Source organism: Pseudoalteromonas sp. SR41-4 (assembly GCF_014163985.1).
GTDB classification, from domain to species: domain Bacteria; phylum Pseudomonadota; class Gammaproteobacteria; order Enterobacterales; family Alteromonadaceae; genus Pseudoalteromonas; species Pseudoalteromonas rhizosphaerae.
In genome coordinates this window covers 115,344-173,014 of the sequence record NZ_JACJEI010000006.1, presented here as the reverse complement: position 1 = coordinate 173,014, position 57,671 = coordinate 115,344, and the positions used below count along the sequence as shown (strand labels likewise).

The following is a 57,671-nucleotide window of genomic DNA, read 5'->3' as shown; positions in this document are numbered from 1 at the left end:
GTTAGCTTGTTAAAATCAGCTAAACGAATTTTAATTTGTGGCTTAGGGGGCTCAGCCCTGGTGGCTAAAGACTTTTCCTATAAGTTGCAAAAGTTAGGCATGCCTGCAATAGCTGAACCTGATGGTCATGCGCAACTCGCCTATGTATCAACCTTTGCAAAAGGCGACTTAGTTATTGCGATCAGTGAATCGGGTGTTACCAGAGAAATCGCTGAAGTGGTAAAGCAGGCTAAGAAAAACGACAGTTACGTGATCTCTGTCACTAAATTTGGTAGTAACCCTGTTGCTGATCAAGCCAATGTTAGGCTTTACTCTGTGGCAGAAGAAGAGTCAGTCCGTTTATCATCGATACTTGCCCGTACTGCGCAAGACTTTGTTATTGATATTCTATTTATCGCTTTAACGCAATCGAGTCGTCAAGGTCGTAAATTACTAGAGCATTCAAATGACGTTGTTGGTGAATTTAGAAATCACTAACCAACGACATCCTAAAGAATTAAGGCCACTATTGTGGCCTTTCTTATTATAAAAACCACTTTAACAACAGCCGTGCAATAATAACCTATCTCTCGTTCGCTAATTTATAAATTATTTCTTTATTCCATGCAAAAAAAAATTTTTTAGTTCATAAACAATAATTATTATTGTAACTCCAACAGTATTGTTCCAACTCAATAAAAAATCCCCCTTCTTTAGAATGAAAAACACAAAAACATGTTATTTCAATACATTAAATATGAGTAACTGCGCTAAAAATCGCGAAAACACTCCCCCAGCCTTACGCTTATATTGACAAAAAATATAACGAAACCAGTTTTTATATATTTTATTTATAGATACAACGCAAATAAGGAAGAGTTTATTCTTGACCATTAATAGCAACGCATGTTTAATGGAATAGCAACAATTGATCAAAGTTTATAACTCTGTTTGGGGAATCAACAAAGTTCAGAGCTATAAGTTAATTATAATAAGGACGGGGAAAACAATGAAAAAACAGGTACCAACCTTCACTATAAGCTCGTTAGCGCAGGCCACACATCGCGCTCTGCGAGTGCCAAAAACTGCAATAACCACCGCTATAATAGCTGCCTCGCTAGCAAGTGCTCCTGCATTCGCGAATTTAAACGGTAGCATTAAAGGTAAGGTAAAAACCGAGCAAGCAAACCAACCACTAGCGGGTATTACTATTACTGCACGTAGTAACGTCATGCCAAAAGCGCGTACGGTGGTAACCCGTGAAGATGGCAGTTATGATCTCCCGCAACTAAAACCAGGCACTTATGAGCTGACCTTTGAAGACAGCAGCGGCGTTACACAAACAATAACTGTTGATGTACTGCTAGAGCAAACCTCAAGTGCTAATGTTGTTCTTGGCGGTAAAAAAGATAATGTTGAAGTAATTACTGTGACAGGCAGTAAACTATTTCGCCAAGGTAAATCAGCACTCACAAACTCATTAGGTGAAGACGGAATTAATAATGTCCCTGTAGGTCAAGATTACCGAGACCTTTTAAAGCTTGTCCCTGGTATAGAACTTTCGGCAAATTCAACGTTGGGCCCATCAGCTGGTGGATCAGGTGTTGATAACTCATATGGCTTTGATGGTGTTAATGTGTCATTGCCGATGTATGGAAACTTAGCTTCAGAGCCATCAACACACGATGTTGCCTTTGTTACTATGGACAGAGGTGGTGCAAAAGCGGTTGGCTTTAATCGTTCTGGTGGCTTTTCAATTGACACAGTATCAAAATCTGGTACGGATGAGTTTCACGGTAATATAGAATACAAAATACAACCAAAAACCTTTGTTGCAACGCCAGTAGGTGCAGAGAGCTTTGAACTTGATAAAAACTGGTTAACCGCAAGTTTAAGCGGTCCACTGATTGAAGATACATTATATTTTTATACCTCTTATTACCGTCCTGAAGAGACCAAAGCAAACAAAAACACAGCCTATGGCGAAGTAAAAGATTATGAGAGTATCCGCGACGAATACTTTGGTAAATTAACCTGGGCACCAACTGATGATATTTTGATAAATATCTCACAACGTACCTCAGATAAAGAAGTTAAAGGCGATTCGATTGGTGCTTACGAGATGGACACTGTATCTGTCGGCAGTAAAGCTGATCAAGATATCTTTACTTTAGATGGTTCATGGATCTTAGGATCAGCAACCACACTTTCGTTCCAATATAGTAAGTTTGAATTAGAAACAGGCTCACAACCTGATACACCATTGAGTGTAATCCCTTCTTTATCAAGCCAACTTGGTATTGATGACTTAGCTCAAATGGGTTATTTCTCTGTCCCAAGCTTAAGAAGTTATGACCCAGATGAAGGATTTAGCGAAGCACAAATCGCCGCATATAATGCTGGCGCAAATGCATTAATTAATACCTATGGCTATCTTGAAGACGCAGTGATGAAAGGCGGTGGTGGTGTTGGTGCATACGCAACTTATGACAATCAAAACTTTTATCGTGATTCCTTTGAAGTTAGTTTAGAACATGAACTTAGCTGGGGCGATGCATACCACATACTCCATTTTGGTGCAAAATGGGAAGAAGGCGAAGAGCAACTAACCAGACTCTCTAACGGTTGGGGTTCAATTGCATACATTGGTGGCTTAGTTGATGCTGATGCAAACACTGATGGTTTTGACCCTGCAAATGCTATCTACCGTGCTCGAGTCCAACAAATGAGTTTAGCAACGGCTGATGGCGCGCCTGTATCAGGCATTAACTCTGAAACACGCAGCCTAAACTTTGAAATTAACGATACTATAGAATTGGGTGATTGGACTTATAACTTAGGATTATTGGTCAGCCAAGACACTTGGTATGGTCAAGGCTTAAAAGCTAAATCTGGTACTATTTCTGGCTATGAAGTTGCTCCTGGTCACAAGTACCAAATGTACCAAACCAACTGGAAAGATATGCTGCAACCTCGTTTAGGTGCAACATGGACTTATTCTGACGAAGATTCCGTATTTGCAAACTTTGCGATTTATAATCCTGAAGCGAGTTCATTATCTCGCGCAGCATCATGGGATCGAAACACTCGTGCCGAAATTGAGTTATTACTAGATGAAGCTGGTAATATTTTATCATCTTCACCTAGAAATGGTTCATCTGGTAAAGTATTCCAAGATGATATGAAACCACGTCGTATTAACGAATTTACTATCGGAACCACTAAGTATGTTGGTTCTGACTTAGTATTACGTGCCCATGTTCGTCACCGTAAAGGCATGCACTTTTGGGAGGATATGCCAAACAATGCGCGTCTAACTGATTACTCAGGTGTTGATGCCGAAGGTGTACCGCAACACATTGCAGATAAAGGCTTATATGTAGCTAACTTAGCTGATATTCGCGACGAAATTGGTGGTTCATCGTATGTAATTGCAGAGGTTGATGGCGGCGAAACCAAATACTGGGAAGCGAGTATTGAAGCCGAATACTTGGGTGAGAATAGCTACGTAAACGCTTCATATGTGTGGAGTCACTACTATGGCAACTTTGACCAAGATAACACCACAACAAGCAATGATGCGAATAACTTTATTGGTTCATCTTATTATGGTGATGGTCGCGGTCGTTACCCTTGGGATAATCGCTATGGCACACTCTCAGGTGATAAACCTCACCTGTTAAAAGTATACGGTTACTATACTCTTCCTTGGGAAGCTAACTTAGGGGCGTACTTCGTATTCCAATCAGGTAAAGCATGGGAAGCATGGGATGGAACAACATACGGATACCCTACAAGCCATATTAGCCGCTATGCAGAGTCTGCTGGTAGTCGTCGCACTGCTAGCCATTGGCAACTAGACTTAAACTATACGCAAGACTTTAAGTTCTCTGGTGATATGGAACTACAATTTCGTGCTGATCTCTTCAACGTATTTAATCGTCAAACAGGTTATAACAAAAACCCGTATGTACTTGAAGAGAAATTTGGTGAATCGCGTAGCTACTACAATCCACGTAGCTTGCAGTTATCAGTTAACTTTAAGTTTTAATCTTATGGATTAAAGTAAGCGCTTAATGGGCGCTTATTTCCCCATCCATGGTAAGGCCACAATTGTGGCCTTTTTTATTGCAAAAATACGTGTATTACTGCATAAATCGCTGTTCGTCGCTAATTTCACATTGTGCTATTTCTATTGGTTGATTACTTCTATCAACCAGCCAACATTCGTCATAAATAGAGCAATAGCACAGCTCGATTGCAATCTGTTCATCCATTTTAAGAATTTCTGTTAAATAAGCCTTATCTTTTATGGAAACCGCACTAAAATTCGCTTGACTTGGTAGAATACGTGTACCGATATGTGATTGAACTAAGTTCGTTGCAGCTATAAAATCAGACCATTTCTTAATGGGCTTCTCATTATAGATTACTTTGACATATTTAATAATTGCCGGACCTGTGCCGTTATTCATTATACCGTAACTAAATAGCTCATCCTTAGGTGAAAAACTCCTATACAACTCAACTCTCGGCCAAACCGAAGCCCTTGCATAAGAGCGATCAATCATCGTTGAGTAAATACCTATTATTGTTGTAACAACGCTTATCAATAACGCTGAAAAAGCAACTATCATTTCCGGCTTTTTATACCAAATGTCTTTTTTCATTATTATTCCTTTAAATTTTATTTATAGAACATACAGTTGAACTTTTCTAAGCGCAATAAAAAAACGCAGCCTAAGCTGCGTTTTAAAGGTTTATAAATGAAAATAGTCTTATTGATATAACAAATATGCTGCGCGTTGCTGTTTAAAGCGAGCTAGATCTTGTTGCCAGCTTTGTTTGATTTGCTGCTCTGTTTGGCCGGCTTCGATAGCTAAGCGCAGCTTATCAGTGCCTGCAAGTTTATCCATAAAGCCAGCACGTTCAAAGAACGTTTGCTCGTTTTGCGTAAAAGTTTTGTAGGCTGTAATAAATAAACTTAAATCTAGTCCTTTGATTGTACTGTCGCGTAAATCAAGACCTTGCACCTCTATCCCTTTAAATTTAGGGTTCATTGATGCTCCCTCAATAGCGCGCGGAGTAAAACTAAACTCCCCTAACGCAATCGGTGAATAACCTATCACTTGAAATGGAAAGTCTGTACCACGGCCAATTGTAATTGGTGTTGCTTCAAAAAAGCATAATGATGGATACAACGCAATTGACTGATCATTTGGTAAATTAGGGCTTGGCTGAACAGGTAAACTATACGTCATATCGCGGCGATAATGCGCCACAGGAACAACCGTCAAGTTTAGTGACGAAGCTTTATTTATCCACCCTTCACCTTTGATCATTTTTGCCAGCTCACCCACTGTCATACCATGTAATACAGGAATTTCATGCATGCCAACGAAAGACTGAAATTTTAAATCTAAAACTGGCCCATCAACATAAGCAATATTCGGGTTTGGCCTATCAAGTACAATAAAACCAATGTTATTCTCAGCAGCAGCTTCCATCATGTAATGCATTGAGCTGATATAAGTGTAAAAACGCACACCAACATCTTGAATATCAAAAATAATCACGTCTAATTCGCTTAATACAGTGGTATCTGGCTTTTTATTACTGCCGTAAATAGACACCACATCAATACCGGTCTTTGTATCCACCGTACTTTTTACATGCGCGCCGGCATCGTGGTCGCCACGAAAACCATGTTCAGGGGCAAATATTTTAGTAACATTCACGCCTTTATCACGCAGTAAGTCGACTATATGGGTGTCATTAACTTGTGAAGTTTGATTAACGACTAAGCCAACTCGTTTGCCCTCAAGTTGTGGTAGGTACTGCTGATATTGTAAAGCGCCAACACTTAAATTTACTTGCGGTGTATCAGTTAAGATTGCATCGTCAGTGCTGTTGTGGGCGCATGCGCTCAAAATTAGGCATTGTAATATAACCAATAATCTAATTAACATTTATAGTTCCACCGCTTTTCGTAAAAAACCATCCGCTTGGGTTAACATTTGCTCAGCTTGGGCGGCATCTTTGCCTGTTAAGATGATTAAAATAGCCAATTTAGCACTTTGTTTTGCTTGGGCAAGCGCATCGACTCCTTGCTGATGAGTGCAATCGGTTGCTTGCATTACGATGCGGATCGCACGAGCATGCAGCTTTTCATTGCTGGCATTCACATCAACCATCAAGTTTTTATAGACTTTACCGGTGCGGATCATACTGGCTGTGCTGAGCATATTTAATACTAACTTTTGTGCAGTACCCGATTTCATACGTGTTGAACCAGTTACCGCTTCAGCGCCAACTACCGGGCAAATGCCAATATCAGGTAGTTTCATTACCGCGGAGTTAGGATTACAGGTTACTCCAACGGTGATACATCCTATTGATTTTGCATACTCAATGGCTGCTCGCACATAAGGTGTACGGCCACTAGCGGCAATCCCTACCACGACATCTTTAGCCTGTAGATTAACGGCTTTAAGATCTTCTACGCCTAATTTTAAGCTATCTTCGGCACCTTCAACTGCTTTTTTAAAAGCCGTTTCGCCACCCGCAATTATTCCCATTACTTGTTGATCGCTGACACTGTAAGTTGGCGCGCATTCCACAGCATCTAAAATACCTAAGCGACCACTGGTGCCGGCACCAATATAAATTAAACGACCGCCTTGCTTAAATGCCGTTACAATATGATCGACCGCTTTGGCTATCTCTGGGATCACTAACTTTACAGCAGCGGCAACTTTTTGATCTTCCAAATTTATTTTGGTTAAAATTTCGCGACTATCGAGTAAATCTATATCCAACGTATCTAAGTTTTGTCCTTCTGACACAATCCCGTTCAGCTCTTCTAAAAGTGCACGCTGCTGATTAAAATTAGACTCAGGGCTCATTGTGTAATCCTTGTGTATTCAATTTGTTTAATGCGGTCGCTGGCTAAAATCACCGCACCGGCTAACGAATCCCCTTGACGGGGAGATAAATTCAGTTGTGTATTTTCATTTAATAATGCAATGGTTACGTCCGCTAAACCGCCAATAATTATGACTGGTAACTGGCTCTGACCACGACATTTTTCAATCAATCTCTCGACTTGTCGAACATGCTCACTAAGCACCGTATCGGCTATTATACACTGTGTTTTTAAACTAAAGATTAAAGGACTAAAACGCGCATAATCTAACGCTTTGGCCTTCATTAACCAACTTGATATTTGTTCTCGCTCACGGCCAACTTGTTCACTCAGCTGTTGCGTTAGCAGGCTTTTAGGTTGCTCAAAGCGGTCTATTTCATCTAACAAGCATTGCACAGCACTTAACCCTAAGCGCGCACCACCGCCAAAATCATCAACCGAAAAACCCCAGCCGCCAATTAATTTTGTTTCTCCATCAGCGGATAATCTTGCTGCTACAGCGCCCGTTCCTAACGCTAACATTGCAACTGGCTGACCTAGATTTGCACCATATAATGAGGTGATTGCATCACTTACAATACCCAATTGCGCAAATTTAATATCACAGTCTAGCTGTAAGCTTGCAGTTACTCGCTCAGCCAACACTTTAGACGAGCCGCCCGCAAGTCCCATTACCGCCAAAATTTGGCTATGCTTAGCGCCACTTTGTGCACATACGCTAGTGATCACTTGCTGTAAACTAGTAAGCGCCGTATTAAAATCGTTATAAACTGAGGCGGCACCAGCCTGCGCAGTAAATTCTTCAGCGCTATGTAAATTCACTAATTTCGCCAGCGTTTTGGTACCCCCGCCATCAATAGCCAGTATATAGTCAATGTTCATGCCTATTGGGCTCCTACAGCTGACTGGCCGCGCTGGGCAAGTTGAGGTTTACCTAAACAACACACTAAAGTCGACAACGCAGTACCAATACATAACTGCCAAGTAAAGCCTAAATAGAAGCGATCTGCTGCCGGCAATAACCAATCAATGATGTATGGTTGCATGAATAAAGTGATCATAAAGCCGACAATTAACGCCGCCAATACTGAGCCTTCACTGCCACGTTTAGTAAATAGCGTTGTAAAATACACGCCCAGTAAACCACTGTACGAAAACACCATGACACTCAGCGCAAACTTAAGAAGCGGCATATCACTGTATTGCTGCCAGAAATAACAAACTATGGCCATTAATGCTAATGATAGGCTCACAACCGCCATGCCAATACGCCCAGCTTTAACAAAATGGTTATCGGCAACTTGCTTATTTTTAGCTGCTAAATAAGGTCGATATAAATCTTGTACAATGACCGACGACATCGAGCTTAAACCGGAGTTTAATGTTGAAATGGCCGCGGCAATGATACCGACGCTAACTAAACCTTTAACACCAGCAGGGGCCTCATTAAGTACGTAGTACATAAAAATAGTGATTTTTTCACCATTAAATTCTTGTACGACTTGCGCACCGTCACTGTTCATTAATGCTGGCTGCTGATAAACGATATAAAGTAATAAACCAATAAAGATAAATACCAACATCACGGGAATAACCATCACGATAGAAAGTAGTAATGCTTTACTGCCTTCTTTGTCACTCTTACACGTCAGTAGACGCTGTGTCATATCTTGATCAAGACCAAAGGCGGCAATGTTAAGTAACACAAAGCCGGTTAATACCGACGCCATATTGAACACTCCACTTGGGCCAAAATCTAAATCAAATTTGAAAATTGCCAGCTTTGAATCAGCACCGGGGGTTGGCTCATTTAAGGTTGCTAAAATAGTTGAAAAATCAGCGGGGATCAGTACCAACAAACACCAGATAACGGCAATCGCAGCACTGACATATACGACACTTTGCAGCACATCAGAATAAATTACACTGCGAATACCACCAAATACGGTATACAACAAACCCACAAGTGCTAATAGCAAAGTCGCTATAATCACACTTTCTGCGGCTATATTACCGTATAAAATCATCGCTACTGCAATCGCGGCCATATATAGACGTGCGCCACTGGCAAACACTCGGCCAAATAAATACATTAAGCCGCTGCGGCGTTTAGCTTTTGGCCCTATGCGCTTTTCAAGCAGTTCATAAACGGTGTACACTTTTTGTTGATAAAACTTAGGGATCAGAAAAATAGAAACAATAAATGCAGCTATGAATGCGCCAATGTTCGTCGCTAAATACGATAAATCACCTTGATAACCCTGATCAGGTCCACCAATAAAAGTGGCAGCAGACTGTGAAGTAGCTAATACCGAAATAGCCACCATCCAGGTCGGCATACTATTACCGCCTAAAAAGAAGTCTTTACTTGAGTTGGCGCGCTTACGATTAAACCACCAACCACTGAGTAATAAAATTGCTCCGTAGCTTGCGAATACGAGCCAATCTAGCAAGGTGTATTGTGCACTCATTTATTATCCCAATTTCAAACCAATCAATGGAATATATTATTCCATTAAATTAATAAAAAGAAAACAATTTTATTATTTACTTTGTAAAGCCACGTGATCGCGTGGCTGTACACGTATTATTTAATCGCTGGTAACTTCCAAAGCAATTGTTTTTGTTGATATTGTTCGCTAGGTAAGCTCACTAACAATGGTTTTTTCTGTTCATCTAACCAAGCTAACAAGGTATCCATATTCTGCTCAGTCATTGCAGTACAACCGGCAGTTGGTTTATTTTCTGCGCGCCATAAATGCATAAAAATACAACTGCCTGCACCATCAACATTTTGACTATTGTGCTTAACCACTAAGCCTTTTTTGTAAAGGTTATCTTGGCTGTAAATATCACGGCGCATCCACTCTGACGAGTCTTTGACAGCAGCCTCTCCTACCACTGACTTATTAACTAGCTGGTTATAAAATGGCGAACCTTTGACATCAACACAATAGTCGTCAGCAGTCATGCCTTGGTAGGTCATATTGGTTTTTAATGAATCTAAATAACCAAACGCGGTGCCGAGTTCAAAAATACCAGCGGGAGCTTTACCATCGCCTTCTTGTTTTTGTTCGCCCGCTTGAGCTGGGTGTAAACCAATACCCCACGCAAGACCGGTGCGCCCAAGTACCACACTGTGACCTTGGCCTTGTTGTTGCCATTGTCCTGCAACACGCTCAAATCGATACAATTGTGCGGCAATGGCTTGCCAATCATCTGCAACCACCACCACTAACTGTTGGCTTTGCTGTGGGATAACTGCAGCACTTGCAGCTGCTGATGTACTTGCACTATTTGCACAGCCGCTGAGGGCTGCTGTGGTGATTAATGTTATTATTATTTTTTTCATAACGGCCAAATTCCATCGTTTATCGGTTGTAATGTGTCGATACTTTTAATCCCCAAGCCAGGACCATCACTTAACGTGATCGCTGGGCCATTAAATTCCACACCGCCTTGCACCGGATCATATTGGCCAAGCGCTGGACCGTCTAAGTCTATTTTACTGATCTGCTGGGCTTTTGCAGACGCTAAATGCGCAGCACCTGCAACGGCAATACTGCCTTCTAACATGCAACCGATCATACAATCAGCTTGATACTGTGCAGTAATATTGGCAATTTCAATAGCACGACTTAAGCCACCCGTTTTCATGACTTTGATATTGATAATATCAACAGCATTTTGCTCTAATAATTGAATTACTTGCTTGGGCGAAAAGGCACTTTCGTCAGCCATGATCGGCGTATTTACCCGCTCAGTAATATACTTTAAACCTTTAAAATCATCACTTTTCACTGGCTGTTCAACAAGTTCTAATTCAACATTGTGGCTTTCTAATTGCCGTAAAGCAAACACCGTTTGTTTAGCATTCCAGCCCTGATTTACATCCAAACGAATTTGCGTTTGCTGGCCAAAACCTTGATAAATCGCCTTCACTCGTTCGATATCTTGCTGTAAATCATTGCCAATTTTTACTTTTAAAATATCAAAACCTTGCGCTACAGCCACAGCACAATCACTGAGCATTTTATCAATATTATCAACGCTAATAGTGATATCAGTTCGTAATGTTTGACTACCACCGCCGAGCAATTTATACAGCGGCGCTTGATATAATTTACCCCACAAGTCATACACAGCCAGCTCGAGTGCGGCTTTAGCGCTGTAATTTGCCACCACACTTGATTGGATCACTTGGCAAATTTGATTGAGGTTTTCGATTTCCATACCAATTAGTTTTGGCGCTATAAATTGTTTAATAACGCTAAGGATACTTTGGTGAGTATCGCCGGTTATTACTGGCGTAGACGCCGCAGCACCATAGCCAATTTCGCCTTTATCGGTTTCAATTAACACCACTAAGTCTTCAATATAGCTCACTTCACGCAGCGCTGTTTTGAACGGCGTAACTAGTGGCACTTTAAGTTTGGCAAAACGTATCGCCGTAATCTTCATTTTTAACTCCTAGCGAATACGCTTAATATTATAAGTACGGTCTAAATAGCTCTGAGTTTGCGATAAACGCAGTGGCAATAAAGGCGTTACCGATACCCCATTAAGTGAACTTGAATAAAAACTACCATCAGCCTTGTTATAACCCAACCCTTTAACATCATGGATCACATACGGTTGACCGTCTTGTTCACCTAAGTACATCATTACATGGCCTGGTATATAAATTAAATCGCCCACTTGCATGTTATTAACTACCGCTAATTTATCGCTTTCATTGCTGGTTTTATCAAAACGGTGATTAGTACCATACTCCCCCTTCCCCTGCTGACCTGAATTACGCGGCATTAATAGACCAAATGATTTATATATTTCGCCAACAAAACCAGTGCAGTCACGGCCATTATAGTCGTGTCCCCAACCGTAGCGTTCGCCTAAAAATTTAAACCCTTGTTTTATCAAATGCTGTTGGGTGTAAGGTAAATACCCTAAATGCACATCACTGCTGCGACTGATCAAGGCAGGCTTAATAACTAACTGACCTTGTTCCCCGCGGGTTGGCAGTTGCACAACATAATTAGCGTAGGTGTTTTGGCCATTTAATAAATGAGGGGTTTTATCTGCCGGCATTAAAGGCAGACGAACGCCCATGTCCAATTGCACTTGCGATGTAGTGGTATCATTAGGCACGTAAGCGGTATTTACTTTTGCGCCAGTTATCAATAAAAAGTCATCGTTATTTTTAAATTCACGAAGTGTGCTTTTATTCGATATCGCAATATCAGCTTTGGGCGCCCATGCTAGATAGTTATAAGCGCGCACAAGTAACCATTTCTTATCGGCACTTTCATGCAAAATAGCCACTGTATCACCGGGGAACAATCCGCTTTCTTGAAAACGATCTAAGTCATTATCTAAGCCACTATTTAATACTCGGTCCGACGTTGGAAAAGTACGCAGGACTGAGCGCTTTACCACCATGGCATAACTAACTTGATTATTATCTGTCACAGCGTCTAAATTCAAATTGGCTAGATATTTTGCAAAATGCTTATTACTTAATGCCACGCCATTAGGGTAAAAACGCGGGCTTTTTGGTATCGCACTAATACTGAGTATATATGCCTTTAACTGCTCACGAGTTAGCTGAGAGGCAAAATCGAGTGGATCGACAATATGTTCATTGTCAGCAATCAATTGTTTATTAAATGCCGCGATTTGCGCTGCACTCATCAGAGTTTTATCTGTCACTTGGCTTAACCAGTGCTGCGGGGTTAATTGAGATTGAGTGACGCCGATGACATCTGATTGCCACGTGTTATCCGCCGCAATGACGGGTGCCATGGTAATAATACTTGCTAATGAAATACTCAGGGCGATAAATGTATGTCGCATTCGTGGGTTCCCTATTATCAATTTGCTTGGTAAGTCGTGCTGTGTGCTACTTATTATTGCTTTTGCGGTATCAGTAGCTGTTTAAATGCATGCGTAAAATTAGCCTGCATTTTTAAGCCAACCACGGCTAAATTTTTTTCACTTGCACCTGGCACACTATTTTGTGCCGCTAAGGTAAATTCGCGTCCACCTTGAATAAACGGTAAGTAAACATGAGCCAACATGACAGTTTCTGTGGTTGAGCGTGTTTCGCTTGGACCCCAACCTATTTTTTGCCAAACTCGCCATTGCCCCTGCGTTAACTCGTCTAAAATTTGTTTTGCTGGGCGAGTATCGTCTGGTGCAAGCGCTTGCGCTAAAGAGTCAGTGATCATTTGACTGAGCCCTTGCATCATACCACCCACTTTAGCGGTTTCATCCGTATTGCCGGTGCCATTAAATAGTACATCAATGTCTTGTGCTTGTAGTAAAGGCTGCTGAGTTAAGGGCTCTCGAGTGTGGCTTGCTAAACGTTTTAACCACTCAGCTTGAGCCAAAGTTGTCATGGCTTTATTACCGGTTAAACCACAGCCATCACACCGGTAGTCTAAATAAGCAGGATCATCGGTATTAACAGTAAAATAAGCGATATTGCTAGCAATAACATCACTATCAGTACTTTGCCAACGAATCGTGCTAGGAGTAAAAATCTCTGTAGCATAAGCACCTTTAAACATAATGCGAGAATCATTAAGCTTTAGCCAATTATCTGCAAATAAATTACTTAAATAATCACGCCCAGCAACATTAATAAAGTAGCTCGCTATTGCATTAGAGTTTCCATCAGCGCTGCCAAAATGCTCGTAGCTATTAATACTAGTGATCAAATCAGCAACATTGCTATCACCTATTAGCGCATCTGCACCAAGCTCTGGGTTTATTTGCCGTACTTTTGCAATTGCACCGCTAAAAGCTTGAATTTTAGATGAACTCCATGGCTCATATAAATCATTCTGGGTACCATTTGCTAAATAACGATACGCTAGTTGGTTACCTTGCTGTTGGTAATCAATTACTAACAACTTACCCTGCGATGTCGGAATATCAAAATAGTGCCAATCTGCTGCCACGCGTTGCTGCCACCCTAACTGACTGTAATTAACCTGCGCCGCCGTTTTATAGTGCGATTGCGCAACACGATTAGCAACTAAATGCGCCTGCATAGGAATATTTGTTAAATCAGCCGGTAAGACAGGCGCAGCCAACATCACCTGTTGATAGAACGTCTTATGTTGCTCTTGTAACGATGCAACAGTCTCTTGCTGTGGCTGACTCTGACAGCCAAAAAGCCCAGTTACTAAGCTCACACTGAAAACATTCAGCCCCGCTTTTTTCAGTTTCATTACAATCAAAATTAAATTCCTTATGATTTTTATTTTTGGAATATTTTATTGAAAATAACATATTTTCCACAGCAAGCAAATATTTGCATCCGATTAACATCTTAAAACGTACTAGTATTAAATATAAACACTTCGATCTATTTATAAGGAAATGATAATGCGCACTTTTTTAATTCTATCTGGTAGCTTACTTTGCTCTACCAATGTACTTGCAAACATTGAAGAAATTACCATATACGGACACCGCACGGGACTTATTGGTGAGGCTATTAGTGCATCAAGTGGCGTAATTGGCCAAGGTGAAATAGAAAACCGTCCAATGTTACGTAGCGCAGAAATGCTAGAACTGATCCCAGGTATGGCCGTCACACAGCACAGCGGCTCAGGTAAAGCTAATCAATATTTTATCCGCGGTTTTAATCTCGACCATGGTACTGACTTTGCCACCAGCATTGATGGTATGCCAATTAATATGCGTAGCCATGGGCATGGTCAAGGCTACACCGACCTTAACTTTATTATTCCTGAAACAATTTCGACTATAGATTATCAAAAAGGCGCGTATGGCGCCGCTCAAGGTGACTTTTCGACCGCTGGCAGTGCTGATTTTAATCTAGCTGATAACCCAAAACATCAACAACTTGACTTTACAATTGGCAAAGACAATTACCAACGCGTGATGGCATTAGGCTCAATTGGGATTGCTAACGGGAAAATTATTATTGCCGGTGAGTGGCAAGGTTATGATGGCCCTTGGCAAGATATCAATGAAGATGTAGATAAAAAAAATGCCCTAGTACGCTATGTAGGTAAAGCATGGGATGGCAATTTATCTGTCACGGCAATGGCTTATGACAACAGCTGGAATTCCGCTGATCAAATTCCACAACGGGCTGTAGACCAAGGTATTATCAGTGCGCTAGGTTCACTCGATACGACCGTAGGCGGCAGCTCTAGTCGCTATAGTTTATCGGCAAACTGGCAAGGCCAGCACATTAAAGCCAATGCCTATGTGATCAACTACGACATGGACTTGTTTTCTAACTTCTCTTACTTTTTAAATGATCCTATTAATGGCGATCAGTTCCAACAAGTCGATAGCCGGACAATTAGTGGTGGTGCACTGAGTTATCAATTTGCTGATACTCTTGCAGATATGCTAATCCAGCATACAACTGGTGTGGAATATCGCCGCGATGATATTGATCAAGTTGGTTTATACAATACCAAGCAGCGCCAACGCTTAAGTACTGTGCGTGAAGATGCTGTAGACGAAGCCAGCTACTCAGCCTATTGGCAATCACAAGTAAATTTAAGCCAAGCACTCGAAGCAACATTTGGCGTGCGTTATGATTACTTTGACGCAGATGTTGATAGCAATAACAGTATTAATTCAGGCAGTGCAGATGATGATTTGGTTAGCTTTAAAGCCAGCTTAAATTACCTGTTTAATGACAACCTAGCCGGTTATGCCAACTGGGGGCAGTCGTATCATTCAAATGATGCGCGTGGAGCGACCATTAAACAAGATCCTGTGACACTTGAGTCTGCTGATAAGGTTGATTTACTGGTGCAAAGCAATGGCGCAGAGCTGGGTTTACGCTACTTTGATCAACAACGGTTTAATTTATCAGCGGCATTATGGTGGCTAAGCTTAGATTCTGAATTATTATTTGTGGGTGATGCGGGTAACACTGAAGCCAGTGATGCATCAAAACGTTACGGTTTAGAGCTCAGTGCGTATTATTGGCTTAATGATGCCTTGAGTTTAGACGCCGAGGCCTCATTTACACATTCACGCTTAGATATCGATTCAAATGACGATCGAATTGAAGGCGCAGTGCCTGTGGTTGCCAGTACTGGCATTAATTGGCATATTACCCAGCAGTGGCAGTCTTCACTGCGCGTACGCCACATTGGCAAACGTATACTCAGTAGTGATGGCGATAAACGCTCAGAGCCGCTTACAGTCGTAAATGGTTTAGTAAGTTATCAACAAACGCATTGGAAAGTGGGCCTTGAGCTATTAAATATATTTGATAGTACGGATCACGATATTGACTACTTTTACACGTCACGCTTAGCTGGCGAACCTATTGAAGGCGTTGAAGATCATCACTTCCACCCGATTGAGCCGCGTACCCTGCGCCTAAACTTCAGCCTGTTATTTTAGTTTGGTTATTGTTACTAATAATTGAGCTAAACACTTTGCTGATCCGGTTTATACTTTAAGGTATGAAGCGGATCAGCAAGGCTGCATTTTAAATTAACTCACTTAGCACTACTAAATAGCCATAGTGCACTTGTATATAAGCATTAAATAATCACCAGTTAGCCTTTAAAACTCTGCCATGGTCCTGTGATCGCTAATGTTTTTGTTGGTGAATACACATTAACAAATAAGGTGTTGCCATCAGCAGAAAAACAAGCTCCCGCCAACTCGGTTTGCGCTGTTAAGCGGGCAAAATTATATACATCACCACTAGGTGTTACGCCACGTAAATGGTTATCAACCACGTCGGTATACTGATCTTCACAAACGATCAAGTGCCCGTTAGGTGCAACAGTGAGATTATCACCAAAGTTAAATAACGACTTATCTGTGCTTTCTACAAATAGTTGAACGTGTCCTGGAGCTAGATGCTCTTTATCTGTTCCTTCAAATGCTGATGGTTGATACTTCATCACTTGACCAAGCTGCTTTTGACCACCATTAGTGCAACAAAAATAAAGTTCTTTTTCACCCCAATGTATCCCTTCACCACGAGCGAAAAGTGCAGCGCCTTGTTTGTGACCGCGTATTCTTAAATCGTCTTTTGGACTTTCAGGTTGCGCCAAATCAACCCATTCAACGGCCATATTGTGTTGTAAAGGCATGACCCCTGTAACCCAATTACGAGTATCAAACTGTGGCTGTGCTTTAATCATCATAGCTTGAAGTTTACCGCCTTTACTCAACTTACCGTATTCATTAGGAATAAAACGATAAAATAAACTATCGCCTTTATCTTCTGTCAGATAAACAATACCGGTTGTTGGATCAACAGCAGCTGCTTCGTGGTTAAACCGCCCCATTGCCTTGAGAGGCTCAGGGTTTACTAGTCCTTTAGCGTTGGCTGGTATCTCAAAAATATAGCCGTGATCTTTATTAAAGCCATCCGCTTTAGTCAGAACAGTCTCTTCGCAAGTAAGCCAACTACCCCATGGGGTAATACCACCTGCACAATTGCGGATCGTGCCAGTGAGTGACAAATATTCTTGCTCTTTTTTACCGGTTTTTAAATTATAAATAATATGACTTGTGCCTCCTGGCAAAGCAACACCTTGCGCAGTAGTGTCATAAGCAAATGACGTTTTATGCGTTTGTAAGCTAACATCTGCTTTTGCTAAATCAGTTGGTTTTAATTCATGGTTTCTGACTAATGCAACCCGCTCATCATCAAGGGCAATACAGCCCATACCATCGGCTTTATCTGGCACTGTAAAGCCATCATCCATTTTATCACCCAGTTTTGATAGAACTTGATAGCTAAACCCTGCTGGTAAATCGAGTAACTTATTAGGATCAGTCACTAACGGACCATAGGCACTTAAATGCTCACTCACGTCAAGAAATGGTACTTTGCCAAAAGTACTACGAGAAAGCCCCATAAAAGCGAGTGTACCGGCACTAATAATAAATTGTCTTCTAGAGATCATCGTAAAACTCATTATGAGATAAAATAACAGGCATATAATAAATGAAATTATCCTATAAAAACGGCCTCCATAAAAAGTTCATACAATTGTCATATCTCAAAGCAAACCTCATTGACACTTGATCTATTAAATTTCAGGCATAAAAAAACCGACGCTCGTCGGTTATCTTCTATTAACTTTAATAGTAATAGAAAGTGGTGAGCGCAGGACGTATCTTCAAAGAGTGAACCTCTGACCGATCGGTTGGTGGTTTTATACTTTTAAGTATGAGGCAAATTTCAGGCATAAAAAAACCGACTCTCGTCGGTTACCTTTAAATAGAAAGTGGTGGGCGCAGGAGGATTCGAACCTCCGACCGCTCGGTTCGTAGCCGAGTACTCTATCCAGCTGAGCTATGCGCCCACATTCTATTTTGATTTTAAAGTCTTACTTTGACTGACGCATTAAGCTAATTAATAACAAAGCTTATTACGAATTTTAAAAATAAAAAAACCGACCATGTGTCGGGCTCTTTATAAATTAACACTAATAGAAAGTGGTGGGCGCAGGAGGATTCGAACCTCCGACCGCTCGGTTCGTAGCCGAGTACTCTATCCAGCTGAGCTATGCGCCCACATTCTATTTTGATTTTAATGTCTTCTCTGACATATTAGTATGCAATAACTAATATAACTCTCAGTAGTAAATAAAAAGTGGTGGGCGCAGGAGGATTCGAACCTCCGACCGCTCGGTTCGTAGCCGAGTACTCTATCCAGCTGAGCTATGCGCCCACTTTTTTATACTCTAATTCGAGTTTCTTACTAATAAGTAAATGATGGTGGGCGCAGGACGTATCTTCAAATAGTGAACCTCCGACCGCTTGGTTTACTAAACCAATCACTTTTACTTGCTTATTTAAACTCTAAGCAGAGTGTGTAAAAGATGGTGGGCGCAGGACGTATCTTCAAAGAGTGAACCTCCGACCGCTTGGTTTACTAAACCAATCACTTTTACTTGCTTATTTAAACTCTAAGCAGAGTGTGTAAAGGATGGTGGGCGCAGGAGGATTCGAACCTCCGACCGCTCGGTTCGTAGCCGAGTACTCTATCCAGCTGAGCTATGCGCCCATTCTTTACTTTACAAGATAACCATTTATAAAATAAATGGCGGAGAAGGAGGGATTCGAACCCTCGATAGAGCTACAAACCCTATACTCCCTTAGCAGGGGAGCGCCTTCGGCCACTCGGCCACCTCTCCGTCTTGTGGGGCGTATAATAAAGATTTCAGAAAATATGTCAAACACTTTTCTTGTTTAAAGTAACTGTATGGTTAGAGAACACCCATAACAGCCAAAAAAGAGTCAACTTTGTTTAATCGTTAATCAAATTAAGAGGTTTTAATATCAGCGGATACACCGAGAACAGGCACTAATTCGTCAGTTAATTGTTCGAGATATTGATCTTGGTAGCCTAATTGCTGAAATTCAGCAATACATGCTCGATAATAGGTTTCTCGTTGTAATTCAATACTGAGTACTTCAGAGGGTGAATCAGGTTTATTATCTTTCATATAAAATCCGTTTATATAAGTCCTTTAGATTGACGTGAGTTTAAAAAACCATGCTTTATGCTGTTTTTTCAGTCAATAGTTTAGCTAAATTTAGAAATAATGCTTGTTCATTTTGATGATTTTATATAATTAATTTTTATTTTCACATAATTCAATACGTTAAAATTAAAATTTTATTATTGCCAGTATAATTTCCATTGACGGGACCCGCTACAGACACAAAAACGCCGCTATTAAAGCGGCGTTTATAATATCAACTTAATCTAACATAGCATTAGTCAGCTTGTGGGCGCATATGCGGGAACAAGATAACATCTTTAATTGTTGATGAGTCAGTAAATAGCATCACTAAACGGTCGATACCAATCCCCTCACCTGCCGTAGGCGGAAGGCCATACTCTAGCGCGCGAATGTAATCTTCGTCGTAGTGCATTGCTTCATCATCGCCGGCGTCTTTTTCTTCCACTTGGCGAGTAAAGCGCTCAGCTTGATCTTGTGCATCATTAAGCTCAGAGAAACCATTTGCAAGCTCACGGCCACCAACAAAGAATTCAAAACGGTCAGTAACAAATGGGTTTTCATCGTTACGACGAGCAAGTGGTGATACTTCCCACGGGTAACCGGTGATGAAAGTCGGTTGAATAAGCATGTGCTCTGCTGTTTCTTCAAAGATTTCACATAAGAACTTACCTGGGCCCCACACACAATTTTCAGGAATTTTAACGTGCACTTGCTTTGCGTACGCTTTTAATTCGTCAAAGTGATTTTCTGGATCATTGAATACTGCAGCATCAAACTCAGGATTATATTTTAAAATCGCATCCGCCATACTTAAACGGGTAAACGGTTGGCCAAAGTCATACTCTACTGAGTCAACCACTTCGCCGTTCTCGTTTTTAGTCGTATTAACAACGATTGGGCTGCCCAATACGTTAGTCGCAACAGTACGCAACATGTCTTCGGTGATGTTCATCAGGTCGATGTAATCAGCGTAGGCTTGGTAGAATTCAATCATAGTGAATTCTGGGTTGTGACGCGTTGATAACCCTTCGTTACGGAAGTTACGGTTAATTTCAAATACGCGGTCAAAACCACCTACCACTAAACGTTTTAAGTAAAGCTCTGGTGCAATACGTAAGTACATATCGATATCAAGTGCATTGTGATGAGTCACGAATGGACGCGCAGATGCACCACCAGGGATAACCTGTAGCATTGGCGTTTCAACTTCCATAAAGTCACGATCTGCTAAGAAGCGACGAATACCTTCAACTACTTGTGAACGAATACGGAACGTTTCACGGGTTGCTTCATTAGTGATCAAATCAACATAACGTTGGCGGTATTTAGTTTCTTGATCAGATAAGCCATGGAATTTTTCAGGAAGTGGACGTAGTGACTTAGTCAGTAATTGATACTCTGTCATTTCTACGTATAAATCGCCTTTACCTGATTTATTAAGCGCGCCTTTAACACCAATGATATCGCCAGTGTCTAATTGACCGTATTTTTCTTTCAGATCTTTTTGGACATCTTTTGATGCATACGCTTGCACACGACCTTTCATGTCTTGAATTACAAAGAATGGTCCGCGTTTAGCTAGGATACGACCCGCGATAGACACAACATGGTTAAGCTCTACTAATTCTTCTTTACTCTTATCACCAAACTCGGCCTGTAAGTCTGCCGTGTAATGCTCACGACGGAATTGATTTGGATGACCGTTAGCAGGGCAATTGGCGCGAATAGCGTCTAATTTGCCACGACGCTCAGCGATTAACTTATTTTCGTCTTGGATTTGATCAGTCATTTTTTAGCTCTTTTTTAGCTTGGTGGTTATAGGCCAGATTTTAAGCTGGCTTCAATAAATTTATCTAAATTGCCGTCAAGTACCGATTGGGTATTACGGTTTTCAACGCCGGTACGTAAATCTTTAATGCGCGCATCATCAAGTACGTATGAACGTATTTGACTGCCCCAGCCGATGTCAGATTTGGCATCTTCTTGGGTTTGCTTTTCAGCATTTTGCTGCTGTAGCTCAAGCTCAAATAACTTCGCTTTTAACTGCTTCATCGCTTGTGCTTTATTTTTATGTTGAGAGCGTTCGTTCTGACACTGCACTACCGTATTTGTCGGTACGTGGGTAATACGTACCGCAGATTCTGTGGTATTTACGTGCTGACCACCCGCGCCTGATGCACGGTATACGTCGATACGTAAATCAGCCGGATTAATATCAATCTCAATATTATCGTCAACTTCTGGATAAACAAATGCAGAAGCAAACGAGGTATGACGACGGCCACTTGAATCAAATGGGCTTTTACGTACTAAACGATGAACCCCAGTTTCTGTACGTAACCAGCCATACGCGTATTCACCAACAAAGCGCACGGTTGCGCCTTTAATACCGGCAACATCACCGTCAGTGGCCTCTACCAGTTCAACTTTAAAGCCTTTGGCTTCACCCCAGCGTAAATACATGCGTAATAACATGTTACACCAGTCTTGAGCTTCTGTACCGCCTGAGCCTGATTGTAAATCAAGGTAAGCATCATTTGCGTCATGTGCGCCAGAGAACATGCGACGAAATTCTAAACCTTCAAGCTGTTCGTTTAGGTCTGTCAGTTCGCTTTGTGCTTCATTGAAGGTCTCTTCATCTTCTGCTTCAACTGCAAGTTCAAGCAACCCTTCAACATCGTCAGTACCAGTTACTAGATTATCGATAGTTTCAACAACCGCTTCTAATGCTGACTTTTCACGACCTAGTGCTTGTGCTCGCTCGGGCTCATTCCATACGGCTGAATCTTCAAGTTCGGCGTTAACTTCTTCTAAACGTTCTTGTTTAAGAGCGTAGTCAAAGGTACCCCCGAAGCAGTTCAGTACGTTCGCGAATTTCCTTGATTTGATTAATCACAGGATTCACTTCAAACATGTACATTACTCCAAAATGGCTGGTTTACGCGGCTAATCGCCAGGTAAAATTATGCTAATAATTATTTAAATTTCACTTTAAATAATAAAACGCCCGATTTTAACAAAAAACCGTGCGTTTTATTAGTACTTTATGCATCGATAATAGATATTTTTTAAGCTACTTTTTGCAGCTCACGGACAATTAACTGTAATGAAAATTTACCTCTAAACTCATTGATATCGAGCTGATAGGCCAATTTCACCAAGCGCGCTTCAGTATCAGGCCACTCGCGCACATCAATACCGAAGGCAATAGCATCAACCAAACGCCCTGAACGGTGTTTTAATACCAGCTTTAAGTGCTTTTCACCAACAATGCGCTGCTGTACGAGTTCAAAAGTGTGTTCAAACACGGGTTCTGGAAATTGCTGCCCCCATGGCCCTGCTTGTTTGAGTACATTTGCAAACTCCATGCTAAAGCAGTCATCAGCAAGCTCGCCATCGGTTAAGATAATACAGCGTTTATGCTCTTCACTTAACTGCCCACTTACCGCCTGCTCAAACTCACGTTTAAACTCACTAAAGTGCTGCTCATTAATGCTCAGACCGGCCGCCATAGCATGACCACCAAATTTACTGATCAAATGTGGATGCAAGGTATTTAAGCGCTCAAGCAAGTCACGCATGTGCAAGCCTTCAATCGAGCGGCAAGAGCCCTTTATTTCACCGTTGTCGCCACCAGCAAAAATTACTGTTGGGCGGTGGTATTTCTCTTTTAAACGTCCCGCTAAAATACCGATCACACCTTGATGCCAGTCTTCTTGATATAAACAGATAGCATCCGGTGTTTGCTCATCGCTAAAAGCGAGCTTATCTAGCACGGCTTGTGCTTCAAGTTGCATGCCCTGCTCTATCTCTCGACGCTCATGGTTTAAACTATCCAGCTCAGCGGCTATGCGTCGCGCTTGATTGATATCAGTAGCTAGTAAGCAAGCTATGCCTAAACTCATATCATCTAAACGTCCTGCGGCATTTAAGCGTGGTGCAAGCGAAAAACCAAAATCACTGGCGCTTAAACGCGCTGCGTTACGATTAGCGACCTCAATCAGCGCTGTAATACCTGGGCGTGTTTTGCCGCTACGAATTCGCGCTAAACCTTGGTGAACTAAGGTGCGATTATTGGCATCCAGTGCCACCACATCAGCAACCGTACCTAGCGCTACAATATCAAGCAGATCGGCTAAGTTAGGCGGTGGTTGCTGCGCAAAATGACCAACATCACGCAATGCACTTCTAAGCGCAATCAATAAATAAAATGCAACCCCGACTCCTGCGATTGATTTTGATGGAAACTCACAATCATGGCGATTAGGGTTAACGATAGCGTCAGCATTGGGTAGTTGTTCGCCTTGCAAGTGATGATCGGTAACCAGCACTTTAATGCCCGCGGCTTTTACAATTGCGATGCCAGCAATACAGGAAATACCATTATCAACAGTGATCACTAGATCTGGTGCCATAGTGACTATTTGCTCGGCCAACGCGGGACTTAAACCATAGCCTAAGCTGAATCTGTCTGGCACTAAATAGTCTAAATGAGCAAAACCAAACATCGCTAAGCCTTGCATTAAGGTAGCGGTGCTGGTTGCGCCATCGGCATCAAAATCACCCACGATCAGCACTTTACTTTGCGCTCGCAGAGCATGTTGAAGTAAAGCGGTGGCTTTATCTATGTCTTTAAATAATTTGAAGTCATGTAAAGTGGCTGCGCTATTATTTAGCTCATCGGCATGATTAACTTGGCGGCTGGCATAAATTTGTTTAATAACAGGGTGCAAATAACTTGGCAGGTGTGAATCATCATGATGATCACGAGCAACAATTAATTTTTTCATGCAGGCGCGGTACTTTTAGATTAAGGAATAAAGACAAAAAAAGGCCTTAACGGCCTTTTTATAAAAAGCATAATACTATGACGATTTATTAGCGTCCAACGCAGCAGCTAATGCGGCCGCAGGCTGATAACCTGGGATCATCGTACCATCTTCTAAAATAATTGCTGGTGTACCGCTAATGCCAAAACTTTGGCCAAGCTGATAATGTTCTGCAACTGGGGCATGACAACCGGCCATTACTTTTGTATCAGCGCCCGATTTTGCTGCTGTCATTGCTTCTTGTTGATCTTTAGCACACCAAACATTCATTAGATCTGCATAGCCTGAGCCTTGTAAACCACCACGTGGAAACGCTAAATACTTAACGGTAATACCCGCATCAAGTAAATCATCAAGCTCGCGGTGTAACTTACGGCAATAACCACAGCTAATATCAGTAAACACAGTTATGCTATGTTTCTCATTTTTAGCTTTGTAAACAATCATTGAGTCTTCGTATTGCGCTAGGCCTTCTTTACGAACGCCATTAAGCGCTTGCTCGGTTAGATTGTTACGGTTATTTAAATCAATCAAGGTGCCTTGCATTAAGTATTGACCATCTGCGCTTGCATACAGCACGCCTTTATCAGTGATCAACTCTTTTAAACCAGCCACTGGGCTTGGGCTAATTTGCTTAACAGTAACACCTAGCTCTGCAAACTTAGTCACGATTGGATCGTTGGCATCAGGAATGGCTGCAACGCCATTGGCAAACGCACTTATACTGGTGCCTAATATCGCACCGGCTAATACTAACTTTTTCATAATGTTCTCTTATATCCTGATAATTCTTAACTACTCAGACCGCCGAAGTACGAAAAAATTCTCACTAAGCGCGCGGATGATGTTGTTGATGTACCAATTTTAACCGTTCATTAGCTACATGGGTATAAATTTGTGTGGTTGATAAATCACTATGCCCTAACATCATCTGTACAACCCTTAGGTCAGCACCATGATTTAGTAAGTGTGTTGCGAACGCATGGCGCAACGTATGGGGCGATAAAGGCGATTCAACTGCTGCCAAAATAGCATAGTGTTTAATACGATGCCAAAAAGTTTGTCGAGTCATACCGACTCCACGCTTTGACGGAAACACAAAATCAGTGGCATGTTTGATCATTTGCGCGCGCCCCACTTTTAAAAATTGCTCGAGCCAATACATAGCCTCTTCGCCAAGCGGCACCAAACGCTCTTTATTACCTTTACCTTTAACAAACACCACTGCTTGGCGCAAATTAATTTGTTCAATACGCAACCCAACTAACTCGCTAACCCGTAAACCCGTTGCATATAATAGCTCTAACATAGCTTTGTCTCGCAAGCCCATCGGCTCTTCAACATTAGGCGCCGCCAAAAGTGCTTCTACTTCATTTTCTGACAACGTTTTCGGCAATGATAGGCCCGCTTTAGGCTGAGCAATATTTACCATTGGCGAATCAGTAATGTGTTTTTCACGTACAAAGTATTGGTAAAAGCGCTTTAACGCGCTAATACTGCGCGCCGTACTGCGAGGCTTTAAACCTAAATCAACACGATGCGCTAAATAGCTTTCAATATCTTGGCCACTGACGGTGAGCAAATCTTGACCTTTTAAAAAGTGGCAAAATTTATCCAAGTCGCTGCGATACGCAGATAAAGTGTTATCGCTTACGTGTTGTTCTAAATAGAGGTTATCTAAAAAAGATTCAAGATAATCACTATTACCGAGTAGTTCGTCGTGATCTGTAATGGCTGAGTCTAATGACTCATGATCAGGTAACGTGGTCACAGTTATTCTCATAGTTATCAAGGTATCAATTAATAATACCTTACGGTAAACTTCAGCCTATCATATCAGGCAAATACACAGTGATAAATACGATGCAAATTGGTTTATTTTATGGTTCTACCACATGCTATACAGAAATAGCAGCAGAAAAAATTCGCGATATTATCGGTCAAGACATTGTCAGCCTGCATAACATCAAAGATGAACCATTAAAAAATGCAGAAAATTACGACTTTATCATCTTTGGTATCTCCACATGGGATTTTGGCGAGTTACAAGAAGATTGGGAGTCGATTTGGGACGACATTAAAGATGTTGATCTCAATGGCAAAACCATCGCTTTATTTGGCATGGGCGATCAACAAGGTTATGGTCAATGGTTTCAAGATGCACTTGGTATGTTACATGATGAAATAAGTAGCCAACAATATACTTTATTAGGATTGTGGCCGAACGACAGCACGTATGAGTTTGAAGCCTCTAAGGCACTCACCGAAGATGGCAAACACTTCGTTGGTTTAGCCCTTGATGAAGACAGCCAATACGAACACAGTGATGAGCGTATCGCTAACTGGGTTGAACAGATCATGACTGAGTACAGCGAGACATTATAAATCTCGCTGCGTAACACTGATACCCAAACCGCCTCAAAATGCAGAGCTTACGGTTTCATAAGGGCTTAATATCAAGGTGTTGCTTTGCAACAGTGGCAATTCTATTTAAGAAACAACAACTAATTACTAAGTTTATATCCAACGGTACGCTATAAACTTTATCCAAGCTGCTTGTTTAAAATGCTATTAATAACTTACTCTGCTTCTAAACAGCTCAGTTATCCCTCAAAAATAAATCAGCGGCCTTTTAGGTCGCTGATTCATTTCCAACTCAATAGCTTACAAGCCAAATACCACTTTTTCACTTTTCAGCATACGCGCGCTTAAAAAACTAAAGGCTGCACATAATACCAGTGTGATCACTGTTGATAGCAGTAACTGCGGGATAGGAATGGGATTACCTTTAATAAATTCCATTAATGCAAACTGCTGTGCTGCTATCGGCAACCACTGCACCTTATCTGTCGCAATATCATAAGTAGTTATCATGCTTAACGCCATTGGGATAAATAACACCATAGTGACGTAAGATTGCGCTTCTTTAAATGACTTAGCCATAAAAGACACAAACACTTGTAAGCTTGCCGACATCAACGCGATAGGTAGGCATATTGCGATACTAAATAACATAAACGCAGGGGTAATAGTGATGCTAAAGCCCATTTGCTGCCACGGCACCATTGCATACGAAAACTTAGAGACAACTAAAATTACCACTAAACCTAACATCGAAAACGTGGTGATAGCGCCTATTTTAGCAAGCACAATATGTAAACTATGTAATGGATGACTCAACAATAACGATAAAGAATTACGCTCTCGCTCACCCGCACTGGTATCAATTGCCAAATTCATCGCCGCGTAAAATAAAGCTAAAATAAGTGTTAATACGACAATACCCAAAATCATGCCACCTTTTGAATCAGGTGTAGCTTGATCATGTACTTCAATCGCGATTGCACGCATCAAACTCGGATCCACACCACGAGAGACTAATCTCAGGCTCGCTATTTCAGAGCTGTACAATGCTATTGCTTTTTCAACTTGGTTGATATGTTTACGCAACTTATCATCAGATTTATCTGCAATTAGCGTTACCGTAGCTGGGCGCCCTTCGCTCATTTTTTGTTGATAGTCATCACTGATTGATAAAGTAATATCTTTACGCTCATTAGCATCAGTACTGGCAAAAATATCACGACTATTAAGGTGAGCAATAAGTCCTGGTGCACTATCGCTATTTTCAATATTAATTTTTAGTGCTTCAGGCGATGCTAATTGCTGTAGCAAAACACTCATTAATAAGCACACACCAATTGGTGCACCTATCGCATAATACAGCCCCGCCATTATCGAGCGTTTATCACGGCTGGCATCCATCACTTCTTTTTTAAATAACACTGTTAATAAATTAATCATGCTGCAATCCCCTCATCACTACCAATTAAGGCGACAAATGCTTCTTCTAATGTCTCTTTACCTGCATGTTCACACAGCTCAGCCACTGAACCTTGTGCAATCACTTGACCATTGGCCATGATCACCACGTGATCACATAACGCTGCAACTTCTTGCATAACATGCGATGAAAATAACACGCAGTGCCCTTGCGCCTTTAATAACAGCAACAGCTCTCTTAATATGCGGGTACTCATTACATCAAGCCCACGGGTTGGTTCATCTAAAATAATGTTTGATGGGTTATGAACCACGGCTTGTGCTAAGGCGGTTTTCATCCGTTGGCCTTGCGAAAAGCCTTGGCAACGGCGATCGGCAATATCATTCATAGCTAATTTATTTATCACATCTATTGTCGCTTGTTTTGCATCACTGGCATTGAGACCACTGAGCTGGGCAAAAAAAGTAATGTATTCCCTTGGTGTTAATCGCTCATACAAGCCGCACGGATCAGGAAACAATCCTAGTTTTTGCTTTGCTACCATCGGCTCTTTGGCAACATCAATGCCGTCAATTTCAGCATTTCCGCTATCAGCCTTTAACAATCCAAATACGGTGCGTAAACAAGTGGTTTTACCTGCGCCATTTGGCCCTAGGAGGCCAGTTATCTTGCCGTCCTGTGCAGTAAAACTTAAACCATTTAGCGCATTAACATCGCCAATCTTCTTATTTAGGTTGGTTACTTTAATCATCACTTACTCCTTGTTAGCTGCATCAGCTGGGTGGCTATTGGCAACGGCTACGCCGTTAATATTCATAAAAAACGGTTTGTCATTTGCATCATTAATACAGGTTTTGTCAATGTCTTGCATACTTTGCTGGTCGATAAACTTGGCAATGATTTTCGGCGCACAGGTTTGTGAGCCAATGCCATGGGTGGCAGTCGGTGCAACTAAGTGGGTGGCATTTGTCATCTCAACCATCGCAAGCTCGGCCCAACTTGCAGGTGTAGCAGGATCGCGTCCACCAGAAAGAAGTAACGTTGGCGTACTGGTTTTTAGCGGCTGATAAAATGTTTCGTCAACGGCTTTTACATTCAGAATTGGGCACGCTATATCCAACCCCGCAATCATTGCTTTGCCCATATAAGTTTTACTGTACTGAGCGCGGGTTTGCGTTGTTAAGCGTGGCCAATCTTCACCACAAACGATGGCGTTATGCATACCCATTGCTAAAGATTGTGTTAAATCAACATTCGCCATCATGCCAGCCAATGGTGAATAGTCACCCCTTAGTGCTTTTTCAATAACCATTGGTACAATCGCACGTTGTGCATGGCCGTAAAGCGCAAATCGTATCGCACTGTAAAGCTTCATTTTAGTGATTGTAAAATCAATAAGGTCATTGGTGCGTGGGTGTCTAACCTGTGTTTGTACAGGCTGTTGTTCAAGCCTCGTAAGCAATGAATTAAAGTTATTTGCTAAGTTAGGGTATTGGGCTGCGCATAAAGCATCAGTTTCGCAGCGCTTGAATAATGCAGCCAGTGAACCATCAACCGCTCCGCCTATGGCAGCCAGACTTTGCTGCATTGGCACAACGCCATCTAAGGTACTCGTTAAAACAGCATTAGGAAATTGGCGCATGTATTCTTGCGCTATACGTGTGCCGTATGACACCCCATATAAATGAAAGCCTTTATAACCAAGAGCAACACGCACAGCTTCAAAATCCTTTGCCGCAACAGGCGTAGTAAAATTGCTCAAATCAATATTGAGCTTTGCTTTACATTTTTGCGTATCTTCTGCTCCCATGGCTTGAAGATCGGCAATCACATCATTAAAAGCAAACTGGGTTTTTAGGTCATCACTTTCACATTGCAATTGATGTGAATAACCCGTGCCACGCTGGTCAACCAAGACTATGTCACGAGTTTCGCGAGCAAAACGTAAGTTATGGTCAAATATTCTCGCTAAATCTATAGCCCCTTGTCCCGGGCCACCGGCAAAACCAAGTACCGCTTCATCAGGATGACTGGGCTTGATTGCAGGTATAACTGCAAAGTGGATATCAATCTCCCCTTCGCTTGGATCATCTGACAATGGTTGAGCAATACTGCCACACATCAATCGATCAGACAGCCCTTCCATATAGCATGGCGTCAGTTTTGGTTGGTTATTTTGATTATTTTCTGCGTATGACGCAGTTGATGCAACCATTAAAATTGGCATCATCACTTTAATTATCAGTCTATTAAAACAATTTGATATGCTTTTCATCACTTTTCCCTTGTTTGCATTTTACACTTAATGTGATAACTTATTACTTAGTGTATCGGTGTATTGATGTATTAATACAGTAGAGAGAGTAATGCTAGAATTTATTAATGTCAACCCCAATAGTGGCGATCCCATTTATAAGCAATTACATGAACAAATTGTGCGTTTAATTGTAGGTGAGCAAATAGCTGCAGGTGAAGAGCTTCCGTCCGTGAGAAAAATAGCGGATCACTTTGCTGTTAATCCTATGACAGTTTCCAGAGCGATTGGTCAATTAGTGGATCAAGGTTGGTTAGAACGACGCCGTGGCCAAGCAACCCGTGTCGCACAAAAAACAGCGCAACAAACCGATCAACAAGAGAGCTTACTTTTTAAAGCTATCGATCAACTTATTCAGCAAGCCAAACAACTCGATGTGCCACAACCGACTTTAACCGAACTAATAAAAAAACGGTGGGAATTATAACAATGACACAACCACTTCTTAGCTATAAAAATGTCTCTAAACATTACAACCAACGTCTGATATTAAACAACATCACCCTTAATGTTGAGCCTGGCATGGTGATTGGTTTATTAGGTAAAAATGGTGCAGGTAAAACAACCTTATTACGTAGCGCGCTGGGTTTAGTAAAGCCTGATGAGGGTGAAGTACAAGCATTAGGTGAATTAAGTCATCAATTAAGTGCCAGCAGTAAACAAAAAATTGGTTATGTCGCCCAGCAAACGTTTGGTTATGAAGGTTTTAAAATTGCTGACGCTTTGGCATTACATCGCAGTTTTTACCCAAATTGGGATATGCAATTAGAAGCAAAATGGCTCGCGCGCTTTGAATTGAATAGCAAGGATGCGATTAATGATCTCTCAATCGGCCAGCGTCAAACTTTAGCCCTTATTATGGCCATGGCCTACAGACCCCAGCTACTTATTTTAGACGAGCCGGTGGCGAGCTTAGACCCAATTGCTAGACGCGAATTTATGAGTGATCTTTTCGATTTAGCAATAGATTCGGGCTCCGGAATTTTATTTTCATCACATATCACCTCTGACATAGAGCGCGTCGCCAGCCACATTGCACTTATAAAACAAGGCGAGTTACTTTTACTCGACGAATTAGATGTCATTCGCGACACCGTTAGAAAAGTCAGCTTTAAAGAGTCGACGATTGATCTCAGTGCATACAAGGTACTTAACAGGCAGCAAAATTGTGCCATTATTTATGGCTATACAGGTGAAACTGTTGTTGGTGCTCTAGCAATCAATACACTGTCTCTTGAACAGCTGTTTGTGGAGTTACATGGATGATGCAAGCCAGTAAATGTCCATGGTATCAAGGTGCTGTCAGTTTTTGGTTAAAAGACGTCGGCTGTGCCAGTTATTTCATCGCTGCAATTATAACGACATTACTATGCCTTATAGCTACAGGTATTGAAGATCTGATCGGACTAATGATCATGTTTTCAATTATTTGTATGTACAGCGCGATAGCTTGGCAAAGTATTCGCTTGCAAGCCACTGAATGGCAGAGTTTAGTTGTTGGTTACCGTAAACATGTGATGTTTCAAGGTAAAGTATTCATTATATTGAGTAACTTAATTTCTATCTTGAGTATCATAATTGCGGGCAATATCAATCTATTAGCAACGCTCACGATGGCCAATCTTGTTGGCATTATTATCTGGTTTTTAAATCGCTCATTCAGCCATTTATTTACCTCTGTTTGCTATTTCAGCTTCTTTATAGCTACGTTAGTGTGTGTGCTTATTGAGCAACTGCCAGTTTGGCTAATACCCGTTAACGTCGTTGCTTTTATTGCTATCGTGTTATTTCATAAAAGCTTTACATCTGCGTACAAATGGCGCCCCGATTCATTACTAAATTATCGTAATGGTCTGCAATCTGGTTGGTCGCCAGTTCCCAGTGGTTTTTTATCAAATTACGGCAGCTCAATTAATAAAGGGTTATTCCCTCTTAGCTACTTTGTTGGCTCTGGACTCTCTCAATACCTTATTTTAATTACACTTTTATGTTTTTTCGGTGTAGTGGCGAATCTATTTTATAATATCACTGAGCAGGCCATTTTTGTTTTAACGCTGAATTTATTCGCGATTGTTACATTAAGTTTATGGAGCAAAGTACAAAAGCAAAACTCATGGGAGCTGTTATTTACCCTACCAATTTACAACACTAGCTACAGCGCAAAAGTCGCACTTAGTTACAGTGTTTTAAAATTAGCAGCACTCGTAGCTTTACTGTGTTTTAGCACAGCAGCTGCGCTTACTCTTGCTAACCAAGAGTTGTTACTAATTAATGCTTTAAGTTACTCGTTAGCCTGTGCTGCTGGTTTACTACTTAGCTTTGCGATCGGTAATATTTGCAAAAACATAAACTTACTAAGTGTAATTTTATGCTTAACGTTTGGATTAAATATGGGCCTAGCAAACTATATGTTTGACCACGGTGATAGCTTAACTCTGCTTGTATTAATGAGTCTCTATGCGACAGCTATGGCGGGAGCAAATCACTTAACCGCTAGGTACTTATAATAATTAAGGCCAATCATTGAATTGAACTTCGTCGTTAATAAAGTTTAGCGCATGTGATTGGCGCCCAGCCCATTTAAAAGTATTTGCCCATGGTAGCTCTAGCAGTTGAAGAATAAACTCATAAACAGCACTTTGAATTATCGAAAAACGATAATTTTTTATTGTTTAAAGTTCATTTTAATGGCATCTTAGTTTTTTAACTTAAAGGAACTAAAATGAAAGCTCTCTGTTTAAACCTCGTGCTATCGATGACCCTGTTGATCCTAACGGCATGTACAACAATAGAAGTTAAGGAGTCACACTTTATTAAACCAGATCAGGGGATTGATCTAACCACACTCCAGAATATTAATAATACAGCAAATTTAAACCCTATTGAGATTACAGCGTTTGATGGCATTAAACTTCGCGGAACTCTTATAACCGTCGCAAACGCTAAAGCCACTATAGTCTACTTTGGGGGAAATCAGTTCAGAGTTGATATTGCTGCAAAACAACCCTTAGAGGCACTATTGCCACTACAAACAAATATAGTGATGTTTGATCATCGTGGCTATGGAAAAAGTGATGGCTCACCTACCGTTAGTAACCTAAAGCAAGATGCACTTAGTATATTTGATTACGTAAAACAGAATCCTCGCATTAACAACAAACCAATTATTTTGCATGGACACTCTTTAGGAAGCGTAATAGCAGGCTATGTCACAACGAAAAGAAACATTGATGGCTTAGTACTCGAAGGCAGTATTACTAATATTCAAGAAATGACCGACACTAGAGTTCCTTGGTACGCAAAACCTTTTATCACTATTAACTACTCTGATGGCTTACTTGAGTTTGATAACCTTAAAATTGTAAAACAATATAAATCACCGCTGCTAATTATAACGGGTGAAAATGATACACAAACACCAATATCATTGGCAAAGTCTTTATTCAAACATGCTGCATCCAGTCAAAAGCAATTATATATCGCATCTGGAAAACACCATGGCGATACGCTAAATGGAACTGAATTAAAGCCTCATTATGAGGTATTATTAACTCAATTAACGTCAAGCAGCTTATAACAATGAAGAAAATAATTTGGATGAGCAATATCATTTTAACCTTACTATTACTCAGCTTATTCACTATATTGATCACCCTAAGTATGGTGTTATTCACTAGCTCAGAGCTAAATTTAGGCGTCGAAGGTAGCGCTCATATGTGGATAGGTCTTGAAGTCAATGGCTCATGGAGCAACGCAGCTAAACAATTAACAGAAAATCACTATAATGCTTTAGTTTGGCTCGGTTTAATCCAAGTCCTGCCATTTATCATAATAAATATTATTTTACTTCGTTTGTTTTCGCTTTATCGCAAGGGACTGTTTTTTAGCGCTAAAAACATTCGTTGCTTCACATGGCTCGGTGGTGTGTTACTTCTACAATTTGTGATTACTGCCATTTATCCTGCTTTGCTTGTGACCTTAATCAATACTATAACGAGCGACGAGCTTACCCGTATTATATTCATCAGCGATACCGACATTATAGGGTTACTCGCTGGGCTTATAATTTACGTAATAGCATGGGTAATGAAACAAGCACACCAATTACAACAAGAACAAGAGCTTGTGATTTAATGCCGATAATAATAGATTTAGATGTCATGCTAGCAACACGTAAAATGAAATCAAGCGAGCTGGCTGAAGCCATTGGTATTACACCACAGAATTTATCAGTATTAAAAGCTGGCAGAGCGAAGGCTGTGCGCTTTAGTACCCTTGATGCCATATGTAAGCATCTAGAGTGTCAACCAGGCGATATACTTAGGTATATTGAAGAGGATAACGAATAAAAAACGGCCATTTTTTTAATGGCCGTTTTGCTGTTTAAATAAAATAATTTAAAACACTTATAATGAGAATGTACGGCCTATCGACAATACAATACGCTCATCTGCAGTATCAATATCTAGGCTGGTGTTCTCGCCCGCTACCTCAATATCAAAACCCGCTAAACTTGTTTGATAAGCAAGACGATAGTGGTTATACGATTTACCATCGGTATCCCATGCGAACTTATCGCCATCGAGTGAATTTGAAATATCAAAGCTGGCACGCAATGCGTGATTAGGTGCAAGTTCAATGGTGTGTGCAACCATAGAAATCACATGACCTGCGCCGGTACCAAAATAATCCCAGCTATACCAAAAGTTAAGCTCTGTTTGCCCTAACTCACTTGCGTAACCAAATTTAGTGTAGGCTTCAAAGTAGTTACCATCGCTTGAGTTGCTTTGCCCATGGTAACTGTAATACGCAAGGCCGTAATCAATACTGAGCGCTTCATTTAACTGCGCATAGCGACCGAAGTAAGCATCCCATTCAATATTTGTGTCGTCACCAAAGTCAACGTTTGACGCCCACGTGCCAGCATACATGCCTGACTCGCCAAATGAATAATCAAGGCTACCTTGTAACGCTGGGTCGTTTTGCGTTTGGCTCACACCATTAAAGGTATAATCTGATGCGCCGGTTACGGTTGCTGACCAATCAGCCAATACTGAGGTTGAAAAAAGTGCAAACGGTAATGCGACTGCTAATAATGTTTTTTGTGTTGTCATGTTAATTCCTTCGCTACTGTATAAGCTAATATCTAGCTAGCTGATTCAATTTTTGTGTAGTCAATTTTGTTGTCTTTCGGCGAACTATCAATGTTACTCACAGTTTTAACTTTGCTATAGGCAATATAGGCTGCACACGCAAAGAACAAACCAATCACTAACACTCCGACCCACTGGATTTGTAGAAAGTTCTGCTTAAATAATAGGGTTAATAATGAAAGAGCGACAACATTTAGCGCAATATATTTAAATTTACCTAAACGTTTAACCGTCATACCCATATTGTCGGTGTATAAACGGATCAGTGAATCAAGCGAGTTGATCACAAACACTACGCCAACAAATACCATTGCTATATTTTTGATCCCTTGTGTATCAATGCCTGCTTCGTGATACTGATAAAGCACGCCAAACCAAATTGCGATTGGGATTGAAGGGAAAATTAACATTGCCCCCAATACTTGATAGGTTTTTAATCCACCGACAAAACGTGAAGTGAATTGACCAATCATAATACTCCACGCAAACCACCAAAATAAATAAAACTCATGGTAATCATTGAGTGGCAGTACAAACTGATTAATATTGCCAAAGTAACTACCAATTAACGTTAAATTATTTGTAAAATCTGACACTTGGCCATTTTCGCCCATAAATGCGCCAAACCACATAAAACCAATTAGTGCTATAAATAACCAGGTAGTTGAAATACTTAGAAAACGTACATATTTAATATCGGTGCTTGAATACACCGCAAAGCAAATAGCTGCGAATACAATTAAATAAAATGACGGAATAATCGACTCACCATCACCAAGACTAGGTAAATACCAAGGTAGGTTAGAGAGCAATAAGAAAGCGGTGAAGGCACAAGTACCAATAATAACTACATTATTGATTAATTTAACCCAAGGAATTTCGAAAAATTTCACTTTAGGTTCTATTACACAGAAATAAAAGCACGTAAGGAAATAGAATCCCCAGATCAGAAAGCCCCAATAACCAAACTCGATAGCTAGTGGATTGGCAAACGCGTACTCTGGGCTTGCTTTTATGTCTGCATAACCTGCAAACTCAGTGAGTGGAAACATGATCAAGCCAACATCTAAGCCTGATGTAAATAAGATGGCGATAAAGGTAAATGTTCTTACCGGTGTGACGCCAACACACTTTACATTGCCCCATTTTACTAAAATTGCAACAATTGCTAGTAGGGTGAAAATAATGCCTGCGCTAAGCCATAAGGTCATAATTCCCTCCCCAAAATAAATGAAAATACATCATTACGTCTCCGTGTTTTTAGTCTCGCATTAACGCACCACAAACAACTTATGATGCGCGCCACTGCAAGCCCCAAGGTACAAAATGTGCCCCAGGTGGCCTGGTTAGATCTCCGAACTACGCTGCACAGTTTGCCATTGAGATTCAACAGCAACCTTTGCTTGCGATTTACTAAGTGGTGGCTTACCTAAAATTAGATCAGCCGCTTTTTCTGCCACCATAATGGTTGGCGCATTTAAATTTCCGTTAGGAACCGTTGGGAAGATTGATGAATCCACCACATGCAGTCCCTCAATGCCATGTACTTGAGTATTTGAGTTTACTACTGCCAGTTCATCTTCACCCATTTTGCATGAACATGAAGGATGGTAAGCACTCTCAACTGCCTGACGTACAAAAGCATCTATTTGTTCATCGGTTTGAATCTCTTTACCTGGTTGGATTTCGCCATCGCGGTAATCATCAAACGCACTTTGCTCAATGATTTCACGCGTTAAACGCACACAGGCTCTAAACCCTTCAATATCATCTTGATGCTGTAAATAGTTAAATTGGATCTTAGGTGCAACCGTTGGATCAGCCGATTTAATTGTTACTGCACCGCGGCTTTTAGGCTTGTTATGCCCTACATGGACCTGAAAACCATGGCCATCAAAAGCACTTTTACCGTCATAACGAATTGCCGCAGGTAAAAAGTGATATTGAATATCAGGCCACTCAACCCCCGGTTTTGAGCGAATAAATGCACAAGATTCAAAATGATTAGTCGCCCCAAGACCGCTGCGGTTTAATAACCAACGCGCGCCAATAAGGCCCTTTGAAATAAGGCCAAGCTTGCCGTTTAAGGTAATTGGCTGCTTACACTTATACTGGAAATAAAACTCCAAGTGATCTTGCAGATTTTGCCCAACCCCGGGTAAATGGTGCTTAACCTCGATACCCGCTGCTTTAAGTATTTCGCTGTCGCCAATACCAGAAAGTTGCAATAAATGCGGTGAACCAATCGGACCGGCACTTAAAATAACGTCTTTACTGGCCTTTGCTTTAACAATATCGCCATTAACTTTGTACTGCACACCAACGGCTTTTTTGCCTTCAAGCAACACCTTTTCAGCCAACGCACCAGTAACAATAACTAAGTTTCTACGTGACTTCACTGGGTCTAAATATTCACGACTTGCAGAGCTGCGCACACCGTCTTTAACGGTCATGTGCATTGGACCAAAACCCTCTTGCTGCGCTGCGTTATAATCGTCAGTGGCTGCATATCCGGCTTGCTGGCCCGCTTTGATAAAGGCTTTATAAAGCGGGTTCGCCATTTCGTTACCGTTGTTCACACCCAAAGGGCCGCTATCACCACGATAGTCGTTTTTACCTAAATAGAATGATTCTGCTTTTTGAAAATACGGTAAACAGGATTGATAATCCCACCCTTGTGCACCATGTTGTTGCCATTCATCAAAGTCTTTAGCATGGCCACGTACATACACCATGCCATTGATAGATGATGAGCCACCTAACACTTTGCCACGCGGGCAGTGCATTTGACGATCATCTAGATACGGTTCAGCTTCACTATGAAACTGCCACGCGTATTTATCTGAATTCATCGGAATTGATAGCGCGGTAGGCATTTTAATGAAAATGCTTTTATCGCTGCCGCCAGTCTCTAATAATAAAACGCGGTTGCGGCTATCTTCGGATAAACGATTAGCCAGTACACAGCCCGCCGACCCTGCACCCACTATGATGTAATCATACGTTAGTGCAGTCATTAAAATGGGCTCTCTATATTAGTCATACCGACATAAATCGATTTAGTTTGGGTGTAATGATCAAGTGTTTCAATGCCATTTTCACGACCGATACCTGACTGCTTATAACCGCCCACAGGCATTTCTGCTGGCGAATTGCCGTAGCTGTTGATCCAACAAATACCTGCTTGCAGCTGATGAATAACACGGTGTGCGCGCTTAATATCTTTGGTAAACACGCCTGCAGCAAGGCCTAAGTGAGTATCGTTAGCACGGTGAATTACATCATCTTCGTCATCAAACGTTAATACGCTCATTACGGGACCAAAGATTTCTTCTTTGACGATCGTCATATCATCAGTGCAATCAATAAATACCGTTGGTGCAACAAAGTAACCGTTTGGTGCAGAGGCTGGGCTAAGCGTTTTACCACCTGTTAATAACGTTGCACCTTCGCTGATGCCTTTATCGATATAGCTCATCACTAATTGTTGATGCTTTTTGGAAATTAATGCGCCAAAGTTAACGTTAGGATCGAGTGGATCGCCCGCTATAATATTTTCTTCAGTGCGTGTTTTAAGCTCATCAATAAATTGCTGATAAACATTTTTGTGAACATAAATACGGGTGCAGTTAGTGCAAATTTCACCTTGCGTATAAAAATTACCTAACATTGCAGCACTTACTGCCTGTGAAATATCGGCATCATCAAATACTAGCAGTGGTGATTTACCACCAAGTTCCATGGTGACATCTTTTAATGAACCCGCAGCACTAGCAACTACTTTTTTACCTGTGCCTACTTCGCCGGTAAACGATACTTTCTCAATATCAGCTGATTGTGTTAACCACTGGCCAACTTCTGCTGCACCTTGCACCACGTTGAACACGCCTGCAGGTACACCCGCTTCGATGAATATTTCGGCAAGCTTAATTGCGCCAAGTGGCGTTTCTTCAGAAGGTTTAAAAATAAATGCATTTCCGGCAGCCAAAGCTGGGCCGGATTTCCAACAAGCGATTTGCAGCGGGTAGTTCCACGCACCGATTCCGGCACAAATCCCTAATGGCTCTTTACGGGTATAATAAAAATCTTCGCCAACCATTTGCTGCTGGCCAACTTGGGCAGGTGCTAGCCCTGCAAAATACTCGATTACATCAGCGCCAGTTTGCACATCAACACACTCGGCTTCTTGCCATGGTTTACCGGTATCTAGCACTTCTATTTTTGCAAGTAAATCATTACGCTCGCGCAATAATGCAACCGCTTTTAGTAAGATACGACTACGTTCAATCGGACTCATAGTTGACCATGCAGCAAATCCTTGTTTAGCACTTTGAATAGCCGCATTTTGAATAAACGCATCTGCCACTTCTACATAATAAATTACGTCATCTGTTGCTGGGTTTTTAACTGCAAATGTTTCGCCACTTTGATTTTTTAAAAAGTGACCATTGATAAAGTTTTGATAAACAGGTGTTGTCACATTAAGCTCCATACTGTTTGATAAGTGAACATACAAAGTTTTTTGCTAGCTGTTCACAATGTGCAAATTGATCTTGATCAGACTTACTTAGTACCGCTCTTAACCATAAGCCATCGATCATTGCCGCACATAATTGCGCTGCAAGTTTGGCTTCATCATCACCCATCAATTGTTTAAATGAGCTGACTAAATTACTAAGAAGTCGTCGGCTATTTACGTTCTGTAAGCGATGCAACTGAACATCGTGCATCGATTGCGCCCAAAAGCTTAACCAAGTTTTAGTGGTATCGCTGCGCTGTTGTAATCTGGCAAAGTTAGCTTCTATTATCAGCATTAACCTTTGCTCAGGGGTCGTTGTTGGCGTTACTTGTTTGATCAGCTCGTGTTTTAGATTGGTTAATAAATAACGCACAGTGGCTTCTATCAAGCCCTGCTTACCACCAAAATAATGACTAATAATGCCCGACGATAATCCTGCTTTTTTACTGATACTATTAATGGTTGTTGCTTGTAAGCCAAATTCAGCAACCGAACTAATAGTAGCGTCAATTAGCTGCTGACGACGGACAGGTTCCATTCCAACTTTAGGCATATTTTTATTAATTGAACGTTCAATAAAAATAAAGGTTAAAGTAATGGAACTGATAATTCAAGGTTGACAAACTGTGAATAGGCTAAAATGAAGAGAGCTAAGTGACCCTAAGTAACTGTCCTAGCGTTGATAAATCGGCTTAGAAAAAAGTTGCGAAAAAAATCGAAAAACAGCTGCTTTTTAAGTAAATGCGAAAAAAATCAGCTATATTAGGTTGAAAATCATATCTGGTTAGTCTCAGGTATCACTTTTAAAATCACAGAATTATCTATCAAAAAAACAAACTACAGGAAACTCGATGTCTAATTTTAATGAATATAAAGTATTGCATGTTGTTGAGGGTGGCTGTGGCACATTGCTGCTAGGTTCGAGCGGGTTACCACTTAAAAGGCTAGAAGCAACACTTAATGATGAAGCACAAAATGGCTGGCAACTGGTATTTCAGGTTATCGAAAGCAAACGTTTTTTGCTATTTTGGTCACGCGAAGCTGTGATCTTAACGTTAGGCAGAAACCGTGCTTAAAGCAATGACGCTTAGTGCAATTCGCCGCTATCAAAAAAATGGCGGCGCTAAGGCACATTTTAATATTAGTTGTAATTTCAGTCCTTCCTGCTCAGAGTTTACTCATCAAGCAATTACTAAATATGGGCTAGTGAAAGGTCTGTTTATTGGCGTAAAAAGAATACGGCGTTGCAATAACCCCGACTGTGTAACCGTAAAATCCGATCCACTTCCTTGAGGCTTATTAATGCCATGACATCAGAACAACTAAATGCTCAAGAAGAGCAGCTTCGTTCAGAAGTAAATGCATTGTCCCCTGAACAGCGTAAACTATTTTACCAGCAAGAAAAGCGTCTCGTTAAAGACCCTGATACTTATGCGGTACTGAATTGGTTTTTTGCCGCAGGTTTACACCACTTTTACTTAGGTAGATTTCAACGTGGTGCGGTGAATTTAACGCTGATGCTAATTGGCATACTCACTATTTATAGCTTTGGCGTATTTTTAATCATCGTCGTTTTGTTAATTGAATTACCACAGCTTTTTAAGAGTCAACGCATCGTCCATCAATATAACAATCAAGTTATGGCTGATATTCTAAAACAACTAACCGACTCTTGATTACTTAAAGCAAATGCTAGATACTGTTTTTTTATACAGTTACGGTGTGTGTTATGAAAAAAGAATTACCCGAAAAATATTATTTAGCCCACTTTAAAGAGCTAATAACATTTATCGACACTCAATGCAGACACTTATTAGAGCAAAAACACGTCGATTTCATTAATAAAGTAAACCGACTTACTGAGCAAGGCCAGTGCATGCTGGCACGCATTTATTCTCGTAAACCTTTACTCGTAGCAATCACCACGCTTAATTATAATGAAATAGACAGCCCTGCACTGGCACTCGAAGAGCTAAAAACAGCACAGCTCATTAGTCATCCAAATTACACCGACTATCAACACGTACTCGCACATCTAACTAAACCCGTATTGCTAGCACTACTCGCGCCTTTCGATATCCAACCTAGTATTAAAAAAAGCGTCACTAAAGCACAACTGGTAGCACAGACTTGCGATTTTTTTGCTACTAAGCCGGAACATTTAACCTGCCTTTATAACCAGTTTGTTATTAATAACCGCTTTGCTGTGTATGAATACTTTGAATTTCTATACATAGGCCGCTTAAGCACTGGTGATATTAACCATCAAAATAGCTTTGTACTGCGTGATTTGGGCCTAAGAACCACACGAGAAAACCATACAGTAAGTTTAGCTCGCTTTGATACACGTGAAGAGGCGCAATCTAACTACGCGCTAAATCGTTATCGCATGGCATTTAAAAGCGCGCAAAGTGATGACGAATATCAAGCTTTAGCTATTGAGCTTATTAATCAACCGGCCGAAGGTACATTAGCAGTCAACCTTAAAAACAAGCTCCTTTTACGACTTCACCAACAACTAAAAAAATATAATATTGAGCTGTGTTTTACACTTTTAAATGCCTGTGAAAATAGCGCTGAAGCAACTGAATTACAAATACGCGAGCAATACCGCCAAGGTAATAAAGAGTGGGTAAAAATCCAGCTTGAAACCATCATCGAAGATCCGCTCACTGATGATTTACTGTATTTTGCTGATGACTTTTTAATGCGTAAATTTAACAAGCAAACTCGCTCTCGCTTAAGTGCAATGCTCGCCGATACGCAATGTGTTATTGAAATTGACGAAGTTTATCGAAACGATGTAGAGCAAGGTGTTACAGAACACTACACTCAACAAGGGTTAACTGTTTTTTATACCGAAAATACGCTTTGGCAGAGCCTTTTTGGTTTAGTTTTTTGGCGCGAGCTTTATATAGATACTCCCACCCCACCTTGCAATGAGTTTGATATGTTTCCACAATCATTGAGAACCGACTGCTTTTATCATACCCAACACCAAAAAATTGAAGCACTACTAGCAAACTGGCAAACACCGGATGATTTACTAAAACACGTTTGTAAAAGTGCCGCCCGTTATTTTGAGCAAGCTAATGGGCTGTTTCGCTGGCATAGCGAGCTATTACGACCATTAGAAGTGCTGATTTTAAATAGCTCATTAGCAGCGCTAAAAAGTCACTTAAAGAATATGACCATGCGCTTTATGCAGCTTAAAGATGGTTACCCTGATTTGATGGTGCTAAATGGTAATAAACTCCATTTTGAAGAAGTAAAAGCCCCAGGTGATAAATTAAGACGTAATCAGCTAACAACGATTGATTGCCTCAAAAATAATGGATTCAATGTACACATTGCGGCCGTAAAATGGGTTAATGATCCCAATCGTATTTACAGCGTGGTCGACATTGAAACCACTGGTAGTTTAAAAGGCGGCAATCGGATCACCGAAATTGGCATAGTTAAAATGCAACACGGCAAAGTAATTGATACTTGGTCAACACTTATCAACCCGCAAATGCGCATTCCTAAGTTTATAGTGTCTTTAACCGGTATTAATGACGCAATGGTAGCAACTGCACCACGCTTTACTGAAATAGCTGAGACTTTACTTAATAAACTAAAAGGCACTATTTTTGTGGCTCACAATGTAAACTTTGATTACGGCTTTATTCGTAAAGAATGTGAAATGGCAGGTATCCACTTTAAAATGCCCAAATTATGTACTGTGGTTGAATCTCGCAAAGCGTTTCCTGGTTTAAAATCATACTCTTTAGGTAACCTCAGTGCGCATTTTGACTTAAACCTGACAAGCCATCACCGAGCACTCGCTGATGCCAGCGCAACCGCTGAGTTACTTTTGCTTATAAAAAAATTTAACTAAATTAATAACTTAAGCTTTTAGCGCAAATGACCCAAAGCCAGCTTTTGCTAAATAAAAGCAAGGTATTGATTGCAACCCTCCCAGTACCTCGCTATAGAAGTCAACGCGTCTGTCTAATACTTACCGTTAGCATTAATAACCCAACTGCAATACCCAAAAAGTAATAAGGCATTCCTGCATCCCAACTCGCTTGACTGTTCACCCCTAAAAAGTCTAAATATAGTCCACCTTGCAGAGGCCCTATGTACCAAATGACTAGAAACACAACTTCAAACATTCGTTTTGACTGCGTAAATGTACCGCAAAAATAGGCCAACGAAACCATAAACGAAATAGCCACAAACAATTGCACCAGCAACAACCACTCAGCTATGACTAAAAACCGCGCAATACTGCCTATACAGGCAAAGGCTAACAATCCCCAACCAGCACTGAAACTAGCCATACTTTGTAATAGCGGTGATTGCTTGCTATAAGCCATAATTTCAATAGTATTTGTTTGCCTCTCTAGCTGCCCTAACGGCGATATAACCAATACACACCACAACAATGACATAGGTAAAAAAAGACTCAGCAACAGGTTCTGATCAACAAAAACTTGGCACACATTCAAAATGACCAATCCGATGAGCCACAGATTTGTTTGCCCTTTAAGCATTAACTTAAACTCTAATCGTAATAAGCGTGTAACAGCGAATGACTTAGTTGCGCCAACAAATATTCTATCGAGTATTCCTGTGACTTTTTCAATTACGCTAACTATTCGCCATTGCTTTTTAATCTCGTTCATTGAGCCATTACTAAAACGATCAAAAAATAAAAATGCTAAGCTTAGAGCTATTGAGCTGACTATCAATAAAGGCAACATTCCTTGGAAGTGCACAGCACTTGGCTCAAACCCATGCCAAACAAATGTTTTTACAGATTCACTAGCTGTTATGCCAACATTGGTACCACCCTGCTCTGTTGGAAAACGCGCAGCAACCTCTATATCTAAACTTTCAAGCTCTGCACCAATGCCTGATACTCCTTCAATACTTTGCGTTATCGAGCCAACCCACAAGAAAAAATATACCACATTACCTAACCCCCCTTTGAGCCACGTTATCGACTCAAATAAAATAGCGATTGATGCAATTGCTAATAACAAAGGTAAAACAAACACTAATTGCGGCCAAACGAGTGCCCACACATCAACCTGATAGCTTTCGCCATAATAAAGCTGTATCAATACACTACTGAGCAACATCGCCAATACAATTGAAAGTAAAATCAGTACATTTACCCCCCACTTAGCGAATAGAAAAGCCTGTTTGCTAATCGACGTTGCTGCAATAAGCTCACACGTTTTTGATTGCCTGTCTAACTCAAGTGCATTTTTAACCAAGTAAAAGCAAATAATTGGTAAGAACATAACATTTAGCATAGCTAAACATACACCAATCCACGCGCTGTTATAAATGCCGCGGTAGCCATTAATCACTAGTGTTTGGTACTGCGCATCAGGGGACGGAAAATACAATAACGTTAATACAGACATAGCCAACAAGGTCACCATATAACTTTGTTGTCGTGTACGTTGTTTAAAGTCAGCGACCATACATTGCCAAATCTGTTTCATTAACCGATCCTCGCTGCGCTGCGAGGTGCTGGTTGCTCGCTAGTAAAATACAAGTAAGCATCTTCGAGTGATGCCGCCCGTACCGTGGCTTTAGAATCAGGGCAATGATCCGCAACAAGGTTTAATTCAAGCTTTCCTTCTTTTCGAATGCTGTGGCTAACAATATACTCATGCTGGATCTGTTTCAGATCCGATGGTTCAATCGTTAATGTCCAACATTTTTCAGCCACTTTTTGCTGTAATACATTCGCTGTTACTGATTGAATAAGTGTGCCACCGCGCATAATGGCAATGCGGTCCGCAATCGATTCAACATCTGACACAATATGCGTGGAGAATATAATGCAACGATCCGCCGCAAGCTCAGTCAATAACTGCCTAAAGTTGGCTCGTTCATGCGGATCAAGACCAACCGTCGGCTCGTCAATGATCAATAATTTAGGATCATTTAATAACGCCTGCGCAATTCCAATGCGTTGTTTCATGCCTCCAGAGTAACCTTTTAGCGGCTGATGTGCGGCGTGGGTTAAATTAAGCTTATTCAGCAAATCATCAATAACACTATTGGCATGTGCATTTTCAAGCCCTTTAAGCCCTGCCATATATTGCAAAAATTCAAACCCCGACAGTTGTTCATACACGCCAAAATATTGAGGTAAATAGCCCAGCTCTTTGCGTAACAATTGTGGTGATTTAACAATATCTTGGCCTTGCCATAAAATAACACCTTGTGTTGGCTTAGTAATGGTAGCCAGAATTCTCATCAAACTAGATTTTCCAGCTCCATTAGGGCCTAACAAGGCTAAAATCCCAGGTTCAACTTGCAAAGATAATGTATTAATTGCGCATTTTGCATCTTTGCTTTTATTATATTGATGACGTAATGATTGAATATCTAATAGCATGAGTGTCTATTCCTAATTAAGTTACACTCATTCAGCAAATATTAAGCCATGTAAATAACAATTAATAATCAACGACTTAAGTTTTAAACTTTTTAAATAAACAATATTGAATAACAACTCTTACCAAATAATGGCGAAAAACATCAACGTGATAAGTTAACGTGTAGTCATTTTTCTCACCCGCTGATGCATTTAACTTATTCAGTCTAACCGCAGTAAAAACTAAAACAAACTTTGATACTGCTCTATTAGATAATCTGTGTAAGCAATATCGCCACGATAACGCGATAAATGCGTGGTATCACGGTACATTTGCGGGGTTATTTGCGGTATATTTTGATGGTTTTTCATTTTAATACCAGTGGCTTGCTCTATTTGCGCTATTACTTCTGCTAAACGTTTTTCAGCCTCTGGTGTTGTTTTTATCCACTTACTGTTTTTTGGCAGCATGATCACTTCAACGTTCTCAGATACACGTTGAAAGTTTTTTACAATATTAATAAAATGCGTAACCAATAATGGTTGAAAATGAAGCTGCTCTATATCTGCACTGCGAATACGACTAAGGCGATCGTTTTTCATTTCGTTATCAGTTTGCGTAACGTGGTAATAGTCGTTAAATATAGCTAACGTTTCTGCTGTTCGCTCTTGTGGGATTGTACCGCCCCCTTGCCATTCATAGCTCCATTCTGCGCCCTTATAATTAGGATATTCTTCTACAAATTTTTCACCGAGTAAACGTCCTAAGCGGCGACGCTGCGCAATAGTTTCATCATCATCTTTAAACGTTTGATGCGATTTAGGTGGAAACATCTCTCGACCCAAAAAACTGGTGATCATTTCAGCTGAAATATTGCCGCGCAAATATTTTATATTGAATAATCGTACGCCACGAGTAAGATCATTTTTTGCAATTACCATTAACTCCTGATCATTAGCGAGTAAAGTTAAAAATGAGTCTAAAACTGGGGTCGCTCTGCTCCAGCGCGTTTGCGTGGTTTGAAAAGGATTAAACTCAATCATGGTTAGCTTTATTTTGCGATCTTCTTTGACAAATTCATCCGCAATACGTCGTGATAAAAAATCTTGAAAGTACGGGTTTAGCCCACCAAAGCCAAAGTTAAATGATTTAACTTGCTTACCCCGCTGCGCTAAATCAGCATCAAATTTTCGTGGCGAAAATCCGGCACGCGTCATTGATGAGCCAAAAAACATCACAACATCGTTTGGTTCTTTCACTATTTGTGGCAAAGCTACACGTGACTCAGTAACCCTTGCTATTGCGCCTTGAGTATTTGCTCCCATCCCATGCAAAATAAGATGAATACCGACAAGTGCGAAAGCCATGCATAAGCCAATAACAAGAATCGACTTTCCATATAATTTTTGTGATGTCATTGCTACTCTACCTTGATGATTAGAATTGGAAATAGATAAACTCATTGCTTGGCTCCCCGATAAATAAACATACCCCTTGCCCTAACATCATTAACAGCCAAAATAACCAGGGTTTATTTTCCAGCTTGTCAGCGCCCTTTATTACGTAAAAATCCATAATATGTACAAGTAATACCCACACACTGGTCATTACAAAAATAGTCATTGCGTTGCTTCCAGCTGCTATTGTTGAATTAAATACATGTAAATTAGTAATAATATCTATGGCAGAAGTTAAGTCGTTGGCTGCAAAAAACACCCAACCTATAAGGACTAAATAAAACGTGATGGCCCACTTAATAAAAGTTACAAACAGTGCATTGGATTGATTAAAACGTGCAAATATTTTCAGCCCTGCTAAATAGTGCGTAGCAGTGATAATAGCGCCATGAAATGCGCCCCAAGCAACAAAAGTCCACGCTGCGCCATGCCATAAACCACCCAGTAACATAGTTAAAAACACATTACGGGTGCGGTTATTATTTCTGTTCCCGCCTAATGAAATATATAAATAATCTCGTAACCAAGTCGAGAGTGAAATATGCCAACGACGCCAAAAATCAACCGGAGAAAGTGCGAAGTAAGGCACTCTAAAATTAAGTGGAATACTAAAACCGAGTATCAGCGCAATACCAATTGCCATATCGGTATAACCCGAAAAGTCACCGTATATCTGCCCTGCAAATGCCAATACGCCAGTCCAAAGCTCCAGTGTGCTTATGGGGCCTTTTGCCTCAAAAGCATGTTGTGCAGGGATAGCCAATATATCTGCACCAGTTTTTTTAATCAGCCCCACAGTGATCAGCAAAAAACCATGTTTTACAGCAGTGTACTTAGGCAAGGCGATGGCGTGCATTTGTGGCAAAATATGACTTGCACGAAGAATTGGGCCTGCAACCAGTTGTGGGAAAAACGATAAAGCAGCAACAAATTCAACTAAGCCTTTACGTGGTTTCATATCGCCACGGTAAACATCAATGGTGTAACTTAAACTTTGAAAAGTATAAAAAGAAATACCAACAGGCAGTACCCACCCTAATGTCTCAATGGAGGCATTGTAACCAAGCGTAGATAACAGCTCAGACACAGAATTGAGTACAAAGTCAGCATATTTAAACACCGCTAATAACCCTAAATTAAGCACCACAGATAACGTAACCCATTGCTTTTTACGTTGCTGCGTTGATGCTTTATATATAGCTTGAGCAATAAAGTAATCGGCTACCCCACTGCCCACCAGCAAGGGAATAAAACTATAATTCCACGCGCCATAAAAAACTAAGCTGCCGACTAAAATCAAATACACTTTGGGTTTTTGTTTTAAAAAAACAAAACCGTAAAACAAAATAAAAATGGCAAAAAACCAAAAGAATATGGGGGTATTAAATATCATGTTGCCCCCTTATATTTTGTTCAATAATTGTTCTTTGGTAACGAGTAAACATACTGTTTTCCTTTATTCAGAGCGAGTTTGGTTGACCCACTAAAAGTAGGGGGAAAACCAATCAATAATTAATTGAAGTAATTTAAATAAATTTGACGCAGGCTGACTTGCATTCGCTCATCAGCCAAGTTAGAACAACGCATTCAGGGGGGCGAGTGAAGTAATATGTGATTCATTGGCGTGCTCCATTAGCTATTAGTAACGCTTTAATTGACTCTGTGCGAGCACGATTAAGGGGGGTACGTCGCTGGTAACCATCAGATGCTCCTGTAGTAACCGCTAAGTTTACATCAGCGCCCCGTGATATTAATAATTGGCTCATATCGTAAAAACCAAAATATGCAGCATTTATAAGGGCCGTTTCATCACGCGGTACAATTGCATTTATATCAGCGCCGTTATCAAGTAAAAGCGTAGCCAATTCAATGTTATTATTCATCGCAGCAACTATCAGCGGGTTACCATCACCACTTGATGACTGATTTACATCCGCGCCTAAGTCAATTAATGCCTGAGTCATTATTTTGTTATTTTTTTTCACGGCAATCATTAACGCAGTGCCATCACCAATCACTGGTACATTAATATCAACCCCATCATTTCGCAGCACACGTATCGCATCAATATCATTACGCGTGACCGCATTAATTAATAAAGTGCTCTCGAATTGTGGTAACAGTGAATAATGTCGGGCATCTGCTACGGTATGTTTAATACTAATTTTGGGTGAAAATGCCTGCGTTGCTTGAATCGTTGTAGCAGCGAGCACTGCACACACCAAAGCAATTACAGCGATACTTGGCTTTTTAAATTGCTTATTTTCTAACACTGCACCAATGCGATAATTTAGCTCTTTTTTCTTACTAAAAAGCCCCATTGCCAGCACACTCCTTTGCTGCATTACCATTAATTTTGCACAATCAATCAGTGATTGCGCATATTGTTGAGTATTTTTAATTTCATTTACTGCACGTAAGTCACAGGCTATTTCGCGTTCTACATGAATTTGCTTGTTAAGCATGCGTATCACCGGGCTCCACCAAAATAGAATCGCGATGACTTCTTGAAATAAACCAAACCAGTTATCTTTGCGTTTAATATGCGCGTTTTCATGAAGCACTATCGCCAGTAATTGCTCATGCTTGAGTTGCTCGGTAAGGCTTTTTGGAAGAATAATTTTAGGTTGTTTAAACCCTACAACTAAAGGAGAGGATACTTTAGTTGAAGTATAAACCTGTGTATCAATATGGGCAGATAAATGTGGCGCTTTTTCAATTGTTGAGCTTATCAAATAGCGTGTTTGAATATATGATGACAATACTGTAAATACTCGCCAAACGCTGCCTGCAAGCCAGATTAATACGGCTATACTTAGCAAAAATGAAAAATTAAATACGATTTCACTAGGCAAGTGCCAGCTGTTATTCGGCTCATTAATAATACCCGTACTAGCTGTGTTCAACACATTAGGATCTTGTTGAGAAGCAATGGTTTGCGCTGTTGTATTGATCTCTGTATTTTCGTTTTCATTCCCGGTTGTGATCAAGGTAAAAGGGATGACTGTTGCGGTAATTAACGTCGTCATCCACAACCAGCTTTTCAACTCAGCCCCCGATGGAACACATTTATTAATCAACGTAAGTCCCAATAAAAGTATAAAACCAATAACAAGGTGATGAAATGCTAACGTTGTTAATAAGGTATATTCAATCATCATTGTCCTGACGTCCTTTTCTAGGTTTGTTAATCTTTACTTTGGTCAACTTTACGCTGTAATGCTTCTAAATCATCAAGATCAATGTCAGTCTCTTGCATTAAATGCTGTGCCAATACCTTAGGTGAGCCACCAAAAAACTTATTCAGCATCGAAGTTAATGCACTTTGCCGCGCTTCTTTTTGAGTAATTTTTGGTGTGTAAATAAACGCTTTTCCTTCTTTTCTAAAGTCGGCGTAGCCTTTTTCAGCAAGGATCTTACATAACGTTTGTACTGTGGTATAAGCGGTTTTTTTTTCCTTTGATAGTTCATCTGTTATATCGCGCACAGACGCCTCACCACTTTCCCAAAGCACTTCCATAATACTTTGCTCACCATCGGTAAGCTGATTTGATTTATTTCTAGCCATCGTATTTAACCTTTTTAAAGTTCTACTAATTAATTAGTTTTAAATACTATAGCGTGCCCAACTCAATCTATCAACTAATTAATTAGTTTTTAATAATTTAGTAATTAGTACTCGTAATCCAGGCTAAAAAGTTCTTTAAAATTTGTAAATAATGGCTACATGTTCTAAACCTTAAGAGTAGCCTTTAGAGGAAGCTCCTTATGCCGTCAACAAACACAATAGATAAACACTCCGAATTTGCGCGCTGTTTAGAGTGCAATAAGGTCAGCACTTTTGCAGCATTTCATTGGCTGGCACTGGCCTTTAAAGATATGGCCAGAGCCCCTATTTTAAGCTTGATTTATGGGATTGTTTTCACTCTGATCCCGCTGGCAATTGTCTATTTCGCGGTGTTCACTGACAGCTACTTAGTTGTTTTACCAGCCAGTGTCGCATTTGCTCTGATCGGCCCGGTATTTGCGGTCGGTCTCTATGATGTTGCTTGGGAGCTAGAAAAAGGCCACACACCAACACTTAGCCATTCTCTAAAATCAATGTTCAGAAACCCGGTCGGTGAATGGGGATTTGCAATTTTACTGATGGTAATAATGATTATATGGATGCGTCTGGCAGCGATAGTTCATGCACTTTACCCCAGTCATGCTAATCCTACATTTGAAGAACTCTCCGCTTTTTTAACTTTAGGTACCATTATCGGCGGAATTTTGCTGGTTACTGTATTTGCTATTTCAGCATTTACTCCACAAATTATGATGGAAAGACGGGTCGATATAATGACCGCGGTTATGTCATCAATGAATGCCGTTAAAACCAACTTTTCAGCGATGATTGTTTGGTCTGCATGTATTTTTATACTCGTAGCCCTTGGTTTTGTCACTGGTGCTACTGGTTTTATAGTTATTATGCCACTACTTAGCTATGCCAGCTGGCACGGCTATATTGCCGTAATTAAAACCAAAAAAGCCCGCAGCTATGAATAAACTAAAATGCATAAAGGCCAATAAAACTGGCCTTTTTCTTGGAATGAATACCTAAGTGAGCTTTATTACAGCTACTTTTTGCCTGTCAGCATTGCGCTCATAACGCCATCACGTTTGATTAAACCATGATAAAGCGCGGCACTGATGTGCATAAAAATCATTGCTAAAAACAACCAAGCTACAATGCCATGCATTTCTCGGAAAAATGCAAAGTATTTAATATCAGCGTCAAGCAAATTAGGTAACTGAAATAACCCAAAAAACTGCACCACACGCCCGTCCGCATTTTGCATTAACCAGCCAGATAGCGGCATCAGTATCATCGCGCAATAAAGCCCAAAGTGAGTGATATGAGCTGCAAACCGCTGCAACCTAGGTAACTCAGTGGGTAAAGTAGGCGTGCAGCTGTACACTTTATTTATTAATCTCAGCACAACTAAAATGAGCGCTAAAATACCGGTAGATTTATGTAAGGTGACAGCCTCAACCTGCCAAACGGCCAAGCTTTGTACCATTGATAACCCTAAAAATAGCATCGATATTAACATCAGCGCCATCACCCAATGTAATAACCGACTGCCTGCTGAGTAGCCCTTATTTGCTGACATTATTCACCTCCGTTTGTTGCGCTAACTTTAGCACCTAACAATGTTTCTTTTGCACGACGACGATATGACTGCGCATACGCGGCACCACGCGCACGTAAAATCGGATCGGCTGTCGCACTCATACCCTGCGGTAACACCAACGGATCAAAGTTTGCGTCGCCACAGGCTGCGTTTTCTTGGTTGTGCCAAGAAACGATTGATAATGTGCCAGCATTTATCGTCTGTCTATCTGAGGGCCACGGTATGGTTGGATTATTCTCATCATCATTAGACGCCGCTAAGGTAAAAATTAAATCAAATTTAACAGCGTTTTGATCTAAACGTGATGCCAACTCTTGTTGAAGTGCGTTGGCCGATGACGTATTGAGCATCGCAGCATTATTTGTCGCTTTGTGCGGACGCGCAACCCAACGCACAGCTTGTTTATCACCTAGCTCATTATGTAAATAAAACGCATTGATACTGTGATAACGTTCAGCGGCAAAACTATTGGCAGGCACATAGTCAGCTTTCCAATCATTAAATGCTTTACTTTCTGGATGTGCTTTAAAGAACGCTGTTATTTTTTCTGGGTCTCGTTGTTTTGTTATAGGATCCGGTGATAATGCCTGCAATTGCTGAAAAAATGCCTCAGGTGTAGCAACTGCCATTACAGGAGGCGTATTCATAGCAACACGCCATTCATCGACTGTGCCACTGTTTACTGCAAATGCTAGACTGCGCACCGGTGCTTTTAAATCTGGCGCGGTTGGATTATTACCTGCAATTGAGAAACGCCCATAAAATGGCGTACTGCCCTTTTTAAACACCTCTGCGACCGAGTAAGAAGATAGTGCCCCTGTTGATTCAAAATTACCCGTTATACATATACCCTTAGCATGCGCACGACGAAAACCGGCATGTGGTGTGTCACCTTGCTGCAAATCAACAAATTTTTGTGCTGTTACTGCATCACGATTAAATGCGCCTGCAAAATAAAGTGTCGCCGTTGCAAAAACAGCCATCGACCCTAGTAATAAGCTACCTCGATAAAGTATCGCTGGCATACCCAACCTACTGCGTTTAACTTTAGTCATCCTACTCACGACCTCTTGAAATGATTATTGATTATTAGTGCCCACATGCAAAGACCGACGAAAGAGGAAAACTATTTCAACAAATTAAAAAACTTCGCTCTAAAGTTAACAATTACCTCTGTTAGGATTTATTTTTAGACCTAAAGTTGTGCATATTTAGGAGAGATATTGCAATATTCTATATTGGATGAAGTCAATATTTATATCTATGCGCAGGACAAGTGTTGCCCAGGACCATACAAGCAAGTTAGCCTTCAACATGGCTATCAGCAAACATTGAATTTAAAAAGCACCTTGATAACCCGCTTTGCATTAACTGTTTTAAATAACCTAGCAGGTCATCCTATTAAAATGACAATGCCACACTCATTTCATAACTTTGTGGCTCTTTCCTTACGTCATAGTAGCTATCTGGCGCATAGGTAGGGTTATAATGCTGTTTATCAAACATATTTTTTACACCAATAGTCCATTGCCACGCACTTTGCTTACTAGGGCGATAACTCAAGTGAGCATCCAAAGTCCAGTAGCTACCTTTATTATCTCGTTGTGCAATTTCTGGCACTTTTACACTGGTATGATAGCTTAGGCTTTGGTTACGCCGACTAAGGTAATTAATTCCCGCATAAAATGAAAATTGCTCATCCTCCATAAACAGCAGCCAATTTAATGTATCTTTTGCCAATGACGCTTGCTCTGAATTAACTCGGGTATAATTAAATGAAGTACTAATGCGGTTAAAGTGAGACCAATCTGCATAATATTGATTATTCCACTCAACTTCATATCCAGGAACGTGTAATTGCTCACTGCTATTTTCGTAAGGCTTACCATTTACAGACTGAATAAACTCACTCAAATAACTGCTAAACCCGCGCAGAGTAATATTATTATTAGCTGAAAAATGATAAACCCACTCACCTTCAAATGTCTCTATTTGTTCAGGATTTAGATTTGGATTTCCTGATATATTATTGTCACTGCGCACTTCATATTGCTGTAAAAAAGTAGGCGCTCGAAAAGCCGTTCCCCATATCAATTTACCAGACCACTGTTCATTACCTTGATAAGTCACAGCAATCCGCGGAGAAGTTTCTGAGCTGAACTCAGGGTAGTCATCAACCCGCACACCAACCGTCAATCCTAAGCGTTGCTCAAAAAATAGTGATTCTTGTTGAAAGTAAATAGCCCGATTATGGCTTGATGGTGTTAAGTCACCATCTCGAATCACCCTTGATTCATACTCATTAACTTCTACCGCGTTTTGTTTTTTTATCGTCTCATGATATTCACCGACTTGACGTTGTTGAAAGGTCAGCCCCACAATAGCATGGTGATTTGGATTAAACGCGTAACTCCACTGACTGCGCACACCATTTGATGTGGAATCCAAGTCTGAGTCAGAATAAAAATCAATATTGCCCTGCAGATCGGTAATCGTACGTTCAAAGTAGCGCTTCACCTTGTAGGTATACAATTGATTTTCTATCGATAATTTATCAAAGCTAAGTTTATTTTGGATGTGCGCACTGAGTGTTTGATAGCGTTGAGATTTATATTGATTTGACGAGTAATGAGGATACTCTGTCGTGTAATCATCATAATTTATACCAAATTGCCACTGCTCATTGCGTAAAGACACTCCCAGACTTTTAGCATCAACATTATTATCATGCGTTGATGCAAAACCGTTGCGGTCATATTGTTGAGGATAGCCTTTGCTATCTAAGAGTCGCCCTGACAAAACAAATGTTCCGCCCGCAAACTCTTTCCCCGTATTGATAGTAGCTGATTTACGATCGTAACTGGCAACCCCTGCTGAGATGAGAGTTCGTTCAGGCGCTTTTGCTTTCGTAAAAATAGAAATCAAACCTGAATATGCATCACCACCATATAACGCAGATCCAGGTCCGCGGATAACTTCTATTCGCTCAATATTATTTATTTGTATCTGTTCATCAGGAGACCAGCCTCCAATTAAACCTTCCCGCTGAGGTACGCCATCAATAGTTAACATTACTTTGCTGTTTCGACCTGATGGAATGCCTCGGATCCACACCATGTCTCGGCCATTTCGCCGCGATAGTATTTGTACGCCAGGCAACATTTTCAATATATCTGATAGCGTTCGCGCGCCCATACTTGCAATTTGAGTGGCGTTAACTGAGCTAATAATATTCGGCGCTTGGCTTATCTTTTTTACGGTTTGTGAAGGGCTCACAACTTCAATGTTAAGTAAGCTCTCAAGCGGGATCTCAAATAGGTTAGTATCTTGCTCATTACTATATGAAAAACTTGGCAAAGCTGCCAAGCACATAACTAATGAATTAAGCGGCAAATAACGAGTCAAACGTTTAGGCTTCATATCATACTTAATAAAACTAATAACCATAAAAAGGCTAGCTTAATTACCACTATATTGCCACAAGACAACACCAAGTTTTTACTCTAGCTGATTAATTTTTTTGAAATTAATAGCAAAACAACTATAAAAATAAATGCGCAGGAAGGTACACTTCTTGGCGCAGCAACTCTCGTCCTTGTTTAAGTGCATTGTTATACGAAGGTTTATTATCAGCATGAATGTAACCAAAGAAAAATTCAAAACCTTGCATATGCTGTTGATAATATAAACGCTGCATTGGGGATGCAAAGCCCTGTCCTCTAAATTGCCCAGTAATAAAAATATCACTGATTAGTAAAACGTTAAACCCTAGCTCATCGCTCGACTCAGCCATTATCATACCCAGTGGCTTGCCTCTATAAAACGCCGCGCTGCACAATCCGGCTGCAATAGCTTCGCTGATATCGTCTTTTTCGCTAATTGGTACTATTGTTGCCATTTCAGGATGCTGCATTAAAAACTGAGTATAGTCACGCTCATACCAAGGCCAATCTTTATCAAGTTCAAACGGCTGCAATGCAATATCTGCACAGAGTAATTCATCAACAGTCAGTTTAGGATCTTGTGCTGCTAACAATGAATCAACAGCGCGGCTACCGGCCAAACTTAGCAGTTGTTTGGCTGGTATTGATCCTGGTGCTGGCCATACACAAATATATCTAGGCGTACACCAGCAAAATACCTTACTAATATAGCGGACCAGCTGTGCAAGTAATGGTTCTGATAACGGATGCTCACTAAACACTTCAAACATAGTCTCGTCATCATCATTACGACAAACACTGACTATAAATAAGCTACCATCATCAGCTTCTACAACTTGCGCGTATAGATCATCATCTGGCACGCTGTCACTAATTGCCCGCCTTTGACGAAGCTCGGCAAAATGCTCTGCATTACAATCTTCATTCAGCGCAAGTAAGTCTTCACACTCTTTAGCGATTGCTTTTTCAGTATCTAAACCTATAATTTTATTTAAATTATAAGTTTTTAAAACTCCCTGACCTAAGCGACGTAAACATTTTTCATCAATTTTATATAATGGATAATGACGCATAACTTCCCTTTAATGACTGTTTTTAGTTAATATGGGGACAATAAAGACGTAAATCAACTAAATGATAATTAAGTGATTAATGAGCTCTTTGTAATACGCAATAACGGTTGGTTAACGCATCTAGCAGCA

At 40.7% G+C, this 57,671-nt stretch carries 49 protein-coding genes and 5 tRNA genes (1 of these 54 only partly in view); 15 read left to right on the top strand and 39 right to left on the bottom strand.

The genetic code is table 11. The annotated features are described in order from the left end of the window. Together H5180_RS07070 and H5180_RS07065 are read left to right on the top strand one after the other, a co-directional pair. Positions 1-477 carry the 3' portion of a MurR/RpiR family transcriptional regulator gene (locus H5180_RS07070; protein ID WP_145240869.1) on the top strand. Its footprint begins 369 nt before the window's first position, so 477 of the gene's 846 nt are visible here — the last part of the coding sequence; its start codon lies off the left edge, out of view; it ends in the stop codon at positions 475-477. 511 nt (positions 478-988) lie between these two features. Continuing rightward, the gene (locus tag H5180_RS07065; protein WP_182757973.1) at positions 989-4,030 is read left to right on the top strand and encodes a TonB-dependent receptor; all 3,042 of its coding nucleotides are present in this window, start codon (positions 989-991) and stop codon (positions 4,028-4,030) included. Positions 4,031-4,124: 94 nt separating this feature from the next. Here the strand turns inward: H5180_RS07065 and H5180_RS07060 are convergent, their stop codons facing one another. From H5180_RS07060 to H5180_RS07020, 9 genes are all read right to left on the bottom strand, one after another. Continuing rightward, positions 4,125-4,649, bottom strand: coding sequence for a hypothetical protein (locus H5180_RS07060; RefSeq protein WP_182735262.1), 525 nt, complete (start codon positions 4,647-4,649; stop codon positions 4,125-4,127). Between the two features lie 108 nt (positions 4,650-4,757). Further along, the gene (locus H5180_RS07055; protein ID WP_182757972.1) at positions 4,758-5,948 is read right to left on the bottom strand and encodes an exo-beta-N-acetylmuramidase NamZ domain-containing protein; all 1,191 of its coding nucleotides are present in this window, start codon (positions 5,946-5,948) and stop codon (positions 4,758-4,760) included. After that, positions 5,949-6,884, bottom strand: coding sequence for an N-acetylmuramic acid 6-phosphate etherase (gene murQ / locus H5180_RS07050; protein WP_145240861.1), 936 nt, complete (start codon positions 6,882-6,884; stop codon positions 5,949-5,951). It abuts the gene before it with no gap. Continuing rightward, on the bottom strand, positions 6,881-7,786 hold the full coding sequence (locus tag H5180_RS07045) for a BadF/BadG/BcrA/BcrD ATPase family protein (protein WP_182757971.1): 906 nt from the start codon (positions 7,784-7,786) through the stop codon (positions 6,881-6,883). Before H5180_RS07045 ends, murQ begins: the two co-directional genes overlap by 4 nt. A 2-nt stretch (positions 7,787-7,788) precedes the next feature. Continuing rightward, positions 7,789-9,375, bottom strand: coding sequence for a sodium:solute symporter (locus tag H5180_RS07040; RefSeq protein WP_145240857.1), 1,587 nt, complete (start codon positions 9,373-9,375; stop codon positions 7,789-7,791). A 116-nt stretch (positions 9,376-9,491) separates the two neighbouring features. Further along, positions 9,492-10,256 (bottom strand): L,D-transpeptidase, encoded by a 765-nt coding sequence (locus H5180_RS07035; protein ID WP_145240855.1) that lies wholly within the window; start codon positions 10,254-10,256, stop codon positions 9,492-9,494. Continuing rightward, a complete protein-coding gene (locus H5180_RS07030; RefSeq protein WP_149981738.1) occupies positions 10,253-11,365 on the bottom strand; it encodes a dipeptide epimerase in 1,113 nt (370 codons plus the stop codon). The genes H5180_RS07035 and H5180_RS07030 overlap by 4 nt, the downstream gene beginning before the upstream one ends. 9 nt (positions 11,366-11,374) lie before the next feature. Further along, positions 11,375-12,757, bottom strand: coding sequence for an NlpC/P60 family protein (locus H5180_RS07025; RefSeq protein WP_182757970.1), 1,383 nt, complete (start codon positions 12,755-12,757; stop codon positions 11,375-11,377). A 53-nt stretch (positions 12,758-12,810) separates the two neighbouring features. Next, positions 12,811-14,148, bottom strand: a complete 1,338-nt coding sequence (locus H5180_RS07020) for a hypothetical protein (protein ID WP_182757969.1) — start codon at positions 14,146-14,148, stop codon at positions 12,811-12,813. 148 nt (positions 14,149-14,296) lie between these two features. Between H5180_RS07020 and H5180_RS07015 the strand changes: the two genes are divergently transcribed. Beyond that, on the top strand, positions 14,297-16,312 hold the full coding sequence (locus tag H5180_RS07015) for a TonB-dependent receptor (RefSeq protein WP_182757968.1): 2,016 nt from the start codon (positions 14,297-14,299) through the stop codon (positions 16,310-16,312). Between the two features lie 158 nt (positions 16,313-16,470). Here H5180_RS07015 and H5180_RS07010 read toward each other — a convergent pair whose 3' ends face one another. The 12 genes from H5180_RS07010 to xerD all read right to left on the bottom strand — a co-directional run bounded on the left by H5180_RS07010 (position 16,471) and on the right by xerD (position 26,019). Further along, a complete protein-coding gene (locus tag H5180_RS07010; RefSeq protein ID WP_182735270.1) occupies positions 16,471-17,838 on the bottom strand; it encodes an alkaline phosphatase PhoX in 1,368 nt (455 codons plus the stop codon). A 325-nt stretch (positions 17,839-18,163) separates the two neighbouring features. Then, positions 18,164-18,240: transfer RNA gene (locus H5180_RS07005), tRNA-Arg, on the bottom strand. Between the two features lie 134 nt (positions 18,241-18,374). After that, positions 18,375-18,451: transfer RNA gene (locus H5180_RS07000), tRNA-Arg, on the bottom strand. An 80-nt stretch (positions 18,452-18,531) separates the two neighbouring features. Further along, positions 18,532-18,608 (bottom strand) — tRNA-Arg (locus H5180_RS06995). A 259-nt stretch (positions 18,609-18,867) separates the two neighbouring features. Further along, positions 18,868-18,944: transfer RNA gene (locus tag H5180_RS06990), tRNA-Arg, on the bottom strand. Positions 18,945-18,981: 37 nt separating this feature from the next. After that, a tRNA-Ser gene (locus H5180_RS06985) sits at positions 18,982-19,074 on the bottom strand. A gap of 129 nt (positions 19,075-19,203) precedes the next feature. Further along, the gene (locus tag H5180_RS06980; RefSeq protein WP_145240843.1) at positions 19,204-19,386 is read right to left on the bottom strand and encodes a hypothetical protein; all 183 of its coding nucleotides are present in this window, start codon (positions 19,384-19,386) and stop codon (positions 19,204-19,206) included. A gap of 274 nt (positions 19,387-19,660) precedes the next feature. Then, positions 19,661-21,196 carry a lysine--tRNA ligase gene (gene lysS, locus H5180_RS06975; protein ID WP_182718004.1) on the bottom strand — a complete coding sequence of 512 codons (1,536 nt, stop codon included), beginning with the start codon at positions 21,194-21,196 and terminating at the stop codon, positions 19,661-19,663. A 26-nt stretch (positions 21,197-21,222) separates the two neighbouring features. Continuing rightward, positions 21,223-22,321, bottom strand: a protein-coding gene (prfB, locus tag H5180_RS06970) for a peptide chain release factor 2 (RefSeq protein WP_145240838.1) whose coding sequence is annotated in 2 segments (ribosomal slippage) — positions 21,223-22,245 and positions 22,247-22,321 — 1,098 coding nt in all. Because the reading frame shifts where the segments join, the coding sequence is not laid out codon by codon here. Between the two features lie 154 nt (positions 22,322-22,475). Continuing rightward, positions 22,476-24,197, bottom strand: a complete 1,722-nt coding sequence (gene recJ, locus H5180_RS06965) for a single-stranded-DNA-specific exonuclease RecJ (RefSeq protein ID WP_182731152.1) — start codon at positions 24,195-24,197, stop codon at positions 22,476-22,478. Between the two features lie 75 nt (positions 24,198-24,272). Further along, complete coding sequence (gene dsbC / locus H5180_RS06960; RefSeq protein ID WP_182731151.1) at positions 24,273-25,001, bottom strand: bifunctional protein-disulfide isomerase/oxidoreductase DsbC; 729 nt, start codon at positions 24,999-25,001, stop codon at positions 24,273-24,275. 64 nt (positions 25,002-25,065) lie between these two features. Further along, positions 25,066-26,019 carry a site-specific tyrosine recombinase XerD gene (gene xerD, locus H5180_RS06955; RefSeq protein ID WP_220491296.1) on the bottom strand — a complete coding sequence of 318 codons (954 nt, stop codon included), beginning with the start codon at positions 26,017-26,019 and terminating at the stop codon, positions 25,066-25,068. 80 nt (positions 26,020-26,099) lie between these two features. On the opposite strand from xerD, the gene fldB reads away from it, so the two are divergent. Next, complete coding sequence (gene fldB / locus H5180_RS06950; protein ID WP_149981789.1) at positions 26,100-26,621, top strand: flavodoxin FldB; 522 nt, start codon at positions 26,100-26,102, stop codon at positions 26,619-26,621. 279 nt (positions 26,622-26,900) lie between these two features. Here the strand turns inward: fldB and H5180_RS06945 are convergent, their stop codons facing one another. Genes H5180_RS06945 through H5180_RS06935 form a run of 3 tightly spaced genes read right to left on the bottom strand, consistent with a single transcriptional unit; the run spans position 26,901 to position 30,295 of the window. Further along, complete coding sequence (locus tag H5180_RS06945) at positions 26,901-28,040, bottom strand: ABC transporter permease (RefSeq protein ID WP_182757967.1); 1,140 nt, start codon at positions 28,038-28,040, stop codon at positions 26,901-26,903. Beyond that, a complete protein-coding gene (locus H5180_RS06940; RefSeq protein WP_145240830.1) occupies positions 28,037-28,771 on the bottom strand; it encodes an ATP-binding cassette domain-containing protein in 735 nt (244 codons plus the stop codon). Before H5180_RS06940 ends, H5180_RS06945 begins: the two co-directional genes overlap by 4 nt. A 3-nt stretch (positions 28,772-28,774) precedes the next feature. Further along, positions 28,775-30,295 carry an alpha/beta hydrolase gene (locus H5180_RS06935; RefSeq protein ID WP_182731149.1) on the bottom strand — a complete coding sequence of 507 codons (1,521 nt, stop codon included), beginning with the start codon at positions 30,293-30,295 and terminating at the stop codon, positions 28,775-28,777. A 91-nt stretch (positions 30,296-30,386) separates the two neighbouring features. Here H5180_RS06935 and H5180_RS06930 point away from each other — a divergent pair, with 91 nt between their 5' ends. From H5180_RS06930 to H5180_RS06905, 6 genes are all read left to right on the top strand, one after another. Then, positions 30,387-30,761, top strand: coding sequence for a GntR family transcriptional regulator (locus H5180_RS06930; RefSeq protein WP_145240826.1), 375 nt, complete (start codon positions 30,387-30,389; stop codon positions 30,759-30,761). Positions 30,762-30,763: 2 nt separating this feature from the next. After that, positions 30,764-31,600, top strand: coding sequence for an ABC transporter ATP-binding protein (locus tag H5180_RS06925; RefSeq protein WP_145240824.1), 837 nt, complete (start codon positions 30,764-30,766; stop codon positions 31,598-31,600). Next, positions 31,597-32,841 carry a hypothetical protein gene (locus H5180_RS06920; RefSeq protein WP_145240822.1) on the top strand — a complete coding sequence of 415 codons (1,245 nt, stop codon included), beginning with the start codon at positions 31,597-31,599 and terminating at the stop codon, positions 32,839-32,841. The genes H5180_RS06925 and H5180_RS06920 overlap by 4 nt, the downstream gene beginning before the upstream one ends. Positions 32,842-33,056: 215 nt before the next feature. After that, on the top strand, positions 33,057-33,911 hold the full coding sequence (locus H5180_RS06915) for an alpha/beta hydrolase (RefSeq protein ID WP_145240820.1): 855 nt from the start codon (positions 33,057-33,059) through the stop codon (positions 33,909-33,911). 2 nt (positions 33,912-33,913) lie between these two features. After that, positions 33,914-34,468, top strand: coding sequence for a DUF2975 domain-containing protein (locus H5180_RS06910; RefSeq protein WP_145240818.1), 555 nt, complete (start codon positions 33,914-33,916; stop codon positions 34,466-34,468). Continuing rightward, positions 34,468-34,683, top strand: coding sequence for a helix-turn-helix transcriptional regulator (locus H5180_RS06905; protein ID WP_145240816.1), 216 nt, complete (start codon positions 34,468-34,470; stop codon positions 34,681-34,683). Before H5180_RS06910 ends, H5180_RS06905 begins: the two co-directional genes overlap by 1 nt. A 57-nt stretch (positions 34,684-34,740) precedes the next feature. On the opposite strand, the gene H5180_RS06900 is transcribed toward H5180_RS06905, so the two are convergent. The 5 genes from H5180_RS06900 to betI all read right to left on the bottom strand — a co-directional run bounded on the left by H5180_RS06900 (position 34,741) and on the right by betI (position 40,559). Continuing rightward, on the bottom strand, positions 34,741-35,448 hold the full coding sequence (locus H5180_RS06900; RefSeq protein ID WP_145240814.1) for a TorF family putative porin: 708 nt from the start codon (positions 35,446-35,448) through the stop codon (positions 34,741-34,743). Between the two features lie 32 nt (positions 35,449-35,480). After that, entirely contained in the window at positions 35,481-36,698 is a 1,218-nt protein-coding gene (locus tag H5180_RS06895; RefSeq protein WP_145240812.1) for a BCCT family transporter, read from the bottom strand. A gap of 135 nt (positions 36,699-36,833) precedes the next feature. Beyond that, the gene (betA, locus tag H5180_RS06890; protein ID WP_182757966.1) at positions 36,834-38,504 is read right to left on the bottom strand and encodes a choline dehydrogenase; all 1,671 of its coding nucleotides are present in this window, start codon (positions 38,502-38,504) and stop codon (positions 36,834-36,836) included. Next, positions 38,504-39,967: a betaine-aldehyde dehydrogenase gene (gene betB, locus H5180_RS06885; protein ID WP_145240808.1), complete on the bottom strand. Its 1,464-nt coding sequence runs from the start codon at positions 39,965-39,967 to the stop codon at positions 38,504-38,506. Before betB ends, betA begins: the two co-directional genes overlap by 1 nt. A 1-nt stretch (position 39,968) precedes the next feature. After that, positions 39,969-40,559 carry a transcriptional regulator BetI gene (gene betI / locus H5180_RS06880; protein WP_145240806.1) on the bottom strand — a complete coding sequence of 197 codons (591 nt, stop codon included), beginning with the start codon at positions 40,557-40,559 and terminating at the stop codon, positions 39,969-39,971. 298 nt (positions 40,560-40,857) lie between these two features. Between betI and H5180_RS06875 the strand changes: the two genes are divergently transcribed. The 4 genes from H5180_RS06875 to H5180_RS06860 are packed head-to-tail and all read left to right on the top strand — an operon-like array spanning position 40,858 to position 43,886. Further along, a complete protein-coding gene (locus H5180_RS06875) occupies positions 40,858-41,082 on the top strand; it encodes a DUF4177 domain-containing protein (protein ID WP_145240804.1) in 225 nt (74 codons plus the stop codon). A 4-nt stretch (positions 41,083-41,086) separates the two neighbouring features. Further along, a complete protein-coding gene (yidD, locus tag H5180_RS06870) occupies positions 41,087-41,299 on the top strand; it encodes a membrane protein insertion efficiency factor YidD (protein WP_220491300.1) in 213 nt (70 codons plus the stop codon). A 14-nt stretch (positions 41,300-41,313) separates the two neighbouring features. After that, the gene (locus H5180_RS06865; protein WP_182718001.1) at positions 41,314-41,682 is read left to right on the top strand and encodes a TM2 domain-containing protein; all 369 of its coding nucleotides are present in this window, start codon (positions 41,314-41,316) and stop codon (positions 41,680-41,682) included. A 53-nt stretch (positions 41,683-41,735) separates the two neighbouring features. Then, entirely contained in the window at positions 41,736-43,886 is a 2,151-nt protein-coding gene (locus H5180_RS06860) for an exonuclease domain-containing protein (protein ID WP_182757965.1), read from the top strand. Between the two features lie 100 nt (positions 43,887-43,986). On the opposite strand, the gene H5180_RS06855 is transcribed toward H5180_RS06860, so the two are convergent. From H5180_RS06855 to H5180_RS06830, 6 genes are all read right to left on the bottom strand, one after another. Beyond that, the gene (locus H5180_RS06855; protein WP_182757964.1) at positions 43,987-45,507 is read right to left on the bottom strand and encodes a hypothetical protein; all 1,521 of its coding nucleotides are present in this window, start codon (positions 45,505-45,507) and stop codon (positions 43,987-43,989) included. Then, positions 45,507-46,412, bottom strand: coding sequence for an ABC transporter ATP-binding protein (locus H5180_RS06850; protein WP_149981756.1), 906 nt, complete (start codon positions 46,410-46,412; stop codon positions 45,507-45,509). Before H5180_RS06850 ends, H5180_RS06855 begins: the two co-directional genes overlap by 1 nt. 222 nt (positions 46,413-46,634) lie before the next feature. Then, complete coding sequence (locus tag H5180_RS06845; RefSeq protein ID WP_259399548.1) at positions 46,635-47,810, bottom strand: hypothetical protein; 1,176 nt, start codon at positions 47,808-47,810, stop codon at positions 46,635-46,637. A gap of 19 nt (positions 47,811-47,829) precedes the next feature. After that, positions 47,830-49,242, bottom strand: coding sequence for an MBOAT family protein (locus H5180_RS06840; protein WP_145240790.1), 1,413 nt, complete (start codon positions 49,240-49,242; stop codon positions 47,830-47,832). A gap of 223 nt (positions 49,243-49,465) precedes the next feature. Next, positions 49,466-51,010 (bottom strand): M56 family metallopeptidase, encoded by a 1,545-nt coding sequence (locus H5180_RS06835; RefSeq protein WP_182731137.1) that lies wholly within the window; start codon positions 51,008-51,010, stop codon positions 49,466-49,468. Between the two features lie 26 nt (positions 51,011-51,036). Further along, positions 51,037-51,417: a BlaI/MecI/CopY family transcriptional regulator gene (locus H5180_RS06830; protein WP_145240786.1), complete on the bottom strand. Its 381-nt coding sequence runs from the start codon at positions 51,415-51,417 to the stop codon at positions 51,037-51,039. 200 nt (positions 51,418-51,617) lie between these two features. Between H5180_RS06830 and H5180_RS06825 the strand changes: the two genes are divergently transcribed. After that, positions 51,618-52,397, top strand: a complete 780-nt coding sequence (locus H5180_RS06825) for a DUF2189 domain-containing protein (RefSeq protein WP_145240784.1) — start codon at positions 51,618-51,620, stop codon at positions 52,395-52,397. Positions 52,398-52,468: 71 nt separating this feature from the next. On the opposite strand, the gene H5180_RS06820 is transcribed toward H5180_RS06825, so the two are convergent. The 4 genes from H5180_RS06820 to H5180_RS06805 all read right to left on the bottom strand — a co-directional run bounded on the left by H5180_RS06820 (position 52,469) and on the right by H5180_RS06805 (position 57,542). After that, positions 52,469-53,005 (bottom strand): cytochrome b, encoded by a 537-nt coding sequence (locus H5180_RS06820; RefSeq protein WP_145240782.1) that lies wholly within the window; start codon positions 53,003-53,005, stop codon positions 52,469-52,471. After that, positions 53,005-54,081 carry a catalase family peroxidase gene (locus tag H5180_RS06815; RefSeq protein ID WP_259399547.1) on the bottom strand — a complete coding sequence of 359 codons (1,077 nt, stop codon included), beginning with the start codon at positions 54,079-54,081 and terminating at the stop codon, positions 53,005-53,007. Before H5180_RS06815 ends, H5180_RS06820 begins: the two co-directional genes overlap by 1 nt. A 346-nt stretch (positions 54,082-54,427) precedes the next feature. Beyond that, complete coding sequence (locus H5180_RS06810) at positions 54,428-56,446, bottom strand: TonB-dependent siderophore receptor (protein WP_182757962.1); 2,019 nt, start codon at positions 56,444-56,446, stop codon at positions 54,428-54,430. A 121-nt stretch (positions 56,447-56,567) separates the two neighbouring features. Continuing rightward, positions 56,568-57,542, bottom strand: coding sequence for a hypothetical protein (locus tag H5180_RS06805; protein ID WP_182757961.1), 975 nt, complete (start codon positions 57,540-57,542; stop codon positions 56,568-56,570). Positions 57,543-57,671 lie beyond the last annotated feature (129 nt).

Bases quoted from the DNA above. Each gene is read 5' to 3' on its own strand.
- H5180_RS07045 (WP_182757971.1), bottom strand. From the start codon at position 7,786: ATGAACATTGACTATATACTGGCTATTGATGGCGGGGGTACCAAAACG.
- fldB (WP_149981789.1), top strand. From the start codon at position 26,100: ATGCAAATTGGTTTATTTTATGGTTCTACCACATGCTATACAGAAATA.
- H5180_RS06895 (WP_145240812.1), bottom strand. From the start codon at position 36,698: ATGACCTTATGGCTTAGCGCAGGCATTATTTTCACCCTACTAGCAATT.
- H5180_RS06825 (WP_145240784.1), top strand. From the start codon at position 51,618: ATGCCGTCAACAAACACAATAGATAAACACTCCGAATTTGCGCGCTGT.
- H5180_RS06915 (WP_145240820.1), top strand. From the start codon at position 33,057: ATGAAAGCTCTCTGTTTAAACCTCGTGCTATCGATGACCCTGTTGATC.
- H5180_RS06980 (WP_145240843.1), bottom strand. From the start codon at position 19,386: ATGAAAGATAATAAACCTGATTCACCCTCTGAAGTACTCAGTATTGAA.
- H5180_RS06920 (WP_145240822.1), top strand. From the start codon at position 31,597: ATGATGCAAGCCAGTAAATGTCCATGGTATCAAGGTGCTGTCAGTTTT.
- H5180_RS06815 (WP_259399547.1), bottom strand. From the start codon at position 54,081: ATGACTAAAGTTAAACGCAGTAGGTTGGGTATGCCAGCGATACTTTAT.
- H5180_RS06940 (WP_145240830.1), bottom strand. From the start codon at position 28,771: ATGATTAAAGTAACCAACCTAAATAAGAAGATTGGCGATGTTAATGCG.
- recJ (WP_182731152.1), bottom strand. From the start codon at position 24,197: ATGAAAAAATTAATTGTTGCTCGTGATCATCATGATGATTCACACCTG.
- murQ (WP_145240861.1), bottom strand. From the start codon at position 6,884: ATGAGCCCTGAGTCTAATTTTAATCAGCAGCGTGCACTTTTAGAAGAG.
- H5180_RS06910 (WP_145240818.1), top strand. From the start codon at position 33,914: ATGAAGAAAATAATTTGGATGAGCAATATCATTTTAACCTTACTATTA.
- H5180_RS07025 (WP_182757970.1), bottom strand. From the start codon at position 12,757: ATGCGACATACATTTATCGCCCTGAGTATTTCATTAGCAAGTATTATT.
- H5180_RS06905 (WP_145240816.1), top strand. From the start codon at position 34,468: ATGCCGATAATAATAGATTTAGATGTCATGCTAGCAACACGTAAAATG.
- lysS (WP_182718004.1), bottom strand. From the start codon at position 21,196: ATGACTGATCAAATCCAAGACGAAAATAAGTTAATCGCTGAGCGTCGT.
- H5180_RS07065 (WP_182757973.1), top strand. From the start codon at position 989: ATGAAAAAACAGGTACCAACCTTCACTATAAGCTCGTTAGCGCAGGCC.
- betI (WP_145240806.1), bottom strand. From the start codon at position 40,559: ATGCCTAAAGTTGGAATGGAACCTGTCCGTCGTCAGCAGCTAATTGAC.
- H5180_RS06820 (WP_145240782.1), bottom strand. From the start codon at position 53,005: ATGTCAGCAAATAAGGGCTACTCAGCAGGCAGTCGGTTATTACATTGG.
- H5180_RS07040 (WP_145240857.1), bottom strand. From the start codon at position 9,375: ATGAGTGCACAATACACCTTGCTAGATTGGCTCGTATTCGCAAGCTAC.
- H5180_RS06830 (WP_145240786.1), bottom strand. From the start codon at position 51,417: ATGGCTAGAAATAAATCAAATCAGCTTACCGATGGTGAGCAAAGTATT.
- H5180_RS07055 (WP_182757972.1), bottom strand. From the start codon at position 5,948: ATGTTAATTAGATTATTGGTTATATTACAATGCCTAATTTTGAGCGCA.
- H5180_RS06875 (WP_145240804.1), top strand. From the start codon at position 40,858: ATGTCTAATTTTAATGAATATAAAGTATTGCATGTTGTTGAGGGTGGC.
- H5180_RS06945 (WP_182757967.1), bottom strand. From the start codon at position 28,040: ATGATTAATTTATTAACAGTGTTATTTAAAAAAGAAGTGATGGATGCC.
- H5180_RS07060 (WP_182735262.1), bottom strand. From the start codon at position 4,649: ATGAAAAAAGACATTTGGTATAAAAAGCCGGAAATGATAGTTGCTTTT.
- H5180_RS06835 (WP_182731137.1), bottom strand. From the start codon at position 51,010: ATGATGATTGAATATACCTTATTAACAACGTTAGCATTTCATCACCTT.
- dsbC (WP_182731151.1), bottom strand. From the start codon at position 25,001: ATGAAAAAGTTAGTATTAGCCGGTGCGATATTAGGCACCAGTATAAGT.
- H5180_RS07010 (WP_182735270.1), bottom strand. From the start codon at position 17,838: ATGATCTCTAGAAGACAATTTATTATTAGTGCCGGTACACTCGCTTTT.
- H5180_RS07035 (WP_145240855.1), bottom strand. From the start codon at position 10,256: ATGAAAAAAATAATAATAACATTAATCACCACAGCAGCCCTCAGCGGC.
- yidD (WP_220491300.1), top strand. From the start codon at position 41,087: ATGACGCTTAGTGCAATTCGCCGCTATCAAAAAAATGGCGGCGCTAAG.
- H5180_RS06805 (WP_182757961.1), bottom strand. From the start codon at position 57,542: ATGCGTCATTATCCATTATATAAAATTGATGAAAAATGTTTACGTCGC.
- betA (WP_182757966.1), bottom strand. From the start codon at position 38,504: ATGACTGCACTAACGTATGATTACATCATAGTGGGTGCAGGGTCGGCG.
- H5180_RS06930 (WP_145240826.1), top strand. From the start codon at position 30,387: ATGCTAGAATTTATTAATGTCAACCCCAATAGTGGCGATCCCATTTAT.
- H5180_RS06865 (WP_182718001.1), top strand. From the start codon at position 41,314: ATGACATCAGAACAACTAAATGCTCAAGAAGAGCAGCTTCGTTCAGAA.
- H5180_RS07015 (WP_182757968.1), top strand. From the start codon at position 14,297: ATGCGCACTTTTTTAATTCTATCTGGTAGCTTACTTTGCTCTACCAAT.
- H5180_RS06925 (WP_145240824.1), top strand. From the start codon at position 30,764: ATGACACAACCACTTCTTAGCTATAAAAATGTCTCTAAACATTACAAC.
- H5180_RS06845 (WP_259399548.1), bottom strand. From the start codon at position 47,810: ATGACATCACAAAAATTATATGGAAAGTCGATTCTTGTTATTGGCTTA.
- H5180_RS06860 (WP_182757965.1), top strand. From the start codon at position 41,736: ATGAAAAAAGAATTACCCGAAAAATATTATTTAGCCCACTTTAAAGAG.
- H5180_RS06850 (WP_149981756.1), bottom strand. From the start codon at position 46,412: ATGCTATTAGATATTCAATCATTACGTCATCAATATAATAAAAGCAAA.
- H5180_RS06840 (WP_145240790.1), bottom strand. From the start codon at position 49,242: ATGATATTTAATACCCCCATATTCTTTTGGTTTTTTGCCATTTTTATT.
- H5180_RS06855 (WP_182757964.1), bottom strand. From the start codon at position 45,507: ATGAAACAGATTTGGCAATGTATGGTCGCTGACTTTAAACAACGTACA.
- xerD (WP_220491296.1), bottom strand. From the start codon at position 26,019: ATGAGAATAACTGTGACCACGTTACCTGATCATGAGTCATTAGACTCA.
- H5180_RS07030 (WP_149981738.1), bottom strand. From the start codon at position 11,365: ATGAAGATTACGGCGATACGTTTTGCCAAACTTAAAGTGCCACTAGTT.
- H5180_RS06900 (WP_145240814.1), bottom strand. From the start codon at position 35,448: ATGACAACACAAAAAACATTATTAGCAGTCGCATTACCGTTTGCACTT.
- H5180_RS06810 (WP_182757962.1), bottom strand. From the start codon at position 56,446: ATGAAGCCTAAACGTTTGACTCGTTATTTGCCGCTTAATTCATTAGTT.
- H5180_RS06935 (WP_182731149.1), bottom strand. From the start codon at position 30,295: ATGAAAAGCATATCAAATTGTTTTAATAGACTGATAATTAAAGTGATG.